This window comes from Streptomyces sp. NPDC001744, assembly GCF_042892575.1.
Lineage (GTDB): Bacteria > Actinomycetota > Actinomycetes > Streptomycetales > Streptomycetaceae > Streptomyces.
Genome location: NZ_JBIAUG010000004.1, coordinates 39,021 through 95,015 on the forward strand (window position 1 = coordinate 39,021; position 55,995 = coordinate 95,015).

At 71.8% G+C, this 55,995-nt stretch carries 50 protein-coding genes, 9 tRNA genes, 1 other RNA gene and 1 pseudogene (1 of these 61 cut by a window edge); 35 read left to right on the forward strand and 26 right to left on the reverse strand.

What is annotated here, in order from left to right; all coding sequences use genetic code 11:
- The 3 genes from ACFYZY_RS06330 to ACFYZY_RS06340 all read right to left on the reverse strand — a co-directional run.
- A partial coding sequence (locus tag ACFYZY_RS06330) for a DEAD/DEAH box helicase (protein WP_388690042.1) occupies positions 1-1,935 on the reverse strand: 1,935 nt, incomplete at its 3' end.
- Positions 1,936-2,135: 200 nt separating this feature from the next.
- Complete coding sequence (locus ACFYZY_RS06335) at positions 2,136-2,825, reverse strand: hypothetical protein (RefSeq protein WP_388690044.1); 690 nt, start codon at positions 2,823-2,825, stop codon at positions 2,136-2,138.
- A gap of 182 nt (positions 2,826-3,007) precedes the next feature.
- The gene (locus ACFYZY_RS06340; RefSeq protein WP_388690045.1) at positions 3,008-3,358 is read right to left on the reverse strand and encodes a metallopeptidase family protein; all 351 of its coding nucleotides are present in this window, start codon (positions 3,356-3,358) and stop codon (positions 3,008-3,010) included.
- Between the two features lie 104 nt (positions 3,359-3,462).
- Between ACFYZY_RS06340 and ACFYZY_RS06345 the strand changes: the two genes are divergently transcribed.
- From ACFYZY_RS06345 to ACFYZY_RS06355, 3 genes are all read left to right on the forward strand, one after another.
- Positions 3,463-3,535: transfer RNA gene (locus tag ACFYZY_RS06345), tRNA-Glu, on the forward strand.
- 40 nt (positions 3,536-3,575) lie between these two features.
- Positions 3,576-3,649, forward strand: a tRNA-Asp gene (locus ACFYZY_RS06350).
- Between the two features lie 22 nt (positions 3,650-3,671).
- Positions 3,672-3,745: transfer RNA gene (locus ACFYZY_RS06355), tRNA-Phe, on the forward strand.
- A 110-nt stretch (positions 3,746-3,855) separates the two neighbouring features.
- On the opposite strand, the gene ACFYZY_RS06360 is transcribed toward ACFYZY_RS06355, so the two are convergent.
- From ACFYZY_RS06360 to ACFYZY_RS06370, 3 genes are read right to left on the reverse strand one after another with little or no spacing between them, the layout of a single operon-like run.
- Positions 3,856-4,698, reverse strand: coding sequence for a cytochrome c biogenesis CcdA family protein (locus tag ACFYZY_RS06360; protein ID WP_388690047.1), 843 nt, complete (start codon positions 4,696-4,698; stop codon positions 3,856-3,858).
- A complete protein-coding gene (locus tag ACFYZY_RS06365; RefSeq protein WP_388690048.1) occupies positions 4,695-5,462 on the reverse strand; it encodes a DsbA family protein in 768 nt (255 codons plus the stop codon). Before ACFYZY_RS06365 ends, ACFYZY_RS06360 begins: the two co-directional genes overlap by 4 nt.
- Positions 5,463-5,519: 57 nt before the next feature.
- A complete protein-coding gene (locus ACFYZY_RS06370; RefSeq protein ID WP_388690050.1) occupies positions 5,520-5,903 on the reverse strand; it encodes a hypothetical protein in 384 nt (127 codons plus the stop codon).
- 172 nt (positions 5,904-6,075) lie between these two features.
- Between ACFYZY_RS06370 and hrpA the strand changes: the two genes are divergently transcribed.
- The 3 genes from hrpA to ACFYZY_RS06385 all read left to right on the forward strand — a co-directional run bounded on the left by hrpA (position 6,076) and on the right by ACFYZY_RS06385 (position 10,714).
- Complete coding sequence (hrpA, locus tag ACFYZY_RS06375; RefSeq protein WP_388690052.1) at positions 6,076-10,071, forward strand: ATP-dependent RNA helicase HrpA; 3,996 nt, start codon at positions 6,076-6,078, stop codon at positions 10,069-10,071.
- A gap of 143 nt (positions 10,072-10,214) precedes the next feature.
- Positions 10,215-10,288: transfer RNA gene (locus ACFYZY_RS06380), tRNA-Asp, on the forward strand.
- Between the two features lie 126 nt (positions 10,289-10,414).
- On the forward strand, positions 10,415-10,714 hold the full coding sequence (locus ACFYZY_RS06385; RefSeq protein ID WP_388690053.1) for a DUF6274 family protein: 300 nt from the start codon (positions 10,415-10,417) through the stop codon (positions 10,712-10,714).
- A 328-nt stretch (positions 10,715-11,042) separates the two neighbouring features.
- On the opposite strand, the gene bldC is transcribed toward ACFYZY_RS06385, so the two are convergent.
- Complete coding sequence (gene bldC, locus ACFYZY_RS06390; protein WP_003949541.1) at positions 11,043-11,249, reverse strand: developmental transcriptional regulator BldC; 207 nt, start codon at positions 11,247-11,249, stop codon at positions 11,043-11,045.
- A 734-nt stretch (positions 11,250-11,983) separates the two neighbouring features.
- A complete protein-coding gene (locus tag ACFYZY_RS06395; RefSeq protein WP_388690055.1) occupies positions 11,984-12,844 on the reverse strand; it encodes a hypothetical protein in 861 nt (286 codons plus the stop codon).
- A 156-nt stretch (positions 12,845-13,000) separates the two neighbouring features.
- Here ACFYZY_RS06395 and ACFYZY_RS06400 point away from each other — a divergent pair, with 156 nt between their 5' ends.
- Positions 13,001-14,101, forward strand: a complete 1,101-nt coding sequence (locus ACFYZY_RS06400; protein WP_388690057.1) for a Leu/Phe/Val dehydrogenase — start codon at positions 13,001-13,003, stop codon at positions 14,099-14,101.
- A 300-nt stretch (positions 14,102-14,401) separates the two neighbouring features.
- A complete protein-coding gene (locus ACFYZY_RS06405) occupies positions 14,402-14,656 on the forward strand; it encodes a DUF3073 domain-containing protein (protein ID WP_388690059.1) in 255 nt (84 codons plus the stop codon).
- A 149-nt stretch (positions 14,657-14,805) separates the two neighbouring features.
- On the opposite strand, the gene purM is transcribed toward ACFYZY_RS06405, so the two are convergent.
- Together purM and purF are read right to left on the reverse strand one after the other, a co-directional pair.
- Positions 14,806-15,885: a phosphoribosylformylglycinamidine cyclo-ligase gene (purM, locus tag ACFYZY_RS06410; protein ID WP_388690061.1), complete on the reverse strand. Its 1,080-nt coding sequence runs from the start codon at positions 15,883-15,885 to the stop codon at positions 14,806-14,808.
- Between the two features lie 45 nt (positions 15,886-15,930).
- Positions 15,931-17,457, reverse strand: coding sequence for an amidophosphoribosyltransferase (gene purF / locus ACFYZY_RS06415; RefSeq protein ID WP_388690062.1), 1,527 nt, complete (start codon positions 17,455-17,457; stop codon positions 15,931-15,933).
- Between the two features lie 394 nt (positions 17,458-17,851).
- Here purF and ACFYZY_RS06420 point away from each other — a divergent pair, with 394 nt between their 5' ends.
- Positions 17,852-17,944 carry a putative leader peptide gene (locus ACFYZY_RS06420; protein ID WP_350811053.1) on the forward strand — a complete coding sequence of 31 codons (93 nt, stop codon included), beginning with the start codon at positions 17,852-17,854 and terminating at the stop codon, positions 17,942-17,944.
- Positions 17,945-18,078: 134 nt separating this feature from the next.
- Positions 18,079-19,473, forward strand: a complete 1,395-nt coding sequence (locus ACFYZY_RS06425) for a sulfatase-like hydrolase/transferase (RefSeq protein WP_388690064.1) — start codon at positions 18,079-18,081, stop codon at positions 19,471-19,473.
- Between the two features lie 23 nt (positions 19,474-19,496).
- On the opposite strand, the gene ACFYZY_RS06430 is transcribed toward ACFYZY_RS06425, so the two are convergent.
- From ACFYZY_RS06430 to purS, 5 genes are all read right to left on the reverse strand, one after another.
- Positions 19,497-20,336 (reverse strand): META domain-containing protein, encoded by an 840-nt coding sequence (locus ACFYZY_RS06430; protein WP_388690065.1) that lies wholly within the window; start codon positions 20,334-20,336, stop codon positions 19,497-19,499.
- Between the two features lie 135 nt (positions 20,337-20,471).
- The gene (locus ACFYZY_RS06435; RefSeq protein ID WP_388690067.1) at positions 20,472-21,260 is read right to left on the reverse strand and encodes a sterol carrier family protein; all 789 of its coding nucleotides are present in this window, start codon (positions 21,258-21,260) and stop codon (positions 20,472-20,474) included.
- A gap of 80 nt (positions 21,261-21,340) precedes the next feature.
- Positions 21,341-23,590: a phosphoribosylformylglycinamidine synthase subunit PurL gene (purL, locus tag ACFYZY_RS06440; protein ID WP_388690069.1), complete on the reverse strand. Its 2,250-nt coding sequence runs from the start codon at positions 23,588-23,590 to the stop codon at positions 21,341-21,343.
- Positions 23,590-24,270 (reverse strand): phosphoribosylformylglycinamidine synthase subunit PurQ, encoded by a 681-nt coding sequence (gene purQ, locus ACFYZY_RS06445; protein ID WP_388690071.1) that lies wholly within the window; start codon positions 24,268-24,270, stop codon positions 23,590-23,592. The genes purL and purQ overlap by 1 nt, the downstream gene beginning before the upstream one ends.
- The gene (purS, locus tag ACFYZY_RS06450; RefSeq protein ID WP_015035032.1) at positions 24,267-24,512 is read right to left on the reverse strand and encodes a phosphoribosylformylglycinamidine synthase subunit PurS; all 246 of its coding nucleotides are present in this window, start codon (positions 24,510-24,512) and stop codon (positions 24,267-24,269) included. The genes purQ and purS overlap by 4 nt, the downstream gene beginning before the upstream one ends.
- Before the next feature lie 351 nt (positions 24,513-24,863).
- Between purS and ACFYZY_RS06455 the strand changes: the two genes are divergently transcribed.
- The 4 genes from ACFYZY_RS06455 (at position 24,864) to ACFYZY_RS06470 (ending at position 26,047) form a co-directional block, all read left to right on the forward strand.
- Positions 24,864-25,208, forward strand: a complete 345-nt coding sequence (locus ACFYZY_RS06455) for an Lsr2 family protein (RefSeq protein WP_388690072.1) — start codon at positions 24,864-24,866, stop codon at positions 25,206-25,208.
- A 226-nt stretch (positions 25,209-25,434) separates the two neighbouring features.
- A tRNA-Gly gene (locus tag ACFYZY_RS06460) sits at positions 25,435-25,506 on the forward strand.
- An 80-nt stretch (positions 25,507-25,586) separates the two neighbouring features.
- A tRNA-Gly gene (locus tag ACFYZY_RS06465) sits at positions 25,587-25,659 on the forward strand.
- Between the two features lie 312 nt (positions 25,660-25,971).
- Positions 25,972-26,047: transfer RNA gene (locus tag ACFYZY_RS06470), tRNA-Gly, on the forward strand.
- Between the two features lie 165 nt (positions 26,048-26,212).
- On the opposite strand, the gene ACFYZY_RS06475 is transcribed toward ACFYZY_RS06470, so the two are convergent.
- From ACFYZY_RS06475 to ffs, 6 genes are all read right to left on the reverse strand, one after another.
- Complete coding sequence (locus tag ACFYZY_RS06475; protein ID WP_388690074.1) at positions 26,213-27,124, reverse strand: phosphoribosylaminoimidazolesuccinocarboxamide synthase; 912 nt, start codon at positions 27,122-27,124, stop codon at positions 26,213-26,215.
- Between the two features lie 84 nt (positions 27,125-27,208).
- Positions 27,209-28,669 (reverse strand): N,N-dimethylformamidase beta subunit family domain-containing protein, encoded by a 1,461-nt coding sequence (locus ACFYZY_RS06480; protein WP_388690076.1) that lies wholly within the window; start codon positions 28,667-28,669, stop codon positions 27,209-27,211.
- A gap of 405 nt (positions 28,670-29,074) precedes the next feature.
- Complete coding sequence (locus tag ACFYZY_RS06485; protein ID WP_388690078.1) at positions 29,075-31,021, reverse strand: hypothetical protein; 1,947 nt, start codon at positions 31,019-31,021, stop codon at positions 29,075-29,077.
- A gap of 273 nt (positions 31,022-31,294) precedes the next feature.
- Complete coding sequence (purD, locus tag ACFYZY_RS06490) at positions 31,295-32,545, reverse strand: phosphoribosylamine--glycine ligase (protein WP_388690080.1); 1,251 nt, start codon at positions 32,543-32,545, stop codon at positions 31,295-31,297.
- A 61-nt stretch (positions 32,546-32,606) separates the two neighbouring features.
- Positions 32,607-34,808, reverse strand: a complete 2,202-nt coding sequence (locus ACFYZY_RS06495; protein ID WP_388690081.1) for a DNA polymerase III subunit gamma and tau — start codon at positions 34,806-34,808, stop codon at positions 32,607-32,609.
- Between the two features lie 227 nt (positions 34,809-35,035).
- Positions 35,036-35,134, reverse strand: an RNA gene (ffs, locus tag ACFYZY_RS06500) — signal recognition particle sRNA small type.
- A 117-nt stretch (positions 35,135-35,251) separates the two neighbouring features.
- Here ffs and ACFYZY_RS06505 point away from each other — a divergent pair.
- The 6 genes and pseudogenes from ACFYZY_RS06505 to ACFYZY_RS06530 form a co-directional block, all read left to right on the forward strand.
- Positions 35,252-35,339 (forward strand) — tRNA-Ser (locus tag ACFYZY_RS06505).
- An 860-nt stretch (positions 35,340-36,199) separates the two neighbouring features.
- The gene (locus ACFYZY_RS06510; RefSeq protein ID WP_388690083.1) at positions 36,200-36,616 is read left to right on the forward strand and encodes a hypothetical protein; all 417 of its coding nucleotides are present in this window, start codon (positions 36,200-36,202) and stop codon (positions 36,614-36,616) included.
- A 64-nt stretch (positions 36,617-36,680) separates the two neighbouring features.
- Positions 36,681-37,355 (forward strand): ABC transporter ATP-binding protein, encoded by a 675-nt coding sequence (locus tag ACFYZY_RS06515; protein WP_388690085.1) that lies wholly within the window; start codon positions 36,681-36,683, stop codon positions 37,353-37,355.
- Positions 37,352-39,607 (forward strand): FtsX-like permease family protein, encoded by a 2,256-nt coding sequence (locus ACFYZY_RS06520; protein ID WP_388690087.1) that lies wholly within the window; start codon positions 37,352-37,354, stop codon positions 39,605-39,607. The genes ACFYZY_RS06515 and ACFYZY_RS06520 overlap by 4 nt, the downstream gene beginning before the upstream one ends.
- An 86-nt stretch (positions 39,608-39,693) precedes the next feature.
- A complete protein-coding gene (locus ACFYZY_RS06525) occupies positions 39,694-39,903 on the forward strand; it encodes a DUF4287 domain-containing protein (RefSeq protein ID WP_388690089.1) in 210 nt (69 codons plus the stop codon).
- Positions 39,904-40,062: 159 nt separating this feature from the next.
- Positions 40,063-40,869: pseudogene (locus ACFYZY_RS06530) on the forward strand (alpha/beta fold hydrolase); the annotation flags it as partial.
- 45 nt (positions 40,870-40,914) lie between these two features.
- Here ACFYZY_RS06530 and ACFYZY_RS06535 read toward each other — a convergent pair.
- Positions 40,915-41,544, reverse strand: coding sequence for a MarC family protein (locus ACFYZY_RS06535; protein WP_388690091.1), 630 nt, complete (start codon positions 41,542-41,544; stop codon positions 40,915-40,917).
- A gap of 143 nt (positions 41,545-41,687) precedes the next feature.
- Between ACFYZY_RS06535 and ACFYZY_RS06540 the strand changes: the two genes are divergently transcribed.
- From ACFYZY_RS06540 to ACFYZY_RS06560, 5 genes are all read left to right on the forward strand, one after another.
- On the forward strand, positions 41,688-42,104 hold the full coding sequence (locus tag ACFYZY_RS06540; protein WP_388690093.1) for a YciI family protein: 417 nt from the start codon (positions 41,688-41,690) through the stop codon (positions 42,102-42,104).
- Positions 42,105-42,341: 237 nt separating this feature from the next.
- On the forward strand, positions 42,342-42,986 hold the full coding sequence (locus ACFYZY_RS06545; RefSeq protein ID WP_388690095.1) for a TetR/AcrR family transcriptional regulator: 645 nt from the start codon (positions 42,342-42,344) through the stop codon (positions 42,984-42,986).
- 459 nt (positions 42,987-43,445) lie between these two features.
- Positions 43,446-44,999, forward strand: coding sequence for a M28 family metallopeptidase (locus tag ACFYZY_RS06550; protein WP_388690096.1), 1,554 nt, complete (start codon positions 43,446-43,448; stop codon positions 44,997-44,999).
- A gap of 290 nt (positions 45,000-45,289) precedes the next feature.
- Positions 45,290-45,586, forward strand: a complete 297-nt coding sequence (locus ACFYZY_RS06555) for a type II toxin-antitoxin system VapB family antitoxin (protein ID WP_018101777.1) — start codon at positions 45,290-45,292, stop codon at positions 45,584-45,586.
- 228 nt (positions 45,587-45,814) lie between these two features.
- The gene (locus ACFYZY_RS06560; protein WP_388690098.1) at positions 45,815-46,444 is read left to right on the forward strand and encodes a LytR C-terminal domain-containing protein; all 630 of its coding nucleotides are present in this window, start codon (positions 45,815-45,817) and stop codon (positions 46,442-46,444) included.
- 134 nt (positions 46,445-46,578) lie between these two features.
- On the opposite strand, the gene upp is transcribed toward ACFYZY_RS06560, so the two are convergent.
- Positions 46,579-47,214, reverse strand: a complete 636-nt coding sequence (gene upp, locus ACFYZY_RS06565; protein ID WP_388690100.1) for a uracil phosphoribosyltransferase — start codon at positions 47,212-47,214, stop codon at positions 46,579-46,581.
- A 92-nt stretch (positions 47,215-47,306) separates the two neighbouring features.
- Between upp and ACFYZY_RS06570 the strand changes: the two genes are divergently transcribed.
- From ACFYZY_RS06570 to ACFYZY_RS06605, 8 genes are all read left to right on the forward strand, one after another.
- Complete coding sequence (locus ACFYZY_RS06570; RefSeq protein ID WP_388690101.1) at positions 47,307-47,516, forward strand: hypothetical protein; 210 nt, start codon at positions 47,307-47,309, stop codon at positions 47,514-47,516.
- 227 nt (positions 47,517-47,743) lie between these two features.
- Positions 47,744-48,280 carry a hypothetical protein gene (locus ACFYZY_RS06575; protein WP_388690103.1) on the forward strand — a complete coding sequence of 179 codons (537 nt, stop codon included), beginning with the start codon at positions 47,744-47,746 and terminating at the stop codon, positions 48,278-48,280.
- 185 nt (positions 48,281-48,465) lie between these two features.
- The gene (gene tadA, locus ACFYZY_RS06580) at positions 48,466-48,894 is read left to right on the forward strand and encodes a tRNA adenosine(34) deaminase TadA (RefSeq protein ID WP_388690609.1); all 429 of its coding nucleotides are present in this window, start codon (positions 48,466-48,468) and stop codon (positions 48,892-48,894) included.
- 66 nt (positions 48,895-48,960) lie between these two features.
- Positions 48,961-49,045 (forward strand) — tRNA-Ser (locus ACFYZY_RS06585).
- A gap of 392 nt (positions 49,046-49,437) precedes the next feature.
- Positions 49,438-49,602, forward strand: coding sequence for a hypothetical protein (locus ACFYZY_RS06590; protein ID WP_388690104.1), 165 nt, complete (start codon positions 49,438-49,440; stop codon positions 49,600-49,602).
- A gap of 9 nt (positions 49,603-49,611) precedes the next feature.
- Positions 49,612-49,905, forward strand: coding sequence for a Dabb family protein (locus ACFYZY_RS06595; protein ID WP_388690106.1), 294 nt, complete (start codon positions 49,612-49,614; stop codon positions 49,903-49,905).
- Positions 49,906-50,140: 235 nt separating this feature from the next.
- The gene (locus tag ACFYZY_RS06600) at positions 50,141-51,112 is read left to right on the forward strand and encodes an RNA polymerase sigma factor SigF (RefSeq protein WP_388690107.1); all 972 of its coding nucleotides are present in this window, start codon (positions 50,141-50,143) and stop codon (positions 51,110-51,112) included.
- Between the two features lie 233 nt (positions 51,113-51,345).
- Positions 51,346-52,248, forward strand: a complete 903-nt coding sequence (locus tag ACFYZY_RS06605) for an RNA polymerase sigma factor SigF (protein WP_388690108.1) — start codon at positions 51,346-51,348, stop codon at positions 52,246-52,248.
- 197 nt (positions 52,249-52,445) lie between these two features.
- On the opposite strand, the gene ACFYZY_RS06610 is transcribed toward ACFYZY_RS06605, so the two are convergent.
- Positions 52,446-52,676 carry a hypothetical protein gene (locus ACFYZY_RS06610; protein WP_388690110.1) on the reverse strand — a complete coding sequence of 77 codons (231 nt, stop codon included), beginning with the start codon at positions 52,674-52,676 and terminating at the stop codon, positions 52,446-52,448.
- A gap of 199 nt (positions 52,677-52,875) precedes the next feature.
- Here ACFYZY_RS06610 and ACFYZY_RS06615 point away from each other — a divergent pair, with 199 nt between their 5' ends.
- Together ACFYZY_RS06615 and ACFYZY_RS06620 are read left to right on the forward strand one after the other, a co-directional pair.
- The gene (locus ACFYZY_RS06615; protein ID WP_388690111.1) at positions 52,876-53,319 is read left to right on the forward strand and encodes a MarR family winged helix-turn-helix transcriptional regulator; all 444 of its coding nucleotides are present in this window, start codon (positions 52,876-52,878) and stop codon (positions 53,317-53,319) included.
- 34 nt (positions 53,320-53,353) lie between these two features.
- Entirely contained in the window at positions 53,354-54,988 is a 1,635-nt protein-coding gene (locus ACFYZY_RS06620) for an MDR family MFS transporter (protein WP_388690113.1), read from the forward strand.
- 136 nt (positions 54,989-55,124) lie between these two features.
- Here ACFYZY_RS06620 and ACFYZY_RS06625 read toward each other — a convergent pair whose 3' ends face one another.
- Together ACFYZY_RS06625 and ACFYZY_RS06630 are read right to left on the reverse strand one after the other, a co-directional pair.
- Positions 55,125-55,892 carry a TetR/AcrR family transcriptional regulator gene (locus ACFYZY_RS06625; RefSeq protein ID WP_388690115.1) on the reverse strand — a complete coding sequence of 256 codons (768 nt, stop codon included), beginning with the start codon at positions 55,890-55,892 and terminating at the stop codon, positions 55,125-55,127.
- 35 nt (positions 55,893-55,927) lie between these two features.
- Positions 55,928-55,995: the final stretch of an MFS transporter gene (locus ACFYZY_RS06630; protein ID WP_388690116.1), read on the reverse strand. 1,462 nt of this gene lie beyond the right edge of the window; the window shows 68 of its 1,530 coding nt (coding positions 1,463-1,530); the start codon falls outside the window, past its right edge; the stop codon is at positions 55,928-55,930.

Below are 55,995 nucleotides of genomic sequence, written 5' to 3' on the forward strand. Positions count from 1 at the left end.
ACGTACGCCGCGGTCGCCGTCACGGTTGAAACCACCCGAGGGACGGTCGTCACGACGGAAGCCACCGGACGGACGGTCGTTGTCACGACGCTCGAAGGGACGGCCACCGCGGTCGCCGTCACGGTTGAAACCACCCGAGGGACGGTCGTCACGACGGAAACCGCCGGACGGACGGTCGTTGTCACGACGGAAGCCGCCACGGTCACCACCGCGGTCGCCGCCGCGGAAACCGCCGCGGTCGCCCCTGTCGTCACGGGGGGAACCGCCCCGGTCACGGCGCTCGAAGTTGCCGCGCTCGTCGCGGAAGGACGGACGCTCCTCGCGGCGCTGCTCCTCCGCGCGCGCGGCGCGCTCGGCCTCGGCGGCGGCGGCCGCGACCTCGGCCTCGGCGGCCTCGGTCACCTCGGCCACGGCCGTCTCCGGGTCCTCGCCGCGCTCGCGGGCGGCGCGGGCCACCAGGCGGTCGGCCTCCTCGCGGAGTTCGACGGCCCGGCGCTGCAGGCGCTCCAGCTGCTTGGTGAGCTCGACGACCTCGCGCTCGGCCTGCTTGGCGGAGTTGTTCGCGGAGTCGGCCTGGACCTCGGTCAGCGAACGGGCGCCGGTGATCTCGGCGACCTCCGGGTCGAACGCGCCGGCCCCGCCGACGATGTGGCGCGTGGCGTCGACGCCCGCGTCCTCCATCAGCCGGAAGATCTGGCGGCGCTGGTGCGGCAGGGCCAGGGAGACCACGACACCGGAGCGGCCGGCACGGGCGGTGCGGCCCGAGCGGTGCAGGTAGTCCTTGTGGTCGCCGGCCGGGTCCACGTTCAGGACCAGGTCGATGCCGTCGACGTGGATGCCGCGGGCGGCGACGTCGGTCGCGACCAGCGCGTTGACGTAGCCCTTCTTGAAGTCCTCCAGGACGCGGGTGCGGGCGCCCTGGGTCATGCCGCCGTGCAGCGCGTCGGCCTTCACACCGGCGTCGCAGAGCTGCTCGGCGATGCGGTCGGCGCCGAGCTGGGTGCGGACGAAGATGATCGTGCGGCCCTTGCGGGCGGCGATCGCGGCCGTGACCGGGGCCTTGTCCTTCGGCTTCACGACGAGGACGTGGTGGGTCATGGTCGTGACGTTGCCCTGCGCGCTGTCGACCTCGTGCGTGACGGGGTCGGTCAGGTAGCGCTTGACCAGGGTGCCGATCTCGTTCTCCATGGTGGCGGAGAAGAGCATGCGCTGGCCGCCGCCGGGGATCTGGTCGAGCAGCTCGGTGACCTCGGGCAGGAAGCCCAGGTCGGCCATCTGGTCGGCCTCGTCGAGGACGGCGATCTTGACCTGCTCCAGGGAGCAGGCGCCGCGGTTGATGATGTCGCGCAGACGGCCCGGGGTGGCGACGAGGACGTCGACGCCGCGCTCCAGGGCGTAGATCTGGTTGCCCATGGACGTACCGCCGCAGACGACCTTCATCTTGAGGCCGAGCACGTCGCCGTAGGGCTGGAGGGCGTCCGCGACCTGCATCGCGAGCTCACGGGTCGGCGTGAGGATGATGCCGCGGGGCTTCTTCTTCTCGGTGTGGCCGCCGGCCAGACCGGCGAGCAGCGGCAGACCGAAGGAGAGGGTCTTGCCGGAGCCGGTACGGCCGCGGCCCAGGATGTCCTTGCCGGCCAGGGCGTCCGGGATGGTCGCCGCCTGGATCGGGAAGGGGGAGGTCACGCCGTTCTGCGCGAGCTTGCGGACGACGCCCTCCGGGAGACCGAGGTCCCCGAAGGTGATCGTGGGCTCGGCGGGCTCCTCGGCGGAGTCCTCGTCCGGGGCGCCGTCCTCGAGGAGGGCCTCGGCCTCGGCCTCGATCGCGTCGGTACCGACGGCCTCTACGGCTTCGGCGATCTCGGAGGCCGCTGCGGCCTCGACGATCTCGTCGTTCTCGGGCATGACGGCGTGGTCAGAACTGAAAATGGACATGCGAAATGCGAAACCTTCCGGAGTCTCGGCACGCGCCCGTCAACTCCGTGTTTTTCGCAAAACGACCGCCTCGATGCGGTCCAGCCACGGCTAGGGAGAGTACGCGCCACACGGCGCTCTTCTGTGTCGGCGCCGGGCAATGGGATCAAGCGATCTACTACCATACGCACCCTCCCCCACCTATGGCAAACCGGTCTCCTTCACACCGGTCCCACCTGCGGATACGTCATCGTTCCCGGGGGTACGCCGAGCCCCTCCGCCCTCCGCAGGGCGCCCATCTGGGTGTCCGGTCCGGGGCTGGGCGGGTCGGTCGGCCGGGAGGTCGGTTCGGACGTCGGCTCCGGCGTCGGGGGCGGCGGCTCCTGCGTGGGCTCGACGGGCGGCGCGGTCGGCTCCGGGGCCGGCGTGCCCCCGCCGTCGCCCGCTCCTCCGGTCCCGCCTCCCCCGCCGGTCACGGCGCCGCCCGCGCCGCCGCCGGTCCCGCCCCCGCTCCCGCCGCTGCCGCCCGGCCCGCCGGCCGTGTGGCCGCCCCCGGCCGGCCGCGACACCGCCGCACCGCCGGACGGGACGGCGCCGGGCGACGGCGCGCTCGGCGCGGGGGACGCCGTGCCGGACGCGGACGGGCCGCTCGGCACCGGGGCCGACCTGCCCGCGCCGGCCGGCTCCGGTCCGCCCGCATCCGGCCGGCCGTTGCGGTGCCCGCCGCCCCCGCCCGGCAGCCCGGTGCCGCCGCCGTCGGTCTCGGCCGCCACGCCCCGCTTCCCCCCGGACGCACCGGGGCCCGGCTCCGTCCCCTCGTCGCTCACGCTCATGCAGCCGCTCAGACCGGCACAGGCGGCGGCGGCCAGCGCGGCGGCGGCCCATCTCACCGGGGTGGGCAAATGGCGCACGGGGGCACCTCCAGGACACAGCGGGCAGGAACGGAACGCGTCGCCCTGCCCAACTCCCCGGACACCACGGGGGACACGGGCCGCCGCGCACGGGACACGGCCCCGCGCCCCGCCCGACCGCACCCCGCATCCCCCGACCGCGCCCGCCGCCCCGGGCCCGGCTCAGGCCACGCCCGCGCCCGTCAGGCGTACCCCAACGCGTGCAGCCGCTCGTCGTCGATGCCGAAGTGGTGGGCGATCTCGTGCACCACCGTGATCTCGGTCTCCGCGACCACGTCCTCGCGCGACGCGCACATGCGCAGCGTCGGGCCCCGGTAGACCGTGATCCGGTCCGGAAGGACGCCGGCGTACCACTCGCCCCGCTCGGTCAGCGGCGTCCCCTCGTACAGCCCGAGCAGCTCGGGGTCGTCGGAGGGGGGCTCGTCCTCCACGAACACGGCGACGTTGTCCATCAGCCGCGTCAGCTCGGGCGGAATGCGGTCCAGGGCCTCGGCGACAAGCTCCTCGAACTCCTCGCGCGTCATCTCCAGCACGCGCCCATTCTCCCCCGCCGGGAAACCGTTTTGGCGATAGCGGTCGACATCCCATATGCTTCTCACGTCCCCGACGCACTGAGAAGTGCGCAGGTGAGCCTCTAGCCCTCATCGTCTAGTGGCCCAGGACGTCGCCCTTTCAAGGCGGTAGCACGGGTTCGAATCCCGTTGGGGGCACGCATGACCGTGTGCGAGACTAGTGATCGCACACAAGCTTGGCTCTGTGGAGCAGTTGGTTAGCTCGCCACCCTGTCAAGGTGGAGGTCGCGGGTTCAAGTCCCGTCAGAGTCGCTGAAGCCGGAGACGGCTTCGTGGCTGGGTAGCTCAGTTGGTACGAGCGATCGCCTGAAAAGCGATAGGTCGCCGGTTCGACCCCGGCCCCAGCCACAAGCAGAAGGCCCCGTTCGAAAGAACGGGGCCTTCGTCGTTCCCGGAACCGGAGCGCCAGGGCCGGAGACGTCCGTACGGGGAGGAGGCGGCGCCCCCTCCCCGTACCGTCAGACCTCCTCGCGTTCCCCCGAACGGCTCCCCCGCCTCGCCCGCAGCGCGAGTACCAGTGCCACCACGGCCACCACCGCGACGAGCAGCGCCCAGTCCGGGACCGCCCGGCCCAGCGAGGCCACCCGCTGCTCCACCGCGAACGAGTCGTCCACCGACAGCGGGCCCGGCAGCGCGGTCGTCCCGTCGAAGACCAGGAAGAGCGTGCCCAGGACCACGAAGAAGAGGCCCGAGAGCACGGAGGTCGAGTGGAGCGTCAGCGGGCCCGCCCGGAACGCCCGCCCGCGCAGCAGCCGCCGCCGGCCCAGGTCGTACCGCTCCCAGAGCAGCGCCAGGACGAACAGCGGCACCGCCATCCCCAGCGCGTACACCGCGAGGAGCAGCCCCCCGTACGCCGGGCTGCCGCCCAGGGCCGCCACCGTCAGGACGCTGCCGAGGATCGGACCCGCGCAGAAGCCCGCGAGGCCGTAGACCAGGCCCAGGGCGTACACGGAGAACGCCGACACGGGCCGGATGCGGCCGCTCGCCTCCGCGATCCGGCGGGGGGCGAAGCCCAGCCCGAGGATCTGGAGGACGCCGAGCCCGACGATCAGCAGGCCCCCGGCCGTGACGAGCAGGTCCCGGTGGCCGTAGAAGAACCGGCCCGCCAGCGAACCGGCCGCCCCGAGCGGGACGAGGGTGGTCGCCAGGCCCGCGTAGAGGACGCCGGTCCTGGCGACCAGCTTCGCGCGCGTGTCGATCGAGTACGCGAAGAAGGCGGGCAGCAGCAGCGCGCTGCAGGGGCTGAGCAGGGCGAGCAGCCCGCCGAGGAAGGCGGCGAAGTACCCGATCCCGGAGGTCACCGTCCGCTCCCGGAGGGCCCTGCGGACTTCTCCGCGCCCTTCGCCCTCGCCGCGGCCTCGATCGCCTCCGTGAAGGTCCCCAGCGACTGCGCGCCCGCGATCGGACGGCCGTTGACCAGGAAGGACGGGGTGGAGGTGGCGCCGAGCGCGTACCCCTCCTCCTGGTCCTTCCGCACGGCCGCGCGGGCCGCCTCCCCCGCGCTGTCGCGCGCGAACCGGGCCGCGTCGGGGACGCCCGCCTCCTTCGCGAGGGCGGCGAGCCGGTCCCCGCCGAAGCCCTTCTCCTTGGCGCCCTCCGCGTAGGCGGCCTTGTGGAACTCCCAGAAACGGCCCTGCTGTCCGGCCGCCCAGGAGGCGCGGGCGACGGCCTCCGACTCCTCGCCGAAGATCGGGAAGTTCCGCCACTCGATGCGCAGGGTGCCGTTCCCGACGTACTTCTCCACCAGGGCCGGTTCGGTGTCCCGGGCGAACTTCCCGCAGTAGCCGCACTTGAAGTCGGCGTACTCGACGAGCACCACGGGCGCGTCGGCCCGGCCCAGGGCGAGCTTGTCGGAGGCGTCGCGGCGGGCGTACGCCTCCAGTCGCGCGTACACGCCGGCGGACGGGTCGGCGGAGACCTCCGCGACGGCGGCCGCACCGGAGGCGCCGGGGGCCGCGGGCTTGGTGGCGGTGTAGGAGACGACGCCGAGCAGCACGGCGGCGGTCGCCACTCCGGCGACGATCGCGACGGGCCGGGACCTGGAGGAGGAGGAAGAGGTGGACATGCGGAAGCGCTCCCGAGGAGAAGGGGAAGGACGGGACGGCGGAGGACGGCCGTCCGTCTACACCCTCAGGACCGACAGCTCCACGGGCGACGGCGGTACGCGCGTGGGGGGTTCCCGCCCCGGCATCGGCCGGGCGCCTGCCGCCGCGTCCACGGGCCGGACGCCGCACGGCACGCGGTCGGCGGCGAGGGCGGGCAGCAGCTCCGCGAAGCCGTGCGCGCGCGGCGGCACGAGGGGCTCGTCCGTCCCCCCGGCGGAACGGCCCGGATCGCAGCCGGGCACGGGGGCGCCCGGGGCGGAGACGACGGCGACGGTGACGGCGTCCTCGGCGTGCGGGGCCCCGGCGGGCTCCGTCCGCGCGAACGCCCCGCACGCGAGCAGTCCCAGCACCAGCCCCAGGAGCGCGGCGAACGCCGCCGGCGCGCGGGTGGTGCGGAACATGCAGAACTCTCCGGTCCGGTCGACGTGCCCGAAATAGTACGCACTCCGCCCGGCCGGCCCCGGCACCGCGCGTCCCGGTCCCTCCCCGGCCGGTCCCCGCCGGGCCTCCGGGACGTGCCCCTCGTAAATCGGTTCGCCGCTTCTCGGCCGCAGGTGCGATCCTGGATCCCGTATGTCTACTTCCTTCGCCGCCCTCCAGTCCGTCCTGGCCGGGGTCTCGCTGCGGGACTCCCACCGGCTCGGCCGCCGTCTCGAAGGCGCCCGCCGCATCCGCAAGCCCGAGGCCCGCGCGGCCGTCCTGGACGAGATCGCCGCCGAGGCGGCCAAGGCCAAGGAGCGCGTCGACGCGCGCGCCGCCCGCGTGCCGGCCGTCACGTACCCCGAACAGCTCCCCGTCTCGCAGAAGAAGGACGAGATCCTGGAGGCGATACGCGACCACCAGGTCGTGATCGTCGCCGGTGAGACGGGCTCCGGGAAGACCACCCAGATCCCCAAGATCTGCCTGGAGCTGGGCCGGGGCGTCCGGGGCATGATCGGGCACACCCAGCCCCGCCGGATCGCCGCCCGCACGGTCGCCGAGCGGGTCGCCGAGGAGCTGAGGACCCCACTGGGCGAGGCCGTCGGCTGGAAGGTGCGCTTCACCGACCAGGTGAACCCCGAGGCGACCTTCGTGAAGCTGATGACCGACGGCATCCTGCTCGCGGAGATCCAGACGGACCGCGAGCTGCGCGCCTACGACACGATCATCATCGACGAGGCCCACGAGCGGTCCCTCAACATCGACTTCCTGCTCGGCTACCTGGCCCAGCTGCTCCCCAGGCGCCCCGACCTCAAGGTCGTGATCACCTCCGCGACCATCGACCCCGAGCGCTTCTCCCGGCACTTCGGGGACGCCCCGATCGTGGAGGTCAGCGGGCGCACGTACCCCGTCGAGGTCCGCTACCGCCCCCTCCTCGAAGAGGACTCCGAGGACTCCGACCGCGACCAGATCACCGCGATCTGCGACGCCGTCGACGAGCTCCAGGCCGAGGGGCCCGGCGACATCCTGGTCTTCCTCTCCGGCGAGCGCGAGATCCGCGACACGGCGGACGCGCTGCTGAAGCGGAACCTGCGGAACACCGAGGTGCTCCCCCTCTACGCGCGCCTCTCGCACGCCGAACAGCACCGGGTGTTCCAGGCGCACTCCGGGCGCCGGATCGTCCTCGCGACGAACGTCGCCGAGACCTCCCTGACCGTCCCCGGCATCAAGTACGTCATCGACCCGGGCACCGCCCGCATCTCCCGCTACTCGCACCGCACCAAGGTGCAGCGGCTGCCGATCGAGCCCATCAGCCAGGCCAGCGCCAACCAGCGCAAGGGCCGCTGCGGCCGTACGTCCGACGGCATCTGCGTCCGGCTGTACTCGGAGGACGACTTCCTCTCGCGGCCCGAGTTCACGGACGCCGAGATCCTCCGCACGAACCTGGCCTCCGTCATCCTCCAGATGACCGCCGCCGGCCTGGGCGACATCGAGAAGTTCCCCTTCATCGACCCGCCGGACCACCGCAACATCCGGGACGGCGTGCAGCTCCTCCACGAGCTGGGCGCGATCGACCCGGCCGAGAAGGACCCGAGGAAGCGGCTGACGGAACAGGGCCGCAAGCTCTCCCAGCTGCCCGTGGACCCGAGGCTCGCCCGCATGGTCCTGGAGGCCGACCGGAACGGCTGCGCCCGCGAGGTCATGGTCATCGCGGCGGCGCTCTCCATCCAGGACCCGCGCGAACGACCCTCGGAGAAGCAGGCGCAGGCCGACCAGCAGCACGCCCGGTTCAAGGACGAGACCAGCGACTTCCTCGCCTTCCTGAACCTGTGGCGGTACGTCCGCGAGCAGCAGAAGGAGCGCGGCTCGTCCTCGTTCCGCCGGATGTGCAAGCAGGAGTACCTGAACTTCCTCCGCATCCGCGAGTGGCAGGACATCTACTCCCAGCTGCGGACGGTCGCCAAGCAGATGGGCATCCACGTCGAGGAGCCCTCGGCGGACACCGCCGTGCCCGAGCAGGCCGTGCACGTCTCCCTGCTCGCCGGCCTCCTCTCGCACATCGGCCTGAAGGACGTGAAGGAGTCCAAGGACGGGGCGAAGGAGGGCGGGCGCCGGGAGGGCGGCCGCGGCGAGTACCTGGGCGCGCGGAACGCCAAGTTCGCGATCTTCCCCGGCTCGGCGCTCTTCAAGAAGCCCCCGCGCTTCGTCATGTCCGCCGAGCTGGTGGAGACCTCGCGGCTGTGGGCCCGGGTCAACGCCCGGATCGAGCCCGAGTGGATCGAGCCGCTCGCCCAGCACCTGGTGAAGAAGACGTACAGCGAGCCGCACTGGGAGAAGGACCAGGCGGCCGTCATGGCGTTCGAGAAGGTGACGCTGTACGGCGTCCCGATCGTCGCCGACCGCAAGGTGAACTACGGGCGGATCGACCCGGAGGTCTCCCGGGAGCTGTTCATCAGGAACGCGCTGGTCGAGGGCGACTGGCGCACCCACCACAAGTTCTTCGCGGACAACCGCAAGCTCCTCACGGAGGTCGAGGAGCTGGAGCACCGCGCCCGCCGCCGGGACATCCTGGTGGACGACGAGACGCTCTTCGACTTCTACGACAAGCGCGTCCCCGAACACGTCGTCTCCGGCGCCCACTTCGACTCCTGGTGGAAGCACAAGCTCCGCGAAGGAGGCGCTGCGGCGGAGTTCCTCGACTTCGAGCGCGAGATGCTCATCAACGAGAAGGCGGGGGCCGTCACCAAGGACGACTACCCGGACTCGTGGCGGCAGGGCGCGCTCAAGTTCCGGGTGACGTACCAGTTCGAGCCGGGTGCGGACGCGGACGGCGTGACCGTCCACATCCCGCTCCAGGTGCTCAACCAGGTGACGGACGAGGGCTTCGAGTGGCAGATCCCGGGACTGCGGACGGAGGTCGTCACGGAGCTGATCCGCTCCCTGCCGAAACCGATCCGCCGCCACTGCGTCCCGGCGCCGAACTTCGCGACCCGCTTCCTCGACTCCGTGGTCCCCGTTCAGGAGCCGCTGACGGGCGCGCTCGCCCGGGAGCTCCACCGGATGGTCGGCGTCCCGGTCACGGCCGAGGACTTCGACTGGGCGAAGGTGCCCGAGCACCTCAAGGTGACCTTCCGGATCGTGGACGAGCGGCGCCGGAAGCTGGCCGAGGACAAGGACCTGGAGGCGCTGCGCCTGAAGCTGCGCCCCAAGGCCCGTCAGGCGCTCTCCCAGGCCGCCGCGGCGGCGACGGGCGGCCCGGACGGCTCCGGGCCCTCCCTGGAGCGCACGGGCCTCAAGGACTGGACGATCGGGACGCTGACGAAGGTCTTCGAGACCAAGCGGGCCGGCCAGCCGGTGAAGGCGTTCCCGGCGCTGGTCGACGAGGGCGACTCGGTGGCCGTGCGGCTCTTCGACTCGGAGGCCGAGCAGGCGCTCGCGATGTGGCGGGGCACCCGGAAGCTGATCATGCTGAACATCCCGGTGAACCCGGCGAAGTTCGCCTCGGACAAGCTGACCAACCAGCAGAAGCTGGCCCTGTCCTCGAACCCGCACGGCTCGATCCAGGCCCTCTTCGAGGACTGCGCGACCGCCGCCGCCGACAAGCTGATCGCGGACCACGGCGGCCCCGTGTGGGACGAGGCGTCCTTCCGGAAGCTGTACGACGGGGTCCGCGCGGACCTCGTGGACACGACGGTGCGGACGGTGGGCCAGGTCCAGCAGATCCTGGCGGCCTGGCACGCCTGCGAGCGGCGCCTGAAGGCCACGACCAGCCCGGCCCTGCTGCCGAACCTCCGGGACGTGCGGGAGCAGCTGGACCGGCTGGTGCCGGCCGGCTTCGTCACCCGCACCGGCCTGAAGCGGCTCCCGGACCTGATGCGCTACCTGGTGGCGGTGGACCGGCGGCTCCAGCAGATGCCGACCGGGGTCCAGCGGGACACCACCCGGATGGAGAAGGTCCGGGAGATGCAGGACGAGTACGCCTGGCTGCTCGAACAGCTCCCGAAGGGCCGGCCGGTGCCGTCCTCGGTCACCGACATCCGCTGGATGATCGAGGAGCTGCGGGTGAGCTACTTCGCGCACGCCCTGGGGACGGCGTACCCGGTGTCGGACAAGCGGATCGTGAAGGCGATCGACGCGGCGGTGCCGTAGCGGGGCCCGCGCGGTCGGGTCCGCGAGGGCCGCGCGGGCCCTCGCGGGTCCGTAGCCGGGCCCTCGCCGTGGGTGAGTTCGACCGCACCCGCTGACCTGCTGTACAGTCTTCTTCGCAGCCGCTTTACAGAGGTTGCGACCAAGGTCCTGTGGAGCAGTTGGTTAGCTCGCCACCCTGTCAAGGTGGAGGTCGCGGGTTCAAGTCCCGTCAGGATCGCCGTACCGAAGGCCCGCATCGTGAGATGCGGGCCTTCGTTGTGTCCCGGTGTCTTGACGGGGCCCCGCGCCCGCCGGTACTCCGGTCTTCCAGGGAATCGGGGGACCCGACCGGAGGTGGTCGCGCATGGCCGCGGCGTCCGCAGCACGACACGACACACGAGCGCTCCTGCGCGCCCATCTGGCGGCCGCGTCGCGGTACGGGCACCTCACGCGGCGCTGCACGGTCTGCCACCGCCTCCTGAGGCTCGCCATGGAGGCCGCCGACCCCGGGGAGCCCGCGACACCCGAGGAACCTTCAGGCACTGCGGGGGCCGCGGAGCGGGGGGAGCCGGGGGAGCCCGGAGAGCCCGAAGAGCCCGAAGAACTCGGAGAGGCCGGGGAACCCGGGGAGACCTCGGCGCCCGGGAAGCCCACCGGCCCGTGACCGAAGGGGCGTTGGGCGCCGGGCGGGAGGGAGCCGGCCGTCCGTTGGCAAGTGTTCACCCCTGTGACGGGTGTCACTGAAAGCGTTTCAGAAACCGCTTCACTTACACCCTCCCTACACCAGTCCGATTTAATATGTGCAATTGCACGTCGGAACCGAGCGCGGCGCCGGACACAAAAAATCGCGCTGGACCCGGCGGAGTCCAGCGCGATCGTACGACGAGGGCCTGTTGGGGCAGGCGCGCGCCGGCAGAGCTAGGGGTGGGCGACCGGATTGGGGGGTCCGGACGGGCCCGGTACTACGGGGTACTGCGGGGTGTCACGCGACCTCAGGCCTCGCTGCGCTGCTGCGGAATGCCCGCCAGCAGCGCGCGGACCTCGGCCTCGCGGTACCGACGGTGTCCACCCAGGGTGCGGATGGACGTGAGCTTGCCCGCCTTGGCCCAACGGGTCACCGTCTTCGGGTCCACACGGAACATCGTGGCAACCTCGGCAGGGGTCAGCAGCGGCTCGGCATCAGGGGTGCGAGCGGTCATGAGCGGCCTCCTCGGGAGAACCGAACCATCTCGGTTCTTTCCTCTAAATTCTGCACCTTGACCCGCGTTGCCCGAAATGGCAGAAGCGGGCCGAGTCGGTTATAGGACGAACGGCTTGTCCTCGGCACTACAACTACACCATCCGTCCAGCCACGTCGGCCAAACCGATGGAATTGCCCTCGCAGGTGTTCATCAGTGGCGGAAGTCGATGGACCATGCCATAACGGACAGTCACGCGCCTGTGACGATCAGTCACAGGCGCGATCAGGAGTCCTCGGACCCCCCATAGAGTGCAATGCTGAGCGTTCCGCCCATACTTGGGCGGAAGGAACCCTCCCCGGACTCCTTGTCCTATTTTGGCACGAGGATGGGGGATCGGCGCAAGGGTGCGTTACGTGCTGTCCGTCACGCTTGAGCCAAAGGCCCGGATCGGGACCAACGTCCCCACCGGACGGGAGCCGGAGGACCCGGGCCGGAGGAAGCGGACGCGGAGGGACCCGGAGCCGTCGGCTCCGGAGACCTCGAAGATCATTTACCCCGGTCGGACATGTCTTGTCGATACCGACCTGACGAAGATGCCCGACTGATGTCGCTTCGCGCTCCGCGCGCCCCTGACCACGACCCCGGGACGGACCGGAGTCCGGGCCGCCCGCCCGCACCGCCCCCGGATCGCCGCCCGTGCCGCCCGGGCCGCCCGTGCCGCCCGTGCCGCCCCGGAGCCCGTCCCCTCCCGGTCAGTTCGCGAACCGCAGGTCCCCGACCGCCCGCCAGCGCTCGGCGAGCCGCCCGTACACCTCGCCCGCCGCCTCGCCGTCCCCCGCCCGCAGCGCGGCGATCCCCTCGGCCAGCTGGGCCGCCGACCGCTCCTCCGCCAGCCACTCGGCCGTGGCCGCGTGCACGAGGCCCCCGAAGTCCAGCTCCACCAGGGACCTCGGGTGGAACTCCTCCAGCCAGCGCCCCACCTCGACCAGACCCTCCGTCATGGGGCCTTCGTCGATCGACTCCCGCAGCGTCCGGAGCGCCCGCGCGAGCCGGCGCCGCGCCTGCGCCATCGTCGTCCGGTACCGCAGCACCGGCGCCCGGCCCGGCCCCCCGTCCGCCGGCTCCCCCGGCTCGTACCGCCGGTCCTCGTCCCCGAAGAGCGCGAACCAGCGCAACGGCACCTGCCAGACCGCCGTCCGGATCCAGGGCCGCGCGTCCGGGTTCCGCGCCCGCCACCGCTCGTGGTCCGCCGCCACCTGCGCGCGCACCACCGGCGGGAGCATCGCGTCGAGCACCGGCTCCGGGTACCCCTCCGCCTCCAGCTCCTCCAGGGCCAGCCAGCCGCGCAGCCGGGTCCGCCACGGGCAGATCACCACCGCCCCGTCCAGGTGCGCGACGAACGCCTCCCCGCTCTCGTGCACCGGGACGGGCACCGGGGGCACCGGCAGCAGGTCCGCGAGCGACCGGCGCAGCTCCTCCTGCGCCCCCGGGGTGCGGGGCCGCCGCGCGTACCGGGACCAGTGGGTCCGCTCCGGCTCGGGGAACGCGGCCAGCGGTTCGTACACCCGCAGATAGGACGCGTAGGGAACGGGGACCGGGGAGGGGACCGACATGCCGCGAATCCTTCCACGCCGGTACCCCCCGAGGGGGTGATCCCGCGCACTACGGCTGATCTACGCCCTGGTAGCGCTTACCCTCGTGCCGAACCGGTCCCTCCCCCACCCACAGGGAGGGCCACAACCGCCGCTTCCTACCCGGGAGTCACCACCGTGACCGATGTGACCGGCGTTCCTGTCGACCCCGCCGACGTGCTGCAGACCCTGTTCCGTTCGGAGCGGGGCGGCCATGAGCAGGTCGTGCTCTGCCAGGACCGTGCCACCGGCCTGAAGGCCGTCATCGCCCTCCACTCCACCGCCCTGGGCCCCGCCCTCGGCGGCACCCGCTTCCACCCGTACGCCACCGAGGCGGAGGCGGTCGCCGACGCGCTCAACCTGGCACGCGGCATGTCGTACAAGAACGCCCTGGCCGGTCTCGACCACGGGGGCGGCAAGGCCGTCATCATCGGCGACCCGGAGCAGATCAAGACGGAGGAACTCCTCCTCGCCTACGGGCGTTTCGTCGCCTCACTCGGCGGCCGGTACGTCACGGCCTGCGACGTCGGCACCTACGTCGCCGACATGGACGTCGTCGCCCGCGAGAACGAGTGGACCACCGGTCGCTCCCCCGAGAACGGCGGCGCCGGCGACTCCTCCGTCCTCACCGCCTTCGGCGTCTTCCAGGGCATGCGCGCCTCCGCGCAGTTCCTGTGGGGCGACCCCACCCTGCGCGGCCGCCGGATCGGCGTCGCGGGCGTCGGCAAGGTCGGCCACCACCTCGTCGGGCACCTCCTGGAGGACGGCGCCGAGGTGTACGTCACCGACGTGCGCGAGGAGTCGGTGCGCCGGATCACCGACCGGCACCCGGAGGTGAAGGCGGTCGCCGACACCGACGCGCTGATCCGCGTCGAGGGCCTGGACGTCTACGCGCCCTGCGCGCTCGGCGGCGCCCTGAACGACGACACCGTGCCGGTCCTCAGCGCGAAGATCGTCTGCGGCGCGGCCAACAACCAGCTCGCCCACCTCGGCGTCGAGAAGGACCTGGAGGAGCGCGGCATCCTCTACGCGCCCGACTACGTGGTCAACGCCGGCGGCGTGATCCAGGTCGCGGACGAGCTGCACGGCTTCGACTTCGAGCGGTGCAGGGCGAAGGCGGCGAAGATCTTCGACACCACGCTCTCGATCTTCGCGCGTGCGAAGGAGGACGGGATTCCGCCGGCCGCGGCGGCCGACCGGATCGCGGAGCAGCGGATGGCGGAGGCGCGGCGCGGCTGAACCGTGCCCCGGCCGCGTCCGGTCCCGGCCCGCCGCCGGGGGGTCCGGGGGAGACTTCCCTCACCCCCCTCGGCGGGTCGGCCCCCCGGAAGAGGTTAAAATCGCGACTGACCAGCGAGGAAAGGGCTCCTCGAAGGTTCTGTACCGGGGTATGTGATGCGCACGGCGTACCGTAGGCCCGCGGAAACAGGTACCGTTGAAGCCCTACGGGCCGGTCTCTCCGTCGAGAGCCCGTTCCGAACCATGAACGCGTGTCAAGACTCTGGGGCCATCGAGCCCCGTCACCGAGGGGGTCGAGCCATGGGGCGCGGCCGGGCAAAGGCCAAGCAGACCAAGGTCGCCCGCCAGCTGAAGTACAGCAGCGGCGGGACGGACCTGACGCGTCTGGCCAATGAGCTGGGCGCTTCGACTTCGAGCCAGCCGCCGAATGGCGAGCCGTTCGAGGACGACGACGAGGAAGACGACCCGTACGCCCAGTACGCGGATCTCTACAACACGGACGACGAGGACGAGGACGACCGGTCCGGTCCTTCTTCGTCCCCGCGTCGCGCTTGACCTTCTGCATCACCGAAACCCGGCCCGGTACGTCCCGGCCGGGTTTCCGTGCTGTCCGCGTGCGCCCGGAGCGCCGCCGCTCCCGCCGCCCGGAGAGGCGGATCGGGGGCACCCCTGAGGGCACCCCCGATCGATGACGCCTCCCGGTCTCAGCGCGCGTAGTCCCCGACCAGCTCGGCGCCGGTGGCGCGGTCGCCGCGCTCGGTGATCTCGCCCGCGACCCAGGACTCCACGCCCCGGTCCGCCAGCGTCGTCAGCGCGACGCCCACCGAGTCGGCCGGTACGACGGCCATCATGCCGACGCCCATGTTGAGGGTCTTCTCCAGCTCCAGGCGCTCCACCCGCCCGGCCGTGCCGACCAGGTCGAAGATCGCGCCCGGGGTCCAGGTCGACCGGTCGACGGTGGCGTGCAGGCCGTCCGGGATCACCCGGGCCAGGTTGGCGGCGAGGCCGCCGCCCGTGATGTGGCTGAAGGCGTGGACGTCCGTGGTGCGGGTGAGGGCCAGGCAGTCGAGCGAGTAGATCTTCGTCGGTTCGAGCAGTTCCTCGCCGAGCGTCCGGCCCAGCTCCTCGACCCGCTGGTCCAGGGTCATGCCCGCGCGGTCGAAAACCACGTGCCGCACGAGCGAGTACCCGTTGGAGTGAAGACCGGAGGAGGCCATGGCGATGACCGCGTCACCCGTACGGATGCGGTCGGGGCCGAGCAGGCGGTCGTGTTCCACGACGCCCGTGCCCGCGCCGGCCACGTCGAAGTCGTCCGGGCCGAGGAGGCCTGGGTGCTCCGCGGTCTCGCCGCCGACCAGGGCGCAGCCGGCCAGGACGCAGCCCTCGGCGATGCCCTTGACGATGGCGGCGACCCGCTCCGGGTGGACCTTGCCCACGCAGATGTAGTCGGTCATGAAGAGCGGTTCGGCGCCGCAGACGACGATGTCGTCCATGACCATCGCGACCAGGTCGTGGCCGATCGTGTCGTACACGCCCATCTGGCGGGCGACGTCGACCTTGGTGCCGACGCCGTCGGTCGCGGAGGCCAGCAGGGGACGCTCGTAGCGCTTGAGGGCGGAGGCGTCGAAGAGGCCGGCGAACCCGCCGAGGCCGCCCAGGACCTCGGGGCGCCGCGTCTTCTTCACCCACTCCTTCATCAGCTCGACGGCGCGGTCGCCCGCCTCGATGTCCACGCCCGCGGACGCGTAGCTGGCGCCGCCTTCGGCACTGGGGGTCTCAGACATGGGTTGAGAACTTTCGTGTCGTTACTGCGGGTGCGCAGCGGGGTCTTACGGGCGACGGAGCGCGTCGGAGGCCGCGGTGGCCGCCGGTCCGGCCGCCAGCTCGGTCTCCAGGAGCTGCTTGCCGAGCAGCTCGGGGTCCGGCAGCTCCATCGGGTACTCGCCGTCGAAGCAGGCGCGGCAGAGGTTCGGCTTCTGGATCGTGGTCGCCTCGATCATCCCCTCCAGGGAGATGTACGAGAGCGAGTCCGCGCCCAGCGACTTGCCGATCTCGTCGACCGACATGCCGTTGGCGATCAGCTCGGCGCGGGTCGCGAAGTCGATGCCGAAGAAGCAGGGCCACTTGACCGGCGGGGAGGAGATCCGGATGTGGACCTCGGCGGCACCGGCCTCGCGGAGCATCCGGACCAGGGCGCGCTGGGTGTTGCCGCGGACGATCGAGTCGTCCACGACCACGAGCTTCTTCCCCTTGATGACTTCCTTGAGGGGGTTCAGCTTCAGCCGGATGCCCAGCTGGCGGATGGTCTGGGAGGGCTGGATGAAGGTGCGCCCGACGTAGGCGTTCTTCACCAGGCCGGCGCCGAAGGGGATGCCGGACGCCTCGGCGTAGCCGATGGCGGCCGGGGTGCCGGACTCGGGCGTCGCTATCACCAGGTCGGCCTCGACGGGCGCCTCCTTCGCGAGGCGGCGGCCCATCTCCACGCGGGAGAGGTACACGTTCCGGCCGGCGATGTCGGTGTCCGGGCGGGCCAGGTACACGTACTCGAAGACGCAGCCCTTGGGCTTCGCTTCCGCGAATCGTGAGGTGCGGATGCCGTTCTCGTCGATCGCGATCATCTCGCCCGGCTCGACCTCGCGGACGTAGCTGGCGCCGCAGATGTCGAGGGCGGCGGACTCCGAGGCGACCACCCAGCCGCGCTCCAGGCGGCCGAGGACCAGCGGGCGGATGCCCTGCGGGTCGCGGGCCGCGTAGAGCGTGTGCTCGTCCATGAAGACGAGGGAGAAGGCGCCCCGGACGTCGGGGAGGACCTTCGCGGCGGCCTGCTCGATCGTGAGCGGCTCGCCGTCCTCGTCCACCTGGCCCGCGAGGAGCGCGGTGACCAGGTCGGTGTCGTTGGTCGCGGCGACCTGGGTCGCGCGGCCTTCCCTCTTGGGCAGGTCCGCGACCATCTCGGCGAGCTGCGCCGTGTTCACCAGGTTGCCGTTGTGGCCGAGCGCGATCGAGCCCCGGGCGGTCGCCCGGAACGTCGGCTGCGCGTTCTCCCACACGGAGGCACCGGTGGTCGAGTAGCGGGCGTGACCGACCGCGATGTGACCCTGGAGGGAACCGAGAGAGGTCTCGTCGAAGACCTGGGACACGAGGCCCATGTCCTTGAAGACGAGGATCTGGGAGCCGTTGCTGACCGCGATTCCCGCGGATTCCTGGCCCCGATGCTGGAGGGCGTAGAGCCCGAAGTACGTGAGCTTTGCGACCTCTTCACCCGGAGCCCAGACCCCGAAGACGCCGCAAGCGTCCTGGGGGCCCTTCTCGCCGGGAAGCAGATCGTGATTGAGTCGACCGTCACCACGTGGCACGTTTCCGAGTGTAGACGGGCTCGACCACTGGTCCGAATTGGCGAAATCCCGCGGCTCCCTCCTTGTGGGATCGCATGAATTGATCATCTCCGGCTTGGAGGGGCCTACAAGCCAGGCGGGGTAAGGGATCCCGGTCCCCGGGTTCCGGCGGGCGGACGCCCGTACCGGCCCGCGAAGTTCCCCGTGATGTGACGGAGTTCGCAGTCCCGGAGCGTTCCAGGGGGATTCCGGGGGCGTTCCGGGGTTCTCCCGGGGACCTCCTAAGGTCCCCCTGAGGTCCCCCTGAGGTCCTCCTGAGGGCTCGCAACACTGCCGCAACAGCGCCGCCACACCCGGTCCCGGGGGGCGAGACGGCCGTTGACAGGTACGCGGACGCCGGACGAAGCTCCAGCCCATGCAGCCCCCGCGTGACCGGTCGGTCACCCTCGTCCAGCGCCGGCACGTGGACCTCGTCCGTGTCACGAGCGCCGGCTGTCGCCGCGCCTGACCGGCTTCCCGGTCTCCTTCCCCCTTCTCTCCTCCGTCTTTCCCCCTTTCCCCCTTTCCCCCGTCTTTTCCTCCGCCCGCCCGGCGCCGCCACCGGGCCCGGAGACGTACCCGCACGCCCGTCTGGAGACCCCCATGTCCACGCCCCTGTCCCGCCGTGCCCTCGGCGGTGCCGCCGCCGGAGCCGCGGCCGCCGCCGCCCTCGGCGCCACCGCCGCCCCGGCCCGGGCCGCCGCGCCCGAGGAACGCGACTTCCGCGCCGCGCGCCCCCGCCGCCACTCCCCGCGCCCCAACATCCTCTTCATCCTCGGCGACGACCTCGGCTGGGCCGACCTCTCCTCGTACGGCTCCCCGCACATCCGCACCCCGCACCTCGACCGGCTCGCCCGCCAGGGCGTCCGCTTCACGGACGCCTACTCCGGCTCCGCGACCTGCTCCCCGACCCGCTTCAGCCTCTACACCGGCCGCTATCCGGGCCGTACGAAGGGCGGCCTGGCCGAACCCATCGCCGACCGCTCCGTCGGCCTCGAACCCACCCACCCCACGCTCGCCTCGCTGCTCCGCGACTCCGGGTACGCCACCGCCCTCATCGGCAAGTGGCACTGCGGTTACCTCCCCGACCACTCCCCCACCCGCTCCGGCTGGGACGAGTTCTTCGGGAACTTCGGCGGGGCCCTGGAGTACTACTCGAAGCTCGGCCTCGGCGGTGAGTACGACCTCTACGAGGGCGACGCCGAGTACAAGGACCTGCGCTACTACACCCGGATCCTCACCGAACGGGCGAGCGAGTACGTCGGCCGCGACCACGACCGGCCCTGGCTCCTCAACCTGAACTTCACCACCCCGCACTGGCCGTGGGTCGCCGACGGCGACAAGGAGACGAGCGACGGGATCGTCCGCCGCATCAAGGCTGGCGACGGCCGTGCCCTGTGGCACCAGGACGGCGGCTCGGTCGAGAAGTACGGACAGATGGTCGAGGACCTCGACCGGTCCGTCGGCAAGGTCCTGGAGGCGCTGCGCCGTTCCGGCCGGGAGCGCGACACCCTCGTCTTCTTCGCCAGCGACAACGGCGGCGAACGCTTCTCGTACAACTGGCCGCTCACCGGCAACAAGGGCTCCCTCCAGGAGGGCGGCATCCGCGTCCCGTCGATCCTGCGCTGGCCGGCCCGGATCGACGGCGGCCAGGTCAGCCGCCTCCCCGTCTTCACCCCCGACTGGACCGCCACCCTCCTCGAACTGGCCGGCGCCCGGCCCGACCCGGCCCACCCGCTCGACGGCACGAGCCTCGCCCGGTACCTGCTGCACGGCGACGAGGTCCCCGAACGGGACCTGTTCTGGCGGGTGCGGGGGGAGCGGGCCCTGCGCCGGGGCGACTGGAAGTACTACCGGGGGAAGACCGGCCGCGACCAGCTCTTCCACCTCGCCGGGGACGCCCGCGAGCAGGCGGACCGGGCGGCCGCCGAGCCCGGGCTCACCGCCTCGCTGCGGAAGGCGTGGGAGCGGATCGACGCGGGGCTCCTGCCCTACTGACCTGCCCTGGCCCGGCGGCCCGCCTACCGACCGTCGGTCGAGGCCGCGGCCTCGACCGCGACCGCGGTGAAGCCCTCGCCCGAGGCGTCGGTGAGGGTCAGGGCGCGGTGGTCGATCCGGTACGAGAGCGGGCCGTCGAGGAGTTCGTACAGCTTCGTCTCCAGCGTCATCTGCGGACTCGCGCACATCATGCGCGTGGTGGCGGCCGGGCCCTCGATCGTGAGGGTCGTGGCGTCGTTCCTGGCGGACGCGGAGAAGTTGTTGCAGCCCAGGTTGCCGGTGACCCGGCCGTCCTCGCCCACGACGAACCGCGCCTTGCCCGCGCTGCCGGCGGGCAGCGAGGTCGCGGTCTTCCCGGAGACGAGCCCGTCGATCTTCCAGGTGGTGCCGCGCAGGGGGGCGGGGCGCTCGGCGGTGAGCGCGAGGGCGTTCCGTCCGTCGGGCGAGGTCAGGGTGAGCGTGTCGTTCCCCATCACGCCCTTGAGCCGCCCCGAGAAGACCTTGACCAGTTCCTCCTCGAACCGCATCCGGTCGGCGGAACAGGCCATCTCGGTCATCGGGCCCGGGGAGGCGGTGAGGGTGTCGCCCCGCACCGTGACGGTCGCGTTGAAGGTGTTGCAGCCGCCGCTGCCCGTGACGCGGCCGTCCTTCCCGAACGTGACGCGGGCGCCGTCCGGAGCGCCGGACGCGCTTCCGCCGACGGTGACCCTGTCGACGGTCCAGTGCGTGCCGGTGAGCGGGAGGTCCGGGGAGACGGTGCCCGCCCCGGGCCCGGAGCCGCGACCTCCCTCCGTACCGCAGGCGGTGAGCAGGAGGGCCGGGAGGAGCGGGACCAGGACGACGAGTGCGCGTGGCTTCGACATGGGGATGGGACGGGGGAGCGGACGAGACGGTTCCCCTCCCTTCCCCGAGTGCCACCCGTACGGGTCACCCCGGCAGGGGCGGGGACCCTCCCGTACGGGTGGCCCTCTCAGGGTCGGCCGGCTCTCCCGTACGGGTCACCCCATCAGGGGCAGCAGGCCCGCCAGGTCGGCGCGTTCGCCGCTCGCGCTCACCCGGGCCGCGTCCCGCTCCGCCGCCCACCCCGTGCGCCCGGTGGCCAGCCTGATCCAGGTCAGGGGGTCCGTCTCGACCACGTTCGGCGGGGTGCCCCGGGTGTGCCGGGGGCCCTCCACGCACTGGACGACCGCGTACGGGGGAACCCGGACCTCGACCGCGCCGCCCGGCACCCGCGCCGCGAGCACGTCCGCGAGGAGGCGGGTGCAGGCGGCCAGGGCCTGCCGGTCGTACGGGATGGCGGCGCCCGTCGCGTCGTTCAGGTCGTCGGTGTGGACGACGAGTTCGACGGCCCGGGTGACGAGGAAGTCCCCGAGGGTCATGGCGCCGAGGCTCAGCGGCAGGAGCCGCTCGCCGCCCGCGCCCGCCACCGCCGCCTCGTAGTCGTCCCGCACGCGCGCGTAGAGGGCGGGCAGGTCCGCGGCGTCGAGTCCGCGCGTGTGCGCGTCGATCCGCCCGGCGGCCTCCGCGGTTCTGGACGGCCAGTCGAGCAGAGCCAGTTCCCGCGCGGCCGGCGCGGGGTCGGCGAGCAGCCGGGGCACGGAGTCGACCATCCACGCGACGTGCGCCGCCAGGTCCCGCACGGTCCACTCCCCGAGCCGGGTCGGCCCGTCGAGCTGCGCGGTCGTGAACGCCTCGACGGCGTCCCGTACGTGCCCGAACTGGGCGAGGACGGCCGCCCGGGTCTTCACGGGGTCGTGGCTGCGGGTGCGCTTCTTGGCCGGTGGCATGGAGCGAGGGTACGGGAAGGCCCCCGCCCGGAACCGAAGGTCCGGACGGGGGCCCCGCGTACCGCTGCCGCCGCGACGGGTCAGGCCAGCAGGCCCGGGATCGTCGCCTCGTGGGCCGTGCGCAGCTCCTCCAGGGAGAGGACGAACTCGCCCTGCACGTCCACCGCGTCGCCGTCCACGACACCGATCCGGGTCGCCGGCAGGCCCCGCGCGCCGCACATGTCGGTGAAGCGGAGCTCCTCGCTGCGCGGGACGGCGACGACCGCGCGGCCCGCCGACTCGCTGAAGAGGAAGGTGAAGGCGTCCAGGCCCTCGGGGACGACCAGGCGGGCGCCCCTGCCGCCGCGCAGGCAGGACTCGACGACGGCCTGCACGAGGCCGCCGTCGGAGAGGTCGTGCGCCGCGTCGATCATGCCGTCGCGGGAGGCCGAGATCAGGATCTCGCCGAGCAGCTTCTCCCGGTCGAGGTCCACGGCCGGCGGCAGGCCGCCGAGGTGCTGGTGGATCACCTCGGACCACGCCGAGCCGCCGAACTCCTCCTTGGTGTCGCCGAGCAGGTAGAGGAGCTGGCCCTCTTCCGCGAAGGCGATCGGGGTGCGGCGGTTGACGTCGTCGATCACGCCGAGGACGGCCACGACGGGCGTCGGGTGGATCGCCACGTCACCGGTCTGGTTGTACAGCGACACGTTGCCGCCGGTCACCGGGGTGCCGAGCTGGAGGCAGCCGTCCGCGAGACCGCGGGTGGCCTCGGCGAACTGCCACATCACGGCCGGGTCCTCGGGCGAACCGAAGTTCAGGCAGTCCGAGATGGCGAGCGGCTTGGCGCCCGTGGCGGCGACGTTGCGGTACGCCTCCGCGAGCGCGAGCTGCGCACCCGTGTACGGGTCGAGCTTGGCGTACCGGCCGTTGCCGTCGGTCGCCATGGCCACGCCCAGGTTCGACTCCGCGTCGATCCGGACCATGCCCGCGTCCTCGGGCTGCGCCAGGACCGTGTTGCCCTGCACGAACCGGTCGTACTGGTCCGTGATCCACGCCTTGGACGCCTGGTTCGGGGAGGAGACGAGCCTGAGGACCTGGTCCTTCAGCTCCTCGCCGTTCCGCGGCCGGGGCAGCTTGCCGGCGTCGTCGGCCTGGAGCGCGTCCTGCCAGTCCGGGCGCGCGAACGGCCGGTGGTAGGTCGGTCCCTCGTGGGCGACGGAGCGCGGCGGCACGTCCACGATCTGCTCGCCGTGCCAGAAGATCTCCAGGCGCTCGCCCTCGGTCACCTCACCGATGACGGTGGCGATGACGTCCCACTTCTCGCAGATCTCCAGGAAGCGCTCGACGTGCTCGGGCTCGACGATCGCGCACATGCGCTCCTGCGACTCGCTCATGAGGATCTCCTCGGGCGAGAGCGTCGCGTCGCGCAGGTGCACCTTGTCGAGGTCGATCCGCATGCCGCCGGAACCGGCGGAGGCCAGCTCGGACGTGGCGCAGGAGAGCCCGGCACCGCCGAGGTCCTGGATGCCCGCGACCAGCTTCTCCTGGAAGATCTCCAGGGTGCACTCGATGAGGAGCTTCTCCTGGAAGGGGTCGCCGACCTGGACGGCGGGGCGCTTGGTGGGCTTCGTGTCGTCGAAGGTCTCGGACGCGAGGACCGAGACGCCGCCGATGCCGTCGCCGCCCGTGCGGGCGCCGTACAGGATGACCTTGTTGCCGGGGCCCGACGCCTTGGCGAGGTGGATGTCCTCGTGCTTCATCACGCCGATGCAGCCGGCGTTGACCAGCGGGTTGCCCTGGTAGCAGGAGTCGAAGACGACCTCGCCTCCGATGTTGGGCAGGCCGAGGCAGTTGCCGTAGCCGCCGATGCCGGCGACGACACCGGGCAGCACGCGCTTGGTGTCGGGGTGGTCGGCCGCGCCGAAGCGCAGCGGGTCCACGACCGCGACCGGGCGGGCGCCCATGGCGAGGATGTCGCGGACGATGCCGCCGACGCCGGTGGCCGCGCCCTGGTAGGGCTCGATGTACGAGGGGTGGTTGTGCGACTCGACCTTGAAGGTGACCGCGTACCCCTGGCCGACGTCCACGACGCCGGCGTTCTCGCCGATGCCGACGAGCATGGCGTCGTTGGCGGGGACCTTCTCGCCGAACTGCTTCAGGTGGACCTTGCTGCTCTTGTACGAGCAGTGCTCCGACCACATGACGGAGTACATGGCGAGCTCGGCGCCGGTGGGACGGCGGCCGAGGATCTCGCGGATGCGCGCGTACTCGTCCTCCTTGAGGCCGAGCTCCTTCCAGGGCTGCTCGCTGTCCGGCGTCCCGCTCGCGTGCTTGACGGTGTCGAGGCTCATTACGCGTTGACCAGCTTCTTGAGGATCGAGGTGAAGAAACCGAGACCGTCCGTCTTGCCGGTGCCGATCAGCGGCTCGACGGCGTGCTCCGGGTGCGGCATGAGGCCGACCACGTTGCCCGCGGCGTTGGTGACGCCCGCGATGTCGCGCAGCGAGCCGTTGGGGTTCACGTCGAGGTAGCGGAAGGCCACCCGCCCCTCGGCCTCCAGCTCGTCGAGCACGCGCTCGTCGGCGACGTAGCGGCCGTCCATGTTCTTGAGCGGGACCTCGATCTCCTGGCCCCGGACGTAGTCCGAGGTCCAGGCGGTCTCCGCGTTCTCCACCCGCAGCTTCTGGTCGCGGCAGATGAAGTGGAGGTGGTTGTTGCGCAGCATCGCGCCCGGCAGCAGGTGGGCCTCGGTGAGGATCTGGAAGCCGTTGCAGATGCCGAGGACGGGCATGCCCGCCTTCGCCTGCTCGATGATCGTCCCCATCACCGGCGAGAAGCGGGAGATGGCGCCCGCGCGCAGGTAGTCGCCGTAGGAGAAACCGCCGGCCAGGACCACGGCGTCGACCTGCTTGAGGTCCTTGTCGCGGTGCCAGAGCGGGACGGGCTCGGCCCCCGCGAGGCGGGCGGCGCGCAGCGCGTCCTGGTCGTCGAGCGTTCCGGGGAACGTGACGACGCCGATGCGTGCGGTCACGACTCCACCTTCACGACGAAGTCTTCGATCACGGTGTTGGCAAGGAAGGTTTCGGCCATCTCGTGGATGCGGGCGAGGGCGGCGTCGTCGACCGGCCCCTCCACCTCCAGCTCGAAGCGCTTCCCCTGACGGACGTCGGCGATTCCGGCGAATCCCAGGCGGGGCAGTGCACGCTGCACCGCCTGCCCCTGGGGGTCGAGGATCTCCGGCTTGAGCATGACGTCGACTACGACGCGTGCCACTGGCACTCCCGGTGGTGTGTTGCGTGGGCGGTTCCCTCAGCGTACCTGCCTCCAAATTCTACGCGGGTAGAGATCTGAAGGTTCCTACAAATGACCGGGCCGCAACACCTCTTCGCCCCCTCGTCGCCAGAGGTCCCCCAGCAAAATTCACGTTAAATATTGCGGACCTCATTGCGCCGGGACACGCTGAAACAATTGGCGGGGCTTCCCCCTGCGACACCTGCACCTGTACAAAGGTTTCCAGAGGAAAGCAGCATTGTCCCGGCACAGCCGAACGGTCGGCATCGCCGCACGTCAGGAGCGCCAAAAGCGCCCCCCGACCCCGGCAGCCGCAGGAAAGGACCGATATCCGTGGCTCAGCGTGTGGTGGTCACCCTGTCCGATGACATCGAGGGTGGAGAAGCGGCTGAAACGGTCGTGTTCGGGATCGACGGGAAGATGTACGAGATCGACCTGAATGCTGCCAATGCAGAGAAACTCCGCGAGACCCTCGCGCCCTACCTGGCGGCCGGGCGCAAGCTCCCCGCCCGGACCGGCGCCGGCGACCGGAACCAGCCGTCCGCCCCGTACACGCACACCGCCCTCGCCCCCGCCCCCGCGGCGGTCCGCGCCTGGGCGCAGTCCCACAAGCTGGAGGTGCCCGCGCGGGGCCGCATCCCCAAGCGGGTCTACGAGGCGTTCCGCGAGGCGAGCTGACGGAGCGGCGGGCGGGGACGGCGGGGCGCGAAGGCCCGGGAACGCCCCGGGACGCCCGAGGCCGGTTCCCGGGGGTGGACCCGGGCACGGGACGCGGGTGCGCGGCGCCCGCCTTGGGCCGCGGCCGGCCCGGGGCGGGCGCCGATTTGCATTGCCCCCCCGATGATCCGCTAGAGTCTGGATCACGCCGAGGGGCGAGGCCGGAAGGCCCCACTCCGAGGAGCGTGCGGGTGTAGTTCAGTAGTAGAACATCCCCCTTCCAGGGGGAAGGCGCAGTGTGCGATCCCTGTCACCCGCTCTGCATCGCGTTACCGGCCACTCTTGTGGATCAGGTAGAGTGGTGCTCGCACCGCCCAGTGAAAGCTGAGCGGCAGCAATGCGGACGTGGCTCAGTTGGTAGAGCATCACCTTGCCAAGGTGAGGGTCGCGAGTTCGAATCTCGTCGTCCGCTCAGGGAGCGAAGGCCCCGGTTCTCAGGAACCGGGGCCTTCGTCGTGTCCCCTCCGTCCCGGCGTCGCCGCGCTCGCTCTGCGGGTGCCCGGCACGGGTGGTGTGACGGCGGCCACGCCCGTACGGGCGGACCGCCCGACCCGCCCGTACCGCCCGCGCCGGAAACCGTTACGCGGAAACGGAGTTGGCGGCCGAGGCCGTCGTCGTGGGGGACTCCCCGCCGCCGCGAAGCCCGGCGCCGGGAACCGGCGGACGGCGGCGCGTCCCACGCGGGCGAAAGGTTGGGTATAGTGGTCCCCGCGCTACGGCGCATGCGGACGTGGCTCAGTTGGTAGAGCATCACCTTGCCAAGGTGAGGGTCGCGAGTTCGAATCTCGTCGTCCGCTCCACGAAGAAGCCCCCGGTCGATCCGACCGGGGGCTTTCTCGTGCCCGCACGGGCCTCTCTCCTCGCCGGCGCGGACACCGCGCCCCGGGCGGACCGGAGGGCTCCGGGCGGCCGGACGCCCCGCCCCGGCACGGACGTCGTCCGCACGTCCCGGGGCGGAACGGGCCTCAGTTCCAGGTGTTGCCGGTGAGGCGCTCGTACGCCTCGATGTACTTGGCCCGGGTCGCGTCCACGACCTCCCGCGGGAGCGCCGGCGGGGGCTGCTCGCTCCGGCGGTCCCAGCCGGAGGCCGGGGAGGTCAGCCAGTCCCGTACGAACTGCTTGTCGTACGAGGGCTGGGGGCGGCCCGGCTGCCACTGGTCGGCCGGCCAGAAGCGCGAGGAGTCCGGGGTGAGGACCTCGTCCGCGATGACGAGCCGGTCGCCGTCCGGAGTGCTCTCGAAGCCGAACTCGAACTTGGTGTCGGCCAGGACGATCCCGCGCTCACGGGCGATGTCCCGGGCCCGGGAGTACACGTCGAGGGTCGTCCGGCGCAGCAGCGCGGCCGTCTCGGCGCCGACCTGGCGGGCGACCTCCTCGTACGACACGTTCTCGTCGTGGTCGCCCACGGCCGCCTTGGTGGCCGGGGTGAAGATCGGGCCGGGCAGCTCGGAGCCGTCGGTCAGCCCCTCGGGGAGCGCGAGGCCGCAGACCGTGCGGGACTCCTCGTACTCGGCCAGGCCCGAACCGGTGAGGTAGCCGCGGGCGACGCACTCGACCGGGACCATGTTCAGCGACCTGCAGACCAGGGTGCGGCCCGCCCAGTCGGCGGGGGCGCCGGCGGGCAGGTCGGTGGAGAGGACGTGGTGCGGGACCAGGTCGGCGAGCCGGTCGAACCACCACAGGGAGAGCCGGGTGAGGACCCGGCCCTTGTCGGGGATCTCGGTGGGCAGCACCCAGTCGTACGCGGACATGCGGTCGCTCGCCACCATCACGAGGTCACCGGCCTCGTTCCGGTACAGGTCGCGCACCTTGCCCGTGTGGAGATGGGTGAGGCCCGGGACCTGGACGGGCTCGGGCTTTTCTACGAATCCGGACACGGTTCCTCCGCGTAGGTTGATCCAGGAGCCCCCCGATTCTCTCGTACGGGCGCGGCCCACCGGCGGGCGGGCTCTCCGGCGCGGTCAGTCCCGCTTGCAGATCCGGTCGAGGAGGTTCGCGGTGGCGCGCTGGACACGGGCGTCGACGTGCCCCGGCCGGTCGAGCGCCGGCGACCAGGCGAACGTTCCGGAGGCGAAGACCCAGGCCCCGGACGGGGCCCGGTAGAGGGACGTCTCCTGGTGGCGCAGGCCCCCTTCGCCGTCCTGGTAGGGCGAGTGCGCGAGCAGGATGCGGCTCTCGTGCTCGGGGAGCGCCGTGCGCGGGAAGTAGCGGTCCGCCTCGCCCGCGACCAGGCCCGGGATCTCGTCGCCGTCCCCGGCGCCGGTGGCCTCCCAGAGCCAGTGCCCGGCGTTCCGCACGACCAGCGGGTGCGGCTCCGGCACCCGGCCCGCGTACTGGATGCCGAGGAGCTGCTGCTCGGGCCGGCCCGCCTCGCGCCAGAGGGCGGGCCGGCCCGGCCCGCGCCGCTTGCGGCAGGTGAGGAGCCGGTCCGGCACGCCGGAGGGCGAGGGGCCCAGCTCCACCTGCCAGTACATGGTGTTGGCGGAGAGGAAGACGAGCGAGGTGCCCAGGTCGCGGGCGCGCTCGGCGGCCCGGCGCATCGGCACCGACCAGTACTCGTCGTGGCCGGGGAAGACCAGGCCCCGGTAGCGGCCCGGGTCGATCCGGCCCGCGTGCAGGTCGCGCGTCTCGGCGTACGCCAGGTCGTAGCCGTAGCGCTCGGCCCAGCGGATGAAGTCGTAGGCGTGCCCGACGTGCAGCGGGAGGCCCGCGCCCGCGTAGGGGCGGTCGAAGGAGACGGTGACGGCCGCCTCCTCCTCGCCCAGCAGCCGGCCGTCCTCGTCCCAGGCGTGGTAGAGGCTGGCTCCGGTGCGGCCGTCCTCCGGGTAGAGGTTGTACGCCTGCCAGGTCACGTCCGGGAGGACGAGGAGCAGATCGGCCGGGTGGTCGTCGCGGACCGTGAAGGGGACGTGGGAGCGGTGCCCGTCGGCGGTGGTGAGGACGGCGACGTACGCGCCGGTCGACCAGTAGCTGGGGACCTGGAGCCGCCAGGACTGCCACCAGTGGTGACAGGAGACCGTGCGGTCGGCGGTGAGCGGGGGCGGCTGGACGATCCCGGAGATGCGCGGACTGGTGGTGATCTTCGAGGCGCCGACGCCGCTGTAGTGGCCGATCCGGTAGACGTCGACCGAGAACTGCTGCGGCGGGTCCACGGTGATGTGGAAGTCGATCGACTCGCCCGGCGCGACGGCCCCGCGGGCCGCGAAGCCCTTGACCTGGCGCCGGACGTCGTCCGCCGTGCGGGGGCCGCCACCGCCGCCCCGGGCCAGGACCTCGTCCGCGTACCAGGGCACGATCTGACCGGTGTCGTCGAAGTAGTTCTCCGAACCGCGCAGCCAGGGCAGCGGGCCCTGGCCGAACGGGTCGGACACGGCGTGCGCCAGCGCGCCCGACTCCCACCGTCTGATCTGATCCGCCCCCATGATGCGCCCCTCCTCGACTCCCCGGTCCGCCGGTCCGTGGCCTGTGGTGTGTCTCCCGGCCCGTGCCACCCGGTCGTGCCGCCCGGTCCGTACCGCTGGGTCGTCCTGCTCGATCGTCCTGCTCGGTTGTGCCGTCTGGTTCGTGCCGCTCGTCGCACGCTGCCCGGTGCGCGCCGGCCGGCGCGTGCCGATCGGTGGGTGCCCGCCGGCGTACGCCGTGTGGTGAGTGACGCCTGGTGGGCGCTTCCGGTTCGCGCTTCTGTCAGCGATGGCCTCCAGCACATCACATAACGCGCGCACTCCGTCACCGTTCGTCGTGAATTGACGAGAACGGAAGTCAAAGTTTCGGTTTTGCTTCTGGCCTATGCCCCGGGCCCGCGCCCCGGCCCCGCGGCCCGTCACGTGTCAGACGAGACGCACGGGCTTCTCGGGGCGTACGCCGGTGCGCGCGATCCAGTCCCGCAGCGGTTCGGGGTTCCCGTCCTCCACGAGGGCGAGAACGCGAGGACCGAGGTCCGCCGCCCGCTCGCCGCCGACGAGGAGGGCGGGACCGTCGAGCCAGTCGAGCCCGGGAACGGCCTCCGCGGTGTCCACGGCCGCGCAGCAGACCATCGCGGTGACGTGGTCGGCGAGCAGGTCGCGGCCGCTCCGGGGCGGCTGGAGCGGGAAGAGCGGGAGCGGCCCGTCGGGGCCGGTGACGCCCGCGTACGGGGCGGTGTCCGGGGCCGCGTACGGGGCGGGGCCCGGTGCCGGGCCGGCCTTCGCCCCGCTCCGGGCGCGCTCGGCGGCGGCGACCCTCGCCTCCCGGGCGGCCTCCTCGCGCGCGAGCAGGGCGCTGAGGACTCCGGCGAGCGCGTCGGCGGCGGGGTTGACGGAAGCGTCGTCGTCGGGGTCGTCGGGGTCGTCCGGATCGCCCGGAGCTGCTGGATCATCCGGAGCCGTCGGGTCGCCGCCGGGGTTCCCGTCGTCGGGGTTCCCCTCGTCGGGGGCGGCGGGGCCGGGGCCGGTCGTGGGGCCGGTCTCCGTCCTCGCGGCTCCCGGCTCCTCCCGTACGGCCCCGGGGGCCGGCTCCGCCGTCAGGTGGTCGATCACCCGGGACAGGGTCGGGGCCTCGGCGGGCGGGAGGACGGGGGCGGATCCTGCCGTACCGAGTCCGTCGAGGGCCCGGTGGAGGCGCGCCGCGTCCGTGCGCCACTTCCGGTCGACGACCTCCTCCGGGTACTGGCCCCACTCCACGGGTGACCAGTCGGGGCCGGGCTCGGCGGGACCGCCGTGGAAGAGGCGGGCGGCCAGCAGCGAGGTGGCCTCGTCGACCGCGCCGGGCTCCTCCAGGAGGTCGCAGGCCGGACGGTCGCCCAGCCGGGAGGAGAAGCCGTCCGCGAGCCGGTCGCGGCGGGACAGCTCGGTCAGCGCGGAGACCACGCCCGCGTCGAGCCCGGTGGGCCAGCGGCCCATGCGCCAGGCGGGCAGCGCGACCCGGGTCAGGAGGCGGTCCCAGCCCGCGTAGGCCAGGCCGACCTGCTCCTGCGCCACGATCCGTACGCCGTGGTCGACCTCCTGGGCGCGCTCCGAGCCCGCGACCGCCACCCCGCGCTCCATCTCGGCGGCGTGCCCGCGGCAGGCGCGCAGCAGGACACGGGCGACCTGTCCGACACCGCGGGCGCCGAGCCGGCGGACCGGGTCGAGGCCCGGGTCCCGGGGCACGGCGACGGCGGCGTCGAGGCCCCGGACGAAGCGGCGGGCGGCGGCTATGTCCGGGTGGGCGGCCGGGCCCGTACCGGCGACGACGGGGGCGAGGACCGCCCGCAGCTCGCCGACGCGCATCCACCAGAGGAAGGGCGAGCCTATGACCAGGACGGGAGCACCGGCGCCGCCCGCCCCCGGGGCCCGGCGGGTCCGGGCGGTCAGGTGGGTGCGGTGGGTGCGGTGGGTGCGGTCCTCCAGCCAGCTGTCGCAGTCCGGGGTCAGGGCTATCGCGGCGGGCGGCGGGACGCCGAGCCGGTCGGCCAGGTCGCGGACGAGCCGGTACAGACCGGGAGCGGCCGTCTCGGCCAGGTCCACGGTCGGTGTGGCGGCCGGGCGGGCACGGGCGACGACGAGGGCGACGGTCGTGGCGGCGAGCAGGACGACGACCGCGAGGACGGTCACGACCCGGCGGGCCGTGTCCCAGCCCGTACCGGTGAAGTGGCCGGTGACACCGCCCGCGTGCAGGACGACGGCCACCGCGGCGGGGAGCACCGCGAGGCCCAGTGCCCTGCCGCGGACGCGGAGGACGGCGAGGGCCCGGGAGCGCGCGGCGCGCGCACCCCACTCCTCGCCGGCGACGGAACCGGTACCGGTCACGTCGTCCATCACCCCCTCCTGCCCTCGACGGGACTGCCCGTGGCGGTGTCGGTCACTCCCCCACTGTGGCACCCGTCACTGACATCGCAATGCCGGTGGGCCAAGTGCCGGAACGCCTTCGCCGCACCCTAGTTGGGGTGGTGGCGGGCGTCATCCGGATGGCTCAGCCGTCACTCGATGGAATGGCTTTGGTCAAAGGTGATGGCGTTCGCGCGGCCGTACGGTCCATCGCACGGCCGAACGAACGGACCGGGCTCCGCGGGCGGGGTCCGGTCCGGGGGCTCAGGCTCCGGCGGCCTCGCGCGCGATGTCCGTACGGTGCTGGGAGCCGTCGAGCCGGATGCGGCCGACCGCCGCGTAGGCGCGCTCGCGGGCCTGCGCGAGGTCCCTCCCGGTGGCGGTGACCGAGAGGACGCGGCCGCCCGCGCTCACCACGGCGTCGCCGTCCCGCTTCGTACCGGCGTGCAGCACGTACGCGTGCGGGGCGTCCAGTTCCACGACCTCCTCCAGACCCACGATCCGGTCGCCGGTGCGCGGGGTGTCCGGATAGTTGTGGGAGGCGACGACCACGGTGACGGCGGCGTCGTCCCGCCAGCGGAGCGGCGCCTGGTCGGCGAGGGTGCCGTTGGCGGCGTTCAGCAGGACGCCGGCGAGCGGGGTGGCGAGCCGGGCCAGGACGACCTGGGTCTCGGGGTCGCCGAAGCGCGCGTTGAACTCGATGACCCGGACGCCGCGGCCCGTGATCGCCAGACCCGCGTACAGCAGGCCGGAGAACGGGGTGCCGCGGCGGCGCAGCTCGTCCACGGTCGGCTGGAGCACGGTCTCCAGGACCTCGTCGACCAGCTTCGGATCGGCCCAGGGCAGCGGGGAGTACGCGCCCATGCCACCGGTGTTCGGGCCCTCGTCGCCGTCGAGCGCGCGCTTGAAGTCCTGCGCGGGCTGGAGCGGCAGGACGGTGGTGCCGTCGGTGATCGCGAAGAGGGAGACCTCGGGGCCGTCCAGGTACTCCTCGATGACCACGCGGTCGCAGGCGCGCGCGTGGGCCCGCGCCCGCTCGACGTCGTCGGTGACGACGACGCCCTTGCCCGCGGCGAGGCCGTCGTCCTTCACCACGTACGGAGCGCCGAAGGCGTCGAGCGCCTTGTCGATCTCCTCGGGGGTGACGCAGACGTAGCTGCGGGCGGTCGGCACGCCGGCGGCGGCCATGACGTCCTTGGCGAACGCCTTGGAACCCTCCAGCTCCGCCGCCTCCCGCGAGGGGCCGAAGACGGGGATGCCGACCGCGCGCACGGCGTCCGCGACGCCCGCGACGAGCGGGGCCTCCGGGCCGACGACGACCAGACCGGCACCGAGTTCGGTGGCGAGGCGCGCGACCGCGTCGCCGTCCAGCTGGTCGACGGCGTGCAGCTCGGCGACCTCCGCGATTCCGGCGTTGCCGGGCGCGCAGTGCAGAGCGGTGACGTCGGGATCGAGGGAGAGAGAGCGGCACAGGGCGTGTTCGCGGGCGCCGCCGCCGATGACGAGGACCTTCACGCCTGTCAGGGTAGCCCGCGGAGCGGGATGCCCTTCGTACGGGCCACCGAGCGAGACGGCGCTACTCGTTCGTGTATTCCTCCACAACCGTGGCTCCGAGTTCGCGCACGATCAGGTCGTGCCCGGAGAGGGCCGAGTCGACGAGGTCCGGGTCGTCCTCCTCCGGTACGTCGTCCTCGGGCGCCACGGGCTGCGGCGCGGAGGGCGGGGGCGGGGCGTACGCGGGCTCCGCCCGTGCGGGAGCGGGCCGCGCCGGGGCGGGCGCGGACTGCGGCTGCGCGGGCTCGGGGGACTGCGGGAAGGAGGGCGCGGGGGCGGCGGACGGACCGGACGCCGGCCGGCCGCCGCCTCCGCCGCTCCCTCCGAAGCCGCCGCCCCCACCGCTTCCTCCGAAGCCTCCGCCTCCGCCTCCGCCTCCGAAGCCGCTCCCGCCACCGCTTCCGCCTCCGCCGAAGTGGGCGGCGGCGGGCGGGGGCGAGGCGCCGCCCGAGGGATCGATGATCGCCTCGATCTTCCAATGGACGTTGAACTGCTCGGCGAGGGCCTGCTTGAGGACGTCCTCGCTGCCGCTGCCGGCGAAGTTGTCGCGCGCGCCGGCGTTGAGGAAGCCGAGCTGGAGGGTGGTGCCGTCGAACCCGGCGACCTGCGCGTTCTGGCTGAGCAGGATCCAGGTGAAGCGACGCCTGTTCTTGACGGCGTCGAGGATCTGCGGCCACAGGTTCCGCACCTGGGCGATGTCACCGCCGACGGCGGCGGCGGGCGCGGGGGCCTGCGGGGCGGGCTGTGCCTGCACAGCGGGAGCGGGAGCGGAGGCCGCACCGGGCCAGGCGCCGGGGCCACCGCCGGGGGCTCCGCCGCCGGGCACGGCCGCGCCCGGCCAGGCGCCGGGCCGGGGCGCGGCGGGCGCCGCCGACTGGGGCTGCGGTGGCGCCGGGGGCTGCGACTGCTGCGGCTGTACGGGGACGGGCGGGGCCTGCGCGGGAGCGGGCTGGGCCCGTGGGGCGGGCGGCGGCGGGGCCATCGGGGTGTGGGCGTCGGGCCCGGGGACGTACCCCAGGGCCGGCTCGGGGGGGCCGGGCGTGAAGACGGGCGCGGGCGCCGCGGCGGCACCGCGTTCGAGCCGGTCGAGGCGGGCCTGGACCGAGCGCTCGTCGTCGAAGGCGGCGGGCAGCAGGACGCGCGCGCAGATCAGCTCCAGCTGGAGCCGGGGCGAGGTGGCGCCCCGCATCTCGGTGAGCCCGGTGTTCACGAGGTCGGCGGCCCGGCTGAGTTCGGCGGCGCCGAAGACGGACGCCTGGGCCTGCATGCGCTCGATCACGTCGACCGGGGCGTCGATGAGCCCCTTCTCGGCGGCGTCCGGCACGGCGGCCAGGATCACGAGGTCGCGCAGCCGCTCCAGGAGATCGGCGACGAACCGGCGCGGGTCGTTGCCGCCCTCGATGACCCGGTCGACGACCTCGAAGGCGGCGGCGCCGTCCCCGGCGGCGAAGGCGTCGACCACGGAGTCGAGCAGCGAACCGTCGGTGTAGCCGAGGAGCGAGGTGGCCATGGCGTAGGTCACGCCGTCCTCGGCGGCGCCGGCCAGGAGCTGGTCCATGACGGACATCGAGTCACGGACGGACCCGGCGCCGGCCCGCACGACGAGGGGCAGCACGCCGTCGGCGACGGGGATGCCCTCGTGCCCGCAGACCTCGCCGAGGTAGTCCCGCAGCGTGCCCGGCGGCACCAGGCGGAACGGGTAGTGGTGGGTCCGCGACCGGATGGTCCCGATGACCTTCTCGGGCTCGGTCGTGGCGAAGATGAACTTCAGGTGCTCCGGCGGCTCCTCGACCACCTTCAGGAGGGCGTTGAAGCCCGCCGAGGTGACCATGTGGGCCTCGTCGATGATGTAGATCTTGTACCGGCTGGAGGCGGGCCCGAAGAACGCCTTCTCCCGCAGGTCACGGGCGTCGTCCACACCACCGTGCGAGGCGGCGTCGATCTCGATGACGTCGATCGACCCCGGCCCGTTCCGCGCGAGGTCCCGGCAGGACTGGCACTCCCCGCAGGGCGTCGGCGTCGGCCCCTGCTCGCAGTTCAGGCACCGCGCCAGGATCCGCGCACTGGTCGTCTTGCCGCACCCGCGGGGCCCGCTGAACAGGTACGCGTGATTGACCCGGTTGTTCCGCAGGGCCTGCTGCAACGGGTCGGTGACATGCTCCTGCCCGATGACCTCGGCGAAGGACTCGGGACGATAGCGGCGGTAGAGCGCGAGAGACGACACGTGTACGAGGTTATAGGCGTCCACCGACAACCCGGGAAAAACGACCGGGGCGGGGGTGGAGGAGGGGACCACGGGGCGGAGCCGCTGGGGGACGGTTCCGGAAAGGCCCGAAGACGCCTGGGACGCCCGAGGGGCTCCGCGCGGTGCACGGCGCACTGCGTACGACAGCGCCGACGCTGACACCGACCGTAACCACGACTTCGGTCCCGGCCCCGGCCCGGCCGGGAAACGCAAGCGCCCCCCACGCACCCGCCAGAGCCGACCTACCCTTGCTGCCTTCCGGCCCTGGGGGAGTTCAGTCAGATAGCGCCGCGTGAGGGGCTCCGCCCAGACTACCCGATCCCCGCCGCCCCCGGACCCACCCCTCCCTTCCGGAACCCGCCGCCCACCCCTCCCCGGATCGAGTTCGCGAGCACCCCCCTCGGTCATGTAATGTTCCCGTCGGAGGATTCGCCTAGAGGCCTAGGGCGCACGCTTGGAAAGCGTGTTGGGGGCAACCCCTCACGAGTTCGAATCTCGTATCCTCCGCCAGTGCCTCACCGGGCACGAAGTCGAAGGGCCCCACCGTTCGCGGTGGGGCCCTTCGACGTTGTCCGCGTTGTCCGCCCCGTTTCCCCCCGGGCAGGCACCGGAGAGCTTCGCAAGCCGGACCGACTCCCCCTCGACGGGCCCGCCACCTCCGCGCACGCGCCCCCTTCCGAGCGGCACCACCGACTTTTCCGTCCGATGACCCCGCCGCCCTTGAACCCCCGCTTTCCATGACGACAACAGGGGTTCACGCGTGAAGAGCCGTCCGCGAACAGGACGAAGGACGCGCACCGCGCTCCCCGTCACGCCGGCCTCCCCTTCCCATGCCTCCGGAACAAGCACGGGAACAGCCGCCTCGGAAGACCTGAACCTACTGCGGGAGACCCTTCGCGGCATCAGCCGGACCACTGGCATCGCGAAGCCCGCTTTCCCTCTTCGCCCCACATCGACGTGGAAACGGAGGAGGTTCAGCACCTCTCTGCGCACGGGATAGAAAAAGCCCCCCGGGGCGGTTCCTTTCGTCGCGGACACGATGCCGATGCACGGGAGCGCGACCACGGATCTTCCAGGAGCGCGAATGCCTTCTCAGGAAGCAGGCCCGCGCATCGGGCAACCAACAGGAAGCATCCATCGTGTTGACCCCGAAACCGTCAACCTTGACATTTCAGCCAACCGCGACGCCCCGCCCTCCCCTGCCCAGGGATACCGACTACCACCCTTACGGGGTGGACCGCGACGGGGAAGGCCCCCTTCACTGGATCGAGGGTTAATGAACGGAAGTGACGTTCCTGCGAAATTTTTCACGTCTTCATTCCGCTAAGTTTCGCTTCGATCGACCGGCATACGAACAGCAAGGGTTGACGATGAGGAAGATCACCGCAGCGGTACTCACCGCAGGTTTGTTCTTCGGAGGGATGGGTGCAGCTGTGGCCGAATCGGCCTGGCAGAATACAGGGCTTCTCGTCACAGGCGGGGCAGAGCTCAAAAATGGAAGTTACAAGTGGGAGGACCCGGGGAAGATGCGCGGCGCGTTCCACATCAAGGGAGCGCTCCGCGACACCGGCCTCTCGGACAACCACAACATCTATCTGCAGGTGAAGGTTCACGGGTACGGCTGGAACCGATTCGACGGCACGCAGAAGAAATCCGTCTGGCTCGACAGAATCGTATACGACGGGGCCACTCGGTATACGAACTCGGCCGAAGTGCGCGTATGCCAGAACCGGGGTTCGCTCCGTCCCGACAACTGCTCGTTCACGAAACAGTACAAACGGCCCTGAAAAAGCATCCACTCATGCGGGAGCCGCCTTCGGCGGCTCCCGTCCCTTAGGAGCGCGCATCACCATGGACGCCATCCTCCGCGCCGAAGGCGTGGATCTCTTCTACGGCACGCAGCAGGCTGTGAGCGGTGCCGACTTCACCCTCGAATGCGGTGAAGTGGCCGCCATCATGGGCAGCAGCGGATCCGGCAAGTCGTCCCTGCTGTACTGCCTCGCCGGGATTCTTCCCCCCACCAACGGGCGGGTGACCTTCGACGGGCAACTGCTGTCCGCCCTGCCCGACGGCGAGCTCAGCGCACTGCGGCGCACACGGCTGGGGTTCGTCTTCCAGTACGGAGAATTACTCCCGGAGCTGTCCGTCGAGGAGAACACGGCACTCCCCCTCCGGCTCGCCGGAATCAGCAAGTCCCACGCTTACGCGATGGCCGGCCAAGTGCTGGGACGCCTCGGGATGGGCGATCTGGCACGGCGCAGGACCTCGAAGCTTTCCGGTGGACAGAGCCAGCGCGTGGCGGTCGCGCGAGCCCTGGTGCACCAGCCGGACGTGGTGTTCGCGGACGAGCCGACCGGCGCTCTCGACAGCGCCAACGCGGACGCCGTGCTGGACGAGTTCCTCCAGCTCGCCCGGAACCAGCAGACGGCCGTGATCATCGTGACGCACGATGTCGACGTAGCCGCGAAGGCCGACACTCAGTACACGATGACGGACGGTGTTCTGACACAGCGGGTGGCGGTGTGAACCCGTTCTTCCTCGGAATCCGCCTGTTGTGGGGCAGCGGGCGCAGAGGGAGAATCCGTTTCCTGCTGATGTCGCTCGGGTCCGCGCTGGGAGTGGCCTGTCTCGCCGCCACCCTCACGATTCCCACCATCATCGCCGCCCACGACGCCCGCGTGACGAAACGGGCCGTGCACTCGGGCAGCAACAAGAACGTCGTCTACAAAGAATTCATGGATCCGTACGGCTCGCAGCCGCTGCGCAGGGTTTTCATCGGGCACACGGGCGCCGGGCCCGCCCCTTCTCCCCCCGGCGTGGAACGACTCCCCCGGACCGGCGAGGCAATCGTCTCACCGAAATTGGCGGAGATCCTGGATGCCAATCCTCGTGCCACAGGACTCGTACCCGGTCGCGTGATCGGCACCATCGCCCCCTCGGGACTGGGCGGACCCGATGACCTGTACGCCTACATCGGTGTACTTCCATCCGAACTCGGCGGAGCGGCGCAACTGGGTCACTTCGGGGACGAGTACACACGACACGAACTCATCGATCCCTCCACCGTCGACATCCTGCGATTCACCCTCGGCTGCATCGTGCTCCTCCCTCTCGCCACCTTTCTTTCCGTCTGCGCACGGCTGTCCGGCGAGTCTCGTGCACGCCGACTCGCCGCGCTCCGGCTTGTCGGGCTCAGCACCAAAGACACTCTGCGGGTCAATGCCGGGGAAAGCGTGGCAGCCGCCTCTTTGGGTGCCGTCCTGGGGCTTCTGGGATATCTCGGCGCGAACGAGGTGATGGCGCGGATCGGGCTGCCCGGACTGCACTGGTACCCGGCGGACGGACACCCCGAGACGACCACGCTGATCGTCTGCCTGTTGGGCTGCCCGGTGCTCGCGGCAGTGGTGAGCCGGGCCGGCGCACAGCGGGCCGCATTGTCCCCCCTCACTGTGCGGCGGACCGGAGAACGCAAACCCCCGAACAAGTACGGAACGCTGTTGTTGGTTCCGGGCCTTGGGATCATCGGCGGTTACTGCGCGCTCAGCGTGATGGGACGGGACCCGTCGGGTGGCCCCGCCAGTGCCGTACTGGTTCCTGGTGCCGTCCTCCTCACCGGCGCCGGGCTCGCGCTGGGCCTGGCACCGATCACAGCTTGGATCTCGCGACGACTCGCGGCAGCGTCCGGATCATTGGCTCTGACACTGGCCATGCGCCGAACGGAAGTCGACCCGGGAAGCGCACTGCGCGTAGCCACAGGGCTCGTACTGCTCGTCTTCGGCGCCTCGCTCACCCAGGGAGTGCTCGTCGAGTTGGATCAGGTCAGTCGGCGCACGGCTCCCGTCCAGGAATACAGCGTTCCTCTGGATGAACTGAACCCCCGGCGGATTGCGCAGATGACCGGTCTGAGCGGCGTGAACGCCCATGCTTTTCATGTCGAGTCGCAGCGAGGGAACCTTGAGTACGTCGTGCCGCGCGTGGAAGGAATCGTTGCCACATGCGCCCAGTTGGCAGCCTTCACCAAATCTGTCCGGGGCTGCGTCGACAACAAGGTCCTCTTGATCAAGGATCCTTCTTACCTCTTCGACGAGGACGCCCGAGCCGGAAAGTCCTTCTCCTTCCCTCTGACCAATGGCCGCGATCTGGACATCTCCGTACCCCTAACCGCCATCACCGCTCAGCTCTACACTCCCTCCAGGGCCGCCGGACCAAGTCTTCTGATCCCGCCCTCCCTCATCCCTCAGGGAGTTCATGTCGCAGGTGCCGCCCTCGTACTGGTCAGTCCGTCCGATCCCGACACCGTCCGAGCCGTCCTGGACGGCATCGGGGCCGTCGCTCCCACCGTTTCCGTGGATCCCGTCGGCATCGTGATCGAGTCGCTCGCGCAGTTGGCCGTGATTCGGAGCCTGCTGGCGGTCGGGATGGTGCTCGGGTTGGTCATCGGAGTCGCCGCGTTCGTCGTGTCCGTGGCCGACCGGGCCATGGAGCGGCGGGGGCAGGTGACGGCGCTGGCCTTGTTGGGGGCGCGGGCCGGGACGTTGCGGACGGTACAGGTGGTGCAGGTGGTGTTGCCGTTGGTGGTGGGGCTGGGGGCGGCGATCGTGGCCGGGTGGCTCGCCGAGTCCAGTTATCTGATCACCGGGGGCGGGGCCGTGCACTGGGACTGGGAGGGGTTGCCCCTGCTGTTCGCCTGTGCGGCGGGGGTGGTGCTCGTGGCTGCGCTGGCCTCCGTACCCATGGTGCGGAGGCACGTCGATCCCGAGCACATCCGGCGTGATTGACCGCACGTGCTCCCGTTCGCGGCGATGAGTTTTCGGTGGGGTGGGGGTCCTACCCGTAAGTGACCACCCCACCTCAGGAGATCGCCGTGGCCGAGAACGTCGTCAAGGGTCCCGCCAGCTACTTCCCCTCCATCGAGAAGAAGTACGGGCGGCCCGTCACCGAGTGGCAGGAGCTCATCCGTTCCTCGCCGCTCGCCAAGCACATGGAGCTGGTCTCCTGGCTGAAGACCGAGCACGGGCTGGGCCACGGGCACGCGAACGCGCTCGTGGCCCACACCCTTGCCGGGAAGAAGTAGGACTTCCCGCGCATGCCGTCAGCCGAGTTCGCGCCGTCCGCGTTCCCGTCACCCGCATTCCCGCCGTCCGCGTTCCCGTCGTCCGCCGACGCCCCGGCCCGCCGGTTCCTCGACCCGCCGGTGCCTCGACCCGTGGGAGAAGGTGGGGGAATGACATCCATGCGTGGGACCGGGCGGCCGGTCGTGGGGCGGGACGGAGTACGGCTTTTCTGCCGTGACTGGGGCGGTTCCGGGCCCGATGTGCTCCTCCTGCACGGGCTCGCGGGACATTCCGGGGAGTGGGACACCACCGCTCGGCTGCTGCGGGACGCCGGTCACCGGGTCGTCGCTTTCGACCAGCGCGGGCACGGGGGCAGCGAGCGGTTTCCCGGCGACGTGTCCCGCGCCGCCCACGTCGCCGATGTCGTGACCGTCGTCGAAGAACTCGCCCTGCGCGAGCCAGTGTTGATGGGCCAGTCGCTCGGCGGGCACACCGCGCTCCTCACCGCCGCCGCCCATCCCGAGTTGCCGCGCGCCCTCGTCCTGGTCGAGGCCGGCCCCGGCGGCTCGGCCCCGGACACACAGGAGCGGATCGGTGGCTGGTTGCGGGGGTGGCCGGTTCCGTTCCCCTCCCGGGAGGCGGCCGTCGCGTATCTCGGGGGCGGGGCGCGTCCCGTAGGGGAAGGGTGGGCGGACGGGCTCGAGGAACGGGACGGAGGGCTGTGGCCCCGGTTCGACCCCGAGGTCATGGTCCGCTCCCTCGACGAGAACGCCACCCGCGCCTTCTGGGACGAGTGGGCCTCGATCACCTGCCCCACCCTCGCCGTTCTCGGGCAGGGCGAGCGGGGCGGGATCATCGGCGGCGAGCAGTACGCGGAGATGGCCCGGCTCCGGCCCGGTCTGCGGGGAGTGAGCCTGCCCGGAGCCGGACACGACCTGCACCTGGAGCGGCCCGCGCCACTGCACCGGGCGGTTCTCGGGTTCCTCGCCGGCCTCGACGCGGACCGACACCGGCCCGGGCCCCCGGAACGCTCAGTGCCGGGCCTCCAGGCCCGGGACGCCCAGACCGGAGAGGCCGTCGAGGACGAGATCGACGCCGACGGCGGCGAGCAGGAGGCCCAGGAGGCGGTTGAGGAGTTCGATCGTCGCGTGGTGGGTGCGGAGCAGGATCCGGGTGAGGAGCAGGACGCAGACCAGGTCGAGGGCGATGACGGCCACGTACGCGCCGACGACCGTCGAGCGCCAGCTGAAGCCGCTACGGGCCGCCCCCTCGATGAGTACGGCGGTCAGGGCGAGCGGGCTCACGATGTACGGCATGAGCAGCTCGCGCACTCCGCTGACCAGGTCGGGGGCATCCTGGTGGGGCCCCTCGGAGCCGAGGTGCGTGCCGAGGACGAGGCCGACCGCGTAGACGAAGAAGATGACGCCGCCCGCGACCTGGAGGGCGGGGGTGCTGATGTGGAAGAGGTCGAGGAGCCAGGGGGACGTGATGCCGGCGAGGAAGCCGACGAGGACGGCCGCGGCCGAGGAGATGAGGGCGATGGTCCGCAGCTGGGTGGCGGGGTGGACCTGGGCGAGACCCGCGAAGGAGAGGAGCACCTTCGGCGGGCCGACGACGGAGAAGAAGGTGATGAAGGCGGCGGAGAAGGTGAATGCGTTCACCCGTGCATCATGGGACGGCTGAGTGATTTCTCCCGTTTTTCCGGTTTCCGGTCGCGTGGTGTCGAGAACGGCGGGCCGGATCCGACTGTGCTGCGAGAAGCGGTACGCACCGCACGGAACACCCGCCGAACGAGGAGGACACCATGAAGTACCTGGTGATGGTCCAGGGGTCGGAAGCCGATTACGAGGCGATGGCGGGGTGCGGTTCCGCCGGCGCCCCCGCCTGGGACAAGGAGGCGATCCGGGCGATGGCCGCCCACATGGACGAGATCGGCGAAGAACTCGCCGCGAACGGCGAACTGCTCGACGCCCAGGGCCTCACGGCCCCGTCCACGACCCGCTTCGTGACGGTGGACGGCGACGGGAACCCGGTCGTCACGGACGGCCCGTACGCGGAGACCAAGGAGGTCCTGGCCGGTTACTGGGTCGTCGACTGCGCCTCCCTGGAGCGCGTCACCGAGATCGCCGCCCAGGTGGCCCGCTGCCCGGTCCCGGCCGGCTCCCCGAAGCACCCGGTGGTCATCCGTCCGGTCGACGAGGTGGGGCCGGTGCGGGATTGAGGCCCTGAAGGACCGAGGAGGCGGGGACGGGGACCGGAGCGAGGTGCTCGTGGGCGCACCGCCCCCTTCTCGTCCATGCCTGTCCCCCGGTTCGGCCGGACCCCGGGGAAGCCGACGGTCCGCCTTCCGATCGATTGATGCCGAACGAAGCGGATTTCTATCCATTTTTCGGTGGGGTCGGTATGCTCGGCACGGGAGCGTCCCGGCGACGGGGCCGAAGGGCAGGAGGCTGCGGAGATGGGCACGGAGAACTCCCGGGCCACCGAGCGGACGGCGGGCTTCCCGCGCGGCCTGCTCCCCACGCTCGGCGCCCCGGCCCCCGAACGCGCCGACGCGGCCCGGAACCGGGGAAAGATCCTCGACGCGGCCGCCCGCATCGTCGCGGAGAAGGGGCCCGAGGCCGTCACCATGAACCAGGTGGCCCACGCCAGCGGCATCGGCGTCGGCACCGTCTACCGCCGCTTCGGCGACGTCTCCCGGCTTCTGTGGGCGCTCCTCGACGAACGCGAGCGACGGTTCCAGGAGGCGTACATGAGCGGACCTCCACCGCTCGGCCCCGGCGCCCCGGCCGCCGAACGGCTCGACGCCTTCCTCGACGCGCTCGTCGACCGGATCGCCGAGCAGCGCGAGATCCTGCTCGCCGCGCACTCCGCCGCGCCCAGGGCCCGGTACCACAGCGGCGCGTACCGGGTGATGCACACCCACGTCGCCCTGCTCCTCGGGCAGCTCAGGCCGGAGGCCGACGGCGCGCTCCTCGCCCACCTGCTGCTCGCCCCCTTCTCCCCCGACGTCATGCACCACCTGTCGGTCGAGCGGGAACTGTCCGGTGAGCGCCTCAAGGCGGGCGTACGGGAACTCCTCGCCCTGCGGGACCGCCCTTGAGGGTCCGGGGCCGCCCTCGGGGCCTTTGCCGCCTCCGAACCTCTAGGGACCCCAAGGCCCGTAGGGACCCCAAGGCCCGTAAGGCCCGTAAGGCCCGTAAGGCCCGTAAGGCCCGTAAGGCCCGTAAGGCCCGTAAGGCCCGTAAGGCCCGTAAGGCCCGTAAGGCCCGTAAGGGATCATCCCTCAGCGGGCCCGGTTCCGGCCCCTCCCGTGCTCCCGGCGCCTCTTCGCCCCGGAGGCGTAACGGATCGCCCTCTCCGGCCGGCGCGATTGCGGCCGTTCCGCTCCTCCCGGAACCGATGAGCGCAAATCCGGCGAAAGTCGCTCAATCGCAAGTGAATTGAGAATTTCAGATTTCAATCCTGCTTCACCCGGCAGGAATTGTGGCGAATCTGTTCACAAGATGCCCCGGAGATCGCTAACTTCCCCTCAACCTCGTCCGTACCGGGAAGGACTTCTGTGAACGCATCCCAGCGCCGGGCCGCGGCCATCCTCGCCGCCGCCGCCCTCGCCGCCCCGCTGGTCCTCGCATCCCCCGCCACCGCGGGACAGGACCCCACGGCCGCGCCCGCCCGCGATGCCGCCAAGCTGGCGAAGAAGCTGGTCGGAGAAACCACCGCCAAGGACGCCTACAGGCACCTGCAGAAGTTCCAGGCGATAGCCGACTCGGCCGGGGGCCACCGCGCCGCCGGCTCGCTCGGCCACGACGCCTCGGCCGCGTACGTCTACACGCAGCTCAAGAAGGCCGGCTACAACGTCTCGTACCAGAAGTTCGATTTCGAGTACACGGAGACGCAGGCCGAGAAAGCCTCCGTCGTCTCCCCCGCGCCCCGCGCGCTCGACATCAAGGCGATGACGTACACCAAGTCCACCCCGGTCGGCGGCATCAGGGCCGACCTGGCGGCCGTTCCGGTCGACGCCGACGGCACCACCGGGTGCGAGCCGGGCGACTTCGCCGCCGGCGCCTTCACCGGCAAGATCGCGCTGATCAAGCGCGGCGGCTGCACCTTCGCGGTGAAGCAGGAGAACGCCGCCGCGGCCGGCGCCGCCGCCGCCGTCATCTACAACAACACCGACGGCGCCCTCTCCGGCACCCTCGGAGACGCGGCCGCGGGCAAGATCCCCACCGGTGGCCTCAGCCAGGCCGAGGGCACGGCGCTCGCCGCCGACCTCGCCAAGGGCCCGGTCACGCTCTCCCTGGAGATCCGCCAGCTCCAGCAGATACGTTCCACCAACAACGTCATCGCGGAGACCAAGGGCGGCAACGCCGCCAACACCGTGATGCTCGGCTCCCACCTCGACTCCGTCACCGCCGGCCCCGGCATCAACGACAACGGCTCGGGCTCCGCCGGCCTCCTCCAGACCGCCCTCGAGCTCGCCAAGTCGAAGGACAAGGTCCGCAACAAGGTCCGCTTCGCCTGGTGGTCCGCCGAGGAGAACGGCCTCCTGGGCTCCGAGCACTACGTGAAGAACCTCACCGCGCTCGACAAGAGCGAGATCAAGCTCTACCTGAACTTCGACATGATCGCCTCGCCGAACTACGGCCTGTTCGTGTACGACGGCGACGACTCGGACGGCGTCGGCGCCGGTGCGGGTCCGGCGGGCTCGGCCCAGCTGGAGCGCGACATCACCGACTTCATGGACAAGAAGGGCCTCCCGCACGAGGGAACCGACTTCACCGGCCGTTCCGACTACGGCCCGTTCATCGAGGTCGGCATCCCCTCCGGCGGCACCTTCACCGGCGCCGAGGGCATCAAGACCCCGGCCCAGGCGGCCAAGTTCGGCGGCCAGGCGGGCGTCGCGTACGACGTGAACTACCACGCCAAGGGCGACGACATCACCAACATCAACATGAAGGCGTTCGACGCCAACATCGACGTCATCGCCAACGCCGTGGGCACCTACGCCCACGACATCTCCTCGCTGCGCAAGCCGGTCGTCTCCGTCCCGACCACCGGTGACGCGGGCAGCGGCGGCGGCCTGCACGACGACCACCACGAGGTCACCGAGTAGTCCCGGCGACCGGCGGCGGACGGTTCCGCCGCCGCGCCGGGCCGAAGAACGGCCGACCGGTTTCCCGTGCCGGTCGGCCGTTCCCGTTCCCGTTCCCGTACGGGTAGGGGAACGGGAACGGGGCACGGAGCCGCCGCGGCCCGGAGACGAACCGCCGACCCTCGGGGCCCGGTCGGCGGGAGCCCGTTCCCCCGCGTGACGGGGCCCGTTCCGGGTCCACCGCGTCCTGCCCGTCATCCCACCCCCCTTCGTGGCTGCGCCGATGGCCGCTCGCCCGGTAGGCTTTCCGTGTGATCTTCAAGCGCATCGGAAACGGAAAGCCGTATCCCGACCACGGCCGGGAAAGCACCCGGCAGTGGGCGGACGTCGCCCCGCGCCCGGTCCGCCTCGACCAGCTGGTCACCACCAAGGGCCAGCTGGACCTGGAGACCCTGCTCGCGGAGGACTCCACCTTCTACGGCGACCTCTTCGCGCACGTCGTGAAGTGGCAGGGCGACCTCTACCTCGAGGACGGACTCCACCGCGCCGTCCGCGCGGCGCTCCAGCAGCGGCAGGTGCTGCACGCCCGCGTCCTCGAACTGGGCTGAGGACCGCTCCGGGAGGGACCGTCCGTCGCTCCCTCCCGCCGATGCCCCTCCGGCGCGCTCCCTCCTCGCCAGGCCCCCGAGGAGCGTTCCCGGGCCGGTCACGATCCGTCCCGAAGCGTCGCTCCGGGTATCGGGCGCTGACCCTTTCGGGGCCAGTTCGCCCCCATCCGGACGCGATCACATGATCATCAAGTAGGTAACCCCGACAGGCGGCATTACGCTGCGCTCATGAGCATGCTCACTCCCCCCGGCATGGGCGGAAAGTACCGCATCACGGGGGATGTCTACCCGCGCATGCGCCGCCCCCACCGCCGGCGCAGGATCATCCTCGCGTCCACCGCCGCAGCGGTCGTGCTCGGCGCGGCCGGCTGGGGCACGTACCAGCTCGTCGACGTGTTCTCCGGCGGCGGGGGCACGAAGACGGCGGCCGGGAAGCAGGCGGACTGCAAGCCCGCCCCCACGGCGACCGCCGCGCCGGCCGCCGTCCTGCCGAAGCCCGCGCAGATCACGGTGAACGTCTACAACGCGACCCCGCGCAGCGGACTCGCCAAGACGACCGCGGACGAACTCAGGAAACGCGGCTTCAAGATCGGCAAGGTGGGGAACGCGCCCGCCGCCTACGACAAGAAGGTCACGGGCGCCGGACTGCTCCTCGGCGCGCCCGCCGCCACCAAGGGCAGCTTCCCCGTCCTGGGCACCCAGCTCGCGGGCGCCACGGCCAAGACGGACGCCCGGGGCACGGCGGACGTGGACCTGATCATCGGGACCGCCTTCAAGAGCCTGGCCCCGAAGACGACGGCGGACGCGGCCCTGGTCGCCCTGACCAGGCCCGCGCCCGCCCCCGTCAAGAAGTGCTGACGCCCCGAGACGTGCTGACGCCGGAGGACCGCCCGGCCCGAAGGGCCCGTACGGCCTGAGGGGCGTACGACCCCGGGCCCCGTACCGCTCGAAGCGTTCCGTACGGCCCTGGGCCTCCCGCCGGGCGCCGGGCCTTACTCGGCCGAGCCGTACATCCGGTCGCCCGCGTCGCCCAGGCCCGGGACGATGTAGCCGTTCTCGTTGAGGCGCTCGTCCACCGAGGCCGTCACGACGGTGACGGGGGTGCCCGCCAGCTCGCGCTCCATGACCTCGACGCCCTCCGGGGCGGCGAGGAGCACGACCGCGGTCACGTCGTCCGCGCCGCGCCTGATCAGCTCCTGGATCGCCGCGACCAGCGTGCCGCCGGTCGCCAGCATCGGGTCCAGGACGTAGACCTGGCGGCCCGAGAGGTCCTCCGGCATCCGCGTGGCGTAGGTCGACGCCTCCAGCGTCTCCTCGTTGCGGATCATGCCGAGGAAGCCGACCTCGGCGGTCGGGAGCAGCCGGACCATGCCGTCGAGCATGCCCAGACCGGCGCGCAGGATCGGGACCACCAGCGGACGCGGGTGCGACAGCTTCACGCCGGTCGTGACCGTGACGGGGGTCTCGATGTCGACCTGCTCGGTCCGCACGTCCCGGGTGGCCTCGTAGGCGAGCAGGGTGACCAGTTCGTCGGCGAGACGGCGGAAGGTCGCGGAATCCGTGCGCTTGTCGCGCAGGGTGGTGAGCTTGTGGGCGACCAGAGGGTGGTCGACGACGTGGAGACGCATGCCTCAACAGTAGCCCGCCCCACACTGGCATCGACCCTCCCCACTGGGGGAAGGTGAGGGCACACGGACCCGGCGATGGGGTGGTGTGGCAGATGCCCGACCAGCATGAACCGTCCGAAGGACTCGCCGAGAGGGCGGCTCCGGGGTCGGCGACGGAGACCGACGCGGAGCGCCGCAGGCGCCGCGCCCAGTTCCTGCGCGAGCTGAACGAGGCCAAGGCGCTGCGCGAACGCGTGCAGCCGCGGCGCGCCCGCGCGGCCCGGATGCGCCAGGCGATGCGGATGCGGACCTTCCGCTGGTGAGGCCGCCCGAACGCGCCCGGTCGGCGGGAACGGGCCGGTGGCGGACGTGCGCCCCCCGAGTGCGCCGGGGTCGCACGCCCGCCCGCCGGTGGGGTCGTTCAGACTGATGCACGACGCAAGAGCCGAAGACCTCTCCTGGGGGCGCCGTTTCTGTCACGATGCCGAAGGGCGGGGCTCAGGACCGCGCCGCCGGAACGTCACACCTCTGATCAGTGGGAGAGAGTCAGGTGTACTTCGCCGCACTGCTCGCGCGCACCGAAGACGGGTGGGAAGCGAGCGACACGGAGCTCGACGACGTGGAGAGTCTGTCGGATCTGGCCGAGCTGGCCCGCGAGGCCTCGGACGACGACACGGTGATCGTCTTCATCGAGCAGGAGGACGCGTGGTTCGGGATCGTGCGGATCGAGGGTGAGGAAGACCCTCGCATCTACGTCTCGGACGCCGCCGCCGCCGCTCGTTCCTCGTACGGGGAGATGCTCACCCGGGAGATCCTCGGTGACGATCCGGACGACCTGGTCGACGCGCTGGAGTCGCTGGACCTGGACGGTACGGAGGACGGGGAGCCGGTCGAAGCCGCCGGGGACGAGGACGACGAGGCGGACCCCGTGGCCGCCGAGGCCGTCCCGGCCGCTCCGGTGGGCGACCGGCTGATCCTGGCGGACCTCGGCCTCGCGCCGGCCGACCTCCTCGCCCTGGAGACCGACGCGCTCTCGGAGATCGCGGACGCGCTGGGCGCCGCCGAGGTCCTGGAGGCCGTCCGCTAGTGACACCGGCGGTCCCTGTCCCCGACCCACCGCACGGCACCGTGCCCGGCCCCGCGGCCGGCCGGCCGGTGCCTCCGGCGACCGGTCCGGCGGTCTCCCCGTCGTCCCCTCCGGAAGCCGGTCCCGTACGGAACCCCTCGGGGGACTCCGTGCGGGACCCCGTACGGGATCCCTGGCGGGACGCCATGCGGCTCGCCCTCGCCGAGGCCGACGAGGCCGTGCCGGCCGGCGACGTACCGGTCGGCGCGGTCGTCCTGGGGCCGGACGGGAAGGTCCTCGCCCGCGCGCACAACGAGCGGGAGGCGGTCGGCGACCCCACCGCGCACGCCGAGGTCCTGGCCCTACGCCGGGCGGCCGCGGCGACCGGGGAGTGGCGGCTCACGGGCTGCACGCTGGTCGTGACCCTGGAGCCCTGCGTGATGTGCGCGGGCGCCCTGGTCCAGTCGCGGGTGGAGCGGGTGGTGTTCGGGGCCCCGGACGAGAAGGCGGGTGCGGCCGGTTCGCTCTGGGACCTCGTACGGGACCGGCGGCTCAACCACCGCCCCGAGGTGATCCACGGCGTGCTCGGCGACGAGTGCGCGGAGCGGCTGACGGCCTTCTTCCGCACCCGCTGACCCCCGCCCCACCTGCGGCGGGACACGGATTTCATCGCTGCGGAAGTTTCGGCTAAGCTCTCTCTCGGTAGCGTGTCCGAGCGGCCGAAGGAGCTCGCCTCGAAAGCGAGTGTGGGGAAACTCACCGAGGGTTCAAATCCCTCCGCTACCGCTTCGATCGAAGGGCCCGGCGCAGATGCGCCGGGCCCTTCGGCGTACCCGGGAAGCGGGGTGACGCCCCGTACGGGAAGACCCCGGCCCCGCGCGGACGCGGGTCGGGGCCTTCCCCCGGCCGGTCGGGGGATCGGCATCGGGGGGACAAGCCGCTCCCCCGGGGGAACCGGTCCACCGGACACCCGCGCCGCCGTCGGGGGGAGCCTCGCGGCGCGGGCCGGTTCCGGGAGCCCCTCGGGTTCCTGCCGGACCCTCCGGGCCCGTCCTCCGTCCTGCGGGCCCGTCACCCTTTCGGCGGGCAGAAAAAGTCCTCCGTCTCCGGGCTCTTGGTCCCCGGAGGCTCGGTTAGAGTGGCGCGGTCGTGCGGCGGGGGAACAGGGGAGGGCTGGAATGGCGCAGGCGAAGAAGGTCGCGCTGTACGCGGTCGTGGTCTTTGTGCTGTACACGATCGTCACGTCCCCGGCCCGGGCGGCCGACCTGGTCCAGGTAGGGTTCGAGGGCATTTCCAGCGCCGCCCAGGGGGTCGGCCAGTTCATGACCGAACTCATCAACTAGGAGCCCTCCGTGATCCGCCATCTGGTCCTCTTCAAGCTCCACGAGGGCGTCTCCCGTGACGAGCCGCGCGTCGTCGCCGGCGTCGAGGCGTTCCGGGCGCTCGGGGAGCAGATCCCGGAGCTGCGGTTCTGGGAGTGCGACTGGAACATCACGGACCGGCCGATCGCGTACGACTTCGCCATCAACTCGGCCGTCGAGGACACCGACGCCCTCCAGCGCTATCTGGAGCACCCCGCCCACCAGGCGGGTGTCGCCCAATGGCGGGAGTTCTCCACCTGGGTGATCGCGGACTACGCCTTCTAGTTCCGGCGCCCGCGCGCGTTCGACGAGGCCCCCCGCCGTTCCGGCGGGGGGCCTCGCGGGTTCCCGGTCACGTTTTCGGGTGTTTGAATCCCTCAACACGTAGTTTTGGGGTGCTTGCACACAGTGGACATGTCTTGTGATGCTATGACCGCTTTTGACGGATGAGTTGACCGTAGTTGACCCGGTCGAGCCCAGTTGAACCCAGTCGACCCGCAGGACCAGCCAAAGGGGTGGCGTGAACGTGCCGGCCAGTACAGCACCTCAAGTCCCGCCCCAGCACGAGGCAGGCGGCCCGGAGTCCGCGCGCCCCCGGGAGCCGGAACCCTCCGGGCCGCGCGACCGGCGCCCGGAGCCGGCCGCCCCTTCGCACCCCCCGACCGCGGAGCCCCCCGCCCCTCCGCGCCCCCAGGCCCCGGCGTCCCCGCGCCAACGCCCCCAGAGCACCCGCGGCGCCGACACCCGCGCCCTCACCCAGGTCCTCTTCGGCAAGCTCAAGAACCTGGAGCCGGGCACCCCCGAGCACGACCGGGTGCGCGGCGCCCTCATCGAGGCCAACCTGCCCCTCGTGCGGTACGCGGCGGCCCGCTTCCGCTCCCGCAACGAGCCGATGGAGGACGTCGTCCAGGTCGGCACCATCGGCCTGATCAACGCCATCGACCGCTTCGACCCGGACCGCGGCGTGCAGTTCCCGACGTTCGCGATGCCGACGGTGGTCGGCGAGATCAAGCGGTACTTCCGCGACAACGTCCGGACCGTGCACGTGCCCCGCCGACTGCACGAGCTGTGGGTGCAGGTGAACGGCGCCACCGAGGACCTGACGACCGCCCACGGCCGCTCCCCGACGACCGCCGAGATCGCGGAGCGGCTGCGGATCGGGGAGGACGAGGTGCTCGCCTGCATCGAGGCCGGGCGCTCGTACCACGCCACCTCCCTGGAGGCGGCGCAGGAGGGCGACGGGCTGCCCGGACTGCTCGACCGGCTCGGTTACGAGGACCCCGCCCTGGCCGGGGTCGAGCACCGGGACCTGGTCCGGCACCTCCTCGTACAACTGCCCGAGCGGGAGCAGCGCATCCTGATGCTGCGCTACTACAGCAATCTGACCCAGTCCCAGATCAGCCAGGAGCTCGGCGTCTCCCAGATGCACGTGTCAAGGCTCCTCGCCCGCAGCTTCGCACGATTGAGGTCCGCAAACAGGATCGAAGCGTAGCTGGAACGGGTAGACCCCTCGGAGGAGTTCCCCCGCTCCCCAAATGCCGCACACCCCTTGTTTCCTGCGGATATGCACACTCGATGTGTCGACAAGTCACTACAGCGTGTTGCCGACATGTGACATTCTGCTGGAACCGCGTTTGCCGCAGCCCCACCGCCGGTATTCAGGTGGTGGCTGCGTTCCTCAGACGGTCGCGGCACCGCGACCGTCCGCGACCTCAAGGGGGTGGCATGTCCACAGAACTGGGCAGCTCCAAGGTGCTCACGCTCACGCCCGTTCCCGTGCCCACGCAGACGACCGCGCCGACCGCGCCCGAAAGCGCGGAGACCGCGCCCCCGGTGGCCGTGCCGTCCGGCGCCCTCGACACCCGCACCCTCTCCCGCTCCCTCTTCCTGCGGCTGCGCGCCCTGGACGCCGAGGGCGCCACCGCCGACAGCCCGGAGCGGACCTACGTCCGCGACACCCTCATCGAGCTCAACCTCCCCCTCGTCCGGTACGCTGCCGCCCGCTTCCGCTCCCGCAACGAGCCGATGGAGGACATCGTCCAGGTCGGCACCATCGGCCTGATCAAGGCGATCGACCGGTTCGACTGCGAGCGGGGCGTGGAGTTCCCGACGTTCGCGATGCCGACGGTCGTCGGGGAGATCAAGCGCTTCTTCCGCGACACCTCCTGGTCGGTACGGGTCCCGCGCCGCCTCCAGGAGCTGCGCCTCGCCCTCACCAAGGCCGGCGACGAACTCGCCCAGAAGCTCGACCGCTCCCCGACCGTCGCCGAGCTCGCCGCCGTCCTGGGCGTGTCGGAGGAGGACGTGGTCGACGGCCTCGCCGTGGGCAACGCGTACACCGCCTCCTCGCTCGACTCCCCCTCGCCCGAGGACGACGGCGGCGAGGGCTCCCTCGCGGACCGCCTGGGGTACGAGGACACGGCGCTCGAAGGCGTCGAGTACCGCGAGTCGCTCAAGCCGCTGCTCGCCAAGCTGCCGCCCCGCGAGCGGCAGATCATCATGCTGCGCTTCTTCGCCAACATGACCCAGTCGCAGATCGGCGAGGAGGTCGGCATCTCCCAGATGCACGTCTCGCGCCTGCTCACCCGCACGCTCGCCCAGCTTCGCGACGGCCTCATCTCCGACTGACGCCCTCGCCCCGCGGCCCCGGAGGCCGCCCGGAACGCGAACGGCCGGCGCCCCCCGAGGGGGACGCCGGCCGTTCGCGGCCCGTGCACCGCCGTCCGGGCCGGGACAACCGCGCCGGAGCGGGACCGGCCCGCCAGGACGAGACCGGCCGCCGGGACGGGCATCCACGCCGGGACGGGGGCGCGCGTGCGGAGCGGTCAGCCGAACGCCAGCCAGGCGACGACGGCGAGGACGACGACGGCCGCGACCACGCCCGCGATCAGGCCGACCCGGGGGCCCGAAGCGGCGACGGCCTGTGGCTGCTGCCGCTGCGGGGCCCCCTCGTCGACGAAGGCGCGGAACATCTGGGTGTTGCCGGCGGGGTCGAAGGAGCCCTCGGGGCCCTGGCCCTGACCCTGGCCGTACGGTGCTTGGGGGTTGTGTGTCATGGGCCGGACCCTAGCGAAGTCGGGGTGAGGGCCCAAGCCCGGTCCCCCCGCTCCGGTCCGGACACCCCGCCCGGCGCCTCTCACCCGCCTTTGCCGATTCTTTAGCGCCATTTGACCGATTTAGTTTGCCTGGAGCAACCATCCATCTCTATGGTTGCCCTAAGCAACAACATAGGGGGAGAACCCGGTGGAGTGCGCGATGGACAGCGGAAATCGGTACGAGAACCTCGCCCGCCAGGTGAGTGCCATCGGAGCGGTGAAGCGCGGACTCGCGCGGACCCTGCCGGCCGAGTGCCCCAGCGGCTCCGCGATCGTCCTCGCCCTGCTGAACCACCACGGCGACATGCGGATGGGCCGCGTGTCCGAGCTGATGGCCGTCGACATGTCGGTCAGCAGCCGCCACGTGGCCCACACCGTGGACCGCGGGTGGGTCGAGCGACTGCCCGACCCCGCCGACCGGCGTTCCCGCATCCTCCGCCTGACCCCGGCGGGCGAGTCCATGCTCGCCGTCCTCGACCGACGGCTGACGGACATGCTCACCCGCACCCTCGGGGGGTGGTCCGACGAAGACGTCGAACTGCTCACCACCCTGCTCGCCCGCCTCCGCGATTCCTTCGGGGACTGCCGGGCCCACCACGCTTGAGAACGTCCACCACGCTCGAGAACGAAGGAAGTTGATGGCTACCACCACACCAGGCACCGGTGTGCTCGGCGGAAGCGCCAAGGAGGGGGACACCGCCTCCGGCGGCGCCCCGATGACGCACAAGCAGATCATGGAGGCGCTGTCCGGGCTGCTGCTGGGCATGTTCGTCGCCATTCTCTCCTCGACGATCGTCTCCAACGCCCTGCCGCAGATCATCACCGACCTGGGTGGCGGTCAGTCCGCCTACACCTGGGTCGTGACCGCGTCCCTCCTGTCGATGACCGCGACCACCCCGCTCTGGGGCAAGCTCGCCGACCTCTTCTCCAAGAAGCTGCTCGTCCAGATAGCCCTGATCATCTACGTCGCGGGCTCGGTCGTCGCCGGCCTCTCGCAGAGCTCCGGCATGCTCATCGCCTGCCGTGTCGTCCAGGGCATCGGCGTCGGCGGCCTCACCGCCCTCTCCCAGATCATCCTGGCCGCGATGATCGCCCCGCGCGAGCGCGGCCGGTACAGCGGCTACCTCGGCGCGACCTTCGCCGTCGCCACCGTCGGCGGCCCGCTGCTCGGCGGCGTCATCACCGACACCGAGTGGCTCGGCTGGCGCTGGTGCTTCTACGTCGGCGTGCCCTTCGCGGTCATCGCCCTGATCGTCCTGCAGAAGACCCTGAAGCTCCCCGTCGTGAAGCGCCAGGTCAAGGTCGACTGGGCCGGCGCCTTCTTCGTCAGCGCCGCCGTCTCCCTGCTGCTCGTCTGGGTCACCTTCGCGGGCGACAAGTACGACTGGATGTCCTGGCAGACGGCCGCCATGCTCCTCGGCTCCCTCGCCCTCGGCGGGCTCTTCCTCCTCGTCGAGTCGAAGGCGAGCGAGCCGATCATCCCGCTCCGCCTGTTCCGCAACCGGACGATCACCCTGGCCTCGCTCGCCTCGCTCTTCGTGGGCGTCGCGATGTTCGCCGGCACGGTCTTCTTCAGCCAGTACTTCCAGCTCGCGCGGAACGAGTCGCCGACCATGTCCGGCGTCCTCACCATCCCGATGATCGCGGGCCTGTTCATCTCCTCCACCGTCTCCGGCCTGGTCATCACCAAGACCGGCAGGTGGAAGTCGTGGCTGGTCAGCGGTGGCGCCCTGGCCGCCGGCGGCCTCGGCCTGCTCGGCACGATCCGTTACGACACGGCGTACTGGCACATCGCGATCTTCATGGCGGTCCTGGGCCTCGGCCTCGGCATGATGATGCAGAACCTGGTGCTCTGCACCCAGAACCAGGTGGCCCCCGCCGACCTCGGCGCCGCCTCCTCCGTCGTCACCTTCTTCCGCTCCCTGGGCGGCGCGATCGGCGTCTCGGCGCTCGGCGCGGTCATGGCCCACCGGGTCACGGACTACGTCAAGGAGGGCCTGACCGAACTCGGCCCGAAGGCCGCGGGCGCCCTGGGCAAGGGCGGTTCGGGCGGCGGCATCCCCGACATGGACAAGCTGCCGGCCCCGATCCGCACGGTCATGGAGAGCGCGTACGGACACGGCGTCGCGGACGTCTTCCTCTACTCGGCGCCGTTCGCGCTGCTCGCCTTCGTGGTGACGCTCTTCATCAAGGAGGTCGCCCTCAAGAGCAACAAGGGCGACGACGTGAAGGCGGACGCCACCACCGCTGCCGCCGGGCAGACGGGGCGGTAACAGAGCTCCCGGCCGCGCTTCGAGCGGAGGCGCGGCCGGGTCGGGTACGGAGCGGCGGGCAGGGGACGGCCCGCCGCTCCGTCGTTCTCCCGTTTCCGCGGCGCGCCCGTCCCCCGCGACGCCGTCGCGCCCGCCCTCACCCCCGCTCCCGCGCCACCATCACCTCGATGCCGGCGACCAGGACGTCGAGGGCGTAGGCGAAGTCGCGGTCCCAGATCTCGCTGACGGTGCCGTGCGAGGCGCGCTCGTCGAGGAGTTCCGTCATCGGTTCGAGCGCCTCCACGAACTGCGGTTCCTCGCGGAGCGCCTTGATCGACTCCCCGTAGAAGTCGTCCTGCGACATGCCGGTCTTCGCCGCCCGCCGCTGGAACTGCGACTCGATCGTCCCGTAGCCGTACACGAACTGGAAGACCGCCGACATCGCGCTGGGACAGCGGTGCGTCGGCAGGCCGGTGTCCCGGATCGTCTCGTGGATCTTGGCGCCGACGGCGATCGCGCACGGGCCGATGTTCAGGTACTGGCCGGCGCACGGCGCCATCCACGGGTGGCGGACCAGCATCCGCCGGTAGGCCAGGGCGAGCACCCTGATCCGGTCCCGCCAGCCGCCCGCGGCGTCGACCGCGGCGAGGTCGATCTCCCCGTAGGCGGTGTCCACGGCGTACTCGATGATGTCGTCCTTGGTGTCCACGTACCAGTAGAGCGACATGGCCGTGACGCCCAGTTCGGACGCGAGCTTGCGCATCGACAGGCCGGTCAGGCCCTCCTCGTCGAGCATCCGGATCGCGGCGACGACGATCCGGTCCCGGTCGAGCCCGGCCGGGCCGCCTCCGGCACGGGGGGACCGGTCCTCCAGCCAGACGCTGGAACGCGCCGGGTTCTTGGCCCGGTCGGCTGCCTTGACCATCGCGTTCCTCCGTCTGTCAGTGCTTCGTGACCATGCTAGGCAGCCGCCGCTCCCTGTGCGGCCCCGGCCTTCTCCGCCCGTTCGGCCCGGCCGAGCAGGGCCG

What these genes read in the sequence shown, in the direction of transcription:
- ACFYZY_RS06365 (WP_388690048.1), bottom strand. Translation starts at nt 5,462, where the DNA reads ATGTCCACCTCTTCCTCCTCCTCCAGGTCCCGGCCCGTCGCGATCGTC.
- ACFYZY_RS06370 (WP_388690050.1), bottom strand. Translation starts at nt 5,903, where the DNA reads ATGTTCCGCACCACCCGCGCGCCGGCGGCGTTCGCCGCGCTCCTGGGG.
- hrpA (WP_388690052.1), top strand. Translation starts at nt 6,076, where the DNA reads ATGTCTACTTCCTTCGCCGCCCTCCAGTCCGTCCTGGCCGGGGTCTCG.
- ACFYZY_RS06385 (WP_388690053.1), top strand. Translation starts at nt 10,415, where the DNA reads ATGGCCGCGGCGTCCGCAGCACGACACGACACACGAGCGCTCCTGCGC.
- bldC (WP_003949541.1), bottom strand. Translation starts at nt 11,249, where the DNA reads ATGACCGCTCGCACCCCTGATGCCGAGCCGCTGCTGACCCCTGCCGAG.
- ACFYZY_RS06395 (WP_388690055.1), bottom strand. Translation starts at nt 12,844, where the DNA reads ATGTCGGTCCCCTCCCCGGTCCCCGTTCCCTACGCGTCCTATCTGCGG.
- ACFYZY_RS06405 (WP_388690059.1), top strand. Translation starts at nt 14,402, where the DNA reads ATGGGGCGCGGCCGGGCAAAGGCCAAGCAGACCAAGGTCGCCCGCCAG.
- purM (WP_388690061.1), bottom strand. Translation starts at nt 15,885, where the DNA reads ATGTCTGAGACCCCCAGTGCCGAAGGCGGCGCCAGCTACGCGTCCGCG.
- ACFYZY_RS06420 (WP_350811053.1), top strand. Translation starts at nt 17,852, where the DNA reads ATGCAGCCCCCGCGTGACCGGTCGGTCACCCTCGTCCAGCGCCGGCAC.
- ACFYZY_RS06425 (WP_388690064.1), top strand. Translation starts at nt 18,079, where the DNA reads ATGTCCACGCCCCTGTCCCGCCGTGCCCTCGGCGGTGCCGCCGCCGGA.
- ACFYZY_RS06430 (WP_388690065.1), bottom strand. Translation starts at nt 20,336, where the DNA reads ATGTCGAAGCCACGCGCACTCGTCGTCCTGGTCCCGCTCCTCCCGGCC.
- ACFYZY_RS06435 (WP_388690067.1), bottom strand. Translation starts at nt 21,260, where the DNA reads ATGCCACCGGCCAAGAAGCGCACCCGCAGCCACGACCCCGTGAAGACC.
- purL (WP_388690069.1), bottom strand. Translation starts at nt 23,590, where the DNA reads ATGAGCCTCGACACCGTCAAGCACGCGAGCGGGACGCCGGACAGCGAG.
- ACFYZY_RS06480 (WP_388690076.1), bottom strand. Translation starts at nt 28,669, where the DNA reads ATGGGGGCGGATCAGATCAGACGGTGGGAGTCGGGCGCGCTGGCGCAC.
- ACFYZY_RS06485 (WP_388690078.1), bottom strand. Translation starts at nt 31,021, where the DNA reads ATGGACGACGTGACCGGTACCGGTTCCGTCGCCGGCGAGGAGTGGGGT.
- ACFYZY_RS06510 (WP_388690083.1), top strand. Translation starts at nt 36,200, where the DNA reads ATGAGGAAGATCACCGCAGCGGTACTCACCGCAGGTTTGTTCTTCGGA.
- ACFYZY_RS06515 (WP_388690085.1), top strand. Translation starts at nt 36,681, where the DNA reads ATGGACGCCATCCTCCGCGCCGAAGGCGTGGATCTCTTCTACGGCACG.
- ACFYZY_RS06540 (WP_388690093.1), top strand. Translation starts at nt 41,688, where the DNA reads ATGAAGTACCTGGTGATGGTCCAGGGGTCGGAAGCCGATTACGAGGCG.
- ACFYZY_RS06545 (WP_388690095.1), top strand. Translation starts at nt 42,342, where the DNA reads ATGGGCACGGAGAACTCCCGGGCCACCGAGCGGACGGCGGGCTTCCCG.
- ACFYZY_RS06560 (WP_388690098.1), top strand. Translation starts at nt 45,815, where the DNA reads ATGAGCATGCTCACTCCCCCCGGCATGGGCGGAAAGTACCGCATCACG.
- upp (WP_388690100.1), bottom strand. Translation starts at nt 47,214, where the DNA reads ATGCGTCTCCACGTCGTCGACCACCCTCTGGTCGCCCACAAGCTCACC.
- ACFYZY_RS06570 (WP_388690101.1), top strand. Translation starts at nt 47,307, where the DNA reads ATGCCCGACCAGCATGAACCGTCCGAAGGACTCGCCGAGAGGGCGGCT.
- tadA (WP_388690609.1), top strand. Translation starts at nt 48,466, where the DNA reads ATGCGGCTCGCCCTCGCCGAGGCCGACGAGGCCGTGCCGGCCGGCGAC.
- ACFYZY_RS06590 (WP_388690104.1), top strand. Translation starts at nt 49,438, where the DNA reads ATGGCGCAGGCGAAGAAGGTCGCGCTGTACGCGGTCGTGGTCTTTGTG.
- ACFYZY_RS06605 (WP_388690108.1), top strand. Translation starts at nt 51,346, where the DNA reads ATGTCCACAGAACTGGGCAGCTCCAAGGTGCTCACGCTCACGCCCGTT.
- ACFYZY_RS06610 (WP_388690110.1), bottom strand. Translation starts at nt 52,676, where the DNA reads ATGACACACAACCCCCAAGCACCGTACGGCCAGGGTCAGGGCCAGGGC.
- ACFYZY_RS06615 (WP_388690111.1), top strand. Translation starts at nt 52,876, where the DNA reads ATGGACAGCGGAAATCGGTACGAGAACCTCGCCCGCCAGGTGAGTGCC.
- ACFYZY_RS06620 (WP_388690113.1), top strand. Translation starts at nt 53,354, where the DNA reads ATGGCTACCACCACACCAGGCACCGGTGTGCTCGGCGGAAGCGCCAAG.
- ACFYZY_RS06625 (WP_388690115.1), bottom strand. Translation starts at nt 55,892, where the DNA reads ATGGTCAAGGCAGCCGACCGGGCCAAGAACCCGGCGCGTTCCAGCGTC.